Origin of the sequence: Streptomyces sp. NBC_00572, from assembly GCF_026341815.1 — a bacterium.
Taxonomy (GTDB): Bacteria; Actinomycetota; Actinomycetes; order Streptomycetales; family Streptomycetaceae; genus Streptomyces.
In genome coordinates, this window is sequence record NZ_JAPENX010000002.1 from 860,606 (window position 1) to 918,276 (window position 57,671).

The window sequence follows — 57,671 nt, forward strand, 5'->3', positions numbered from 1 at the left end:
TCGAGTTCCGCGGGCGCAATCTGTTCTTCGTCCTGCTGCTCAGCACCCTGGTCATCCCCGACGCGGTGATGCTGATCCCGATCTTCCAGATGATGATGGACCTGGGTCTTATCGACTCGTACGAGTCCGTCGTCCTGCCCGGCCTGGTGACCCCGTTCGGCATCTTCCTGATGCGGCAGGCACTGCGCTCGATGCCCGACGAACTCCTGGACGCGGCCCGCGTCGACGGCGCGGGCGAACTGCGCGTGCTGTGGCGGATCGTCATCCCGGTCAACCGGCCGATCATCGCGGCGCTCGCGCTGTTCGTCTTCCTCGGCGGCTGGAACCAGTTCGTCTGGCCGCTGATCGCGCTGCGCAGCCCCGAGATGTACACGCTGCCCGTGGCCACCGCCACCCTCCAGGGGCTGTCGACCACCAATTACGCGCAGGTCCTGCTCGCCGGCGCCATCGCCGCCATCCCCGTGATGGCCCTCTTCCTCGTCCTGCAACGCCAGTTCATCTCCGGCCTCCTCGCCGGGGCCACCAAGGAGTGACCACCGTGACCACCGCACCACAGAACACCCCTCCTCAGAGCACCGCTTCTCAGCACGTTCCTCATCAGGACGCTTCTCATCAGGACGCCGACGACCAGCAGCCCGTCCCGGCCTGGCGGCCGGGCGCGCCCTCCGGGGACAGTCCCGGCACGGTCGTCCACCGCCGGCTCGCCACGGGCCTGTTCCACTCCACCGGAGACCCACTCGCCCTCCACCTCACCGGGCTCGGCGGCGACCGGTGGGAGGCCACCGTCACCCCGGTCGAGGACGGCGTGGCCCTGATCGAGGTCTCGGCGGCGGCGGCCGTCACCCTCCGCGCCGAATGGCGCGTCCCCTGCGTCGGGGCCACCGCCTACTGGACCCCGAACACCGACGCCTCCCGCTGGCTGCCGCCGTCCTGGATCACCCCCCGGACGGTCTCACTCTCCCTCGGCGCCCCCGTCGCCAGCCTGGTCGGCGCCCACGACCGCGCCCTGTGCACGGCCGCCGCCGGAGAGACCGCCGCGCCCGTACGCGTCGGCGCCGGTGTCGTGGAGGAGAGCGGGGAGTTCGCCTTCACCGTCGAGCAGGACCTCACCCCGGACGGGCCGCCGATGCGGCTCCGGATCGACCTCAGCGGCCGCCACTTCGCCAGCACCCTGCGGGCCGTCACCGCCTGGTGGGCCGAGGGCGTGGACCACCCCGGCGTCGCCCCCGCCGCCCGGATGCCCGCCTACTCCACCTGGTACAGCCTCCACCAGAACGTCGACACCGCCGCCGTCGAACAGCAGGCCGCCCTCGCAGCCGAGCTCGGCTGCGAGAGCATCATCGTCGACGACGGCTGGCAGACCGCCGACCGCACCCGCGGCTACGGCCACTGCGGCGACTGGGATCCCAACCCGACGGCCTTCCCCGACCTCAAGGCCCACGTCACCGAGGTCCATCGGCTCGGCCTCGCCTACCTCCTCTGGTACGCCCTGCCGTTCATCGGCCGGCACAACGACGCCTGGGACCGCTTCAAGGACAAGATCCTGCGCGAGGAGCCCCATCTGGAGGCGGCCGTCCTCGACCCCCGCCACCCCGAGGTCCGCGGCTATCTGATCGACAAGGTCTCCCGCGCCGTCGAGGAGTGGGACATGGACGGGGTGAAGCTCGACTTCATCGACCGGTTCGCCGTCGCCGACCCCCCGCCCGCGCCCGCCGGAGCCGACCGCTCCACCGTCCACGAAGGCCTGCTCCAGCTCCTCGCCGAGCTCGACGCCCGCCTGCGCCGCACCCGGCCGGACGTGATCGTCGAACACCGCCAGCCGTACGTGAGCCCTGGCCTCTGGCCGTACGCCACCATGGTCCGCGCCACCGACTGCCCGCTCAGCCCCGCCGAGAACCGCCAGCGCATCGTCGACTGCCGGCTCACCGCGGGACCCCTCGCCGTCCACGCCGACATGATCATGTGGAACTCGGCCGAGACGCCCGAGTCCGTGGCCGTCCACCTGATCAACGCGCTGTTCTCGGTGCCGCAGATCTCCGTCGGCCTCGGCACGCAGACCCCCGGACAGCTCGCCGCCCTGCGCTTCTGGCTCGGGGTCTTCCGCCGCCACGCCGACGTCCTCCAGCTCGGCGACCTGGAACCGGCCCGTCCGGACCTCGGCTACCCCCTGGTCGGCGCCCACGATCGCGGCACCACGGTGGTCGCCCGCTACGCGCCGCTGCCCGTCGCCCTCCCGGACAGGGACGGCACGGACGGCCCGCGGACCCTGCTCGTCGCCAACGCCGACCGCGACCCCGAGGTGCTCCTGGTGGCCACCCGGCAGGAACGGGCCCTCGTCCTCGTCCAGGACTGCCGCGGTGAGATCCTGTCCGAGTCCGTACTCGACCTCGTCCCCGGAGTGAACCCGGTGACCGTGCCGACCGGCGGCCTGCTCACCCTGACCCGAGAGCACTGAACGACGAAGGGGCCGGGGACGGCCGTCCGCCGTCCCCAGCCCCTCCGACCACCGCCCCCAGAGGAACGATGACCGCTCGACAGGTGACCATCGAGGACGTCGCACGCGTGGCGGGAGTCTCCCGCCAGACCGTCTCGAACGCTCTCAACGCCCCCCACCGGCTGCGCGCCACCACCCTCGCCCGGGTCACCGCCGCCATCGACGAACTCGGCTACCAACCCGATCAGTCCGCCCGCAGCCTGCGCAGCGGCACCCGCAAGGTCATCGGCTATCCCGCCCCCGTCGACAACCCCGCCGACCCCAACCCCCTGATGGGCGGCTTCCTCCAGGCGCTGGTGAGCGCCGCCGACGCCGTCGGCCACCGCATCCTGCTGTTCCGCTGCGACCCCCAGCAGGGGGCCACGGCGGTCGCCAAGTCCTTCAACGGGCTGATCGCGGCCCGCCAGGTCGACGGATTCGTCCTCTCCGACGTGGTGCACGACGACCCCCGCGTCGACGTGCTCGCCGAGGCCGGTTTCCCGTTCGCCGCCTTCGGCCGCACGGCCCCCGGCCGCCCGCAGAACTGGGTGGACATCGACTCGGCCGCAGCCACCGCCTCCTTGGTGGGCCTGCTCCTCGAACAGGGTCACCGCAGGATCTGTTACGTGAATTCCGCGGCCTCGCTGCCCTGGCTCGCCGACCGGCGGGCCGGCCTCCAGCAGGCCGCGGCCGCGGTACCCGACGGTGCCTTCGAGGTCGGCGTCCCCGACGACGACCCGGCCGCGCTCTCCCAGGCCCTGCAGCGCTTCCTCGTCGGCCCGGACCGGCCGACCGCCCTGGTGTGCGCGAACGACTGGCTCGCGCTCGCCGCCTACCACGCCGTCCGCGCGGCCGGCCTCACCGTCGGTGCCGACGTCGCCGTCGCCGGCTTCAACGACATGCCGCACTGCACCCTGATCCAGCCCGCCCTGACCAGCGTGCGCCTGCCCCTGTCGAGCATCGCCCACACCCTCGTCACCCGGCTGATCACCGCCGTCGAGGACCCCGCCGCCGCTCCCACCAGCGGGCTGCTGCTCCCGGCGGAGCCGGTCGTACGGGGCAGCACACCGGTGCGGTAGCGGCGCCCCGACGGGAATGGTCAGGCAGGCCCTAGCCTTCGGCCGGTCCCTCACTCTTGGCCCAGAGGGAGCGGACGTGGCCCAGGTGTCGGGTCATGCACGCCTCCGCGCCCTCGGCGTCCCCGGCGAGCATCAGGTCGAGGAGTTCCAGATGCTCCTCGGCCGACGGGATGAGGTCGCCGCTCTCGTCCAGGGCGGTGAGCCCGTACAGGCGCGACCGCTTGCGCAGATCGCCGACGGTCTCGACGAGGCGTTCGTTGCCCGCGAGGCCGAGCAGGGTGAGGTGGAAGAGCCGGTCGGCCTCCAGGTAGCCGATGAGGTCGTGCTCGCGGGCGGCGCGCACGATCTCCACGGCCACCGGCCGCAGCGCCTCCAAGTCCTCGCGAGTGGCGGCCCGGGTGACGCGGCCGACCGTCGGGATCTCGATGAGCGCGCGGATCTCGGTGTACTGGTCGAGGTCGCGTTCGTCGACCTCGGTGACCCGGAACCCCTTGTTGCGGACGGGCTCGACCAGCCCTTCACGAGCCAGGTCGAGCATCGCCTCGCGTACGGGGGTGGCGGAGATCCCGAAGTCCTCGGCCAGAGTGGGGGCCGAGTACACCACGCCGGGCCGCAGCTCGCCGGAGATCAGGGCGGCGCGCAGGGCATGGGCGACCTGGTCGCGCAGCCGCTCGCGGGAAGCGTTCAGGTCGCGGTGGGTCAGGTGCCCCATGGCGGTGGTGATCCCTTCGGTTCGTTCTCGGTCACCACCGTACGATGTCATGTCGCCGCGCCCGCGGGTGCCAGGGTGTACGTCCGGGAGGACGTGTAGAACTCCAGGGCCGCCCTGCCCTGCTCGCGCGGGCCGTGACCGGACTGCTTGGCCCCGCCGAACGGCAGGTGGAAGTCGACGCCGGTGGACGGGGCGTTGATCCGGATCATGCCGGTGTCGACGAGGTCGAGGCCGTACAGGGCGGCGTCGAGGTCGGCCGTGTGGACCGAGGTGACGAGGCCGTACGGCACGGAGTTGGTGATCCGTACCGCGTGGGCGAGGTCGTCGGCGGGGAGCAGGGCGGCGATGGGTCCGAAGACCTCCTCGTTGAGCAGTCGGTGCCCTGGCGGGACCTTCTCGACCAGGGTCGGGGCCGCGTACCAGCCGGGTGTCGCCGGTACGGTGGCGCCGGCGAGGGCGGGGAGCCCCTGCCAGGCCTCGACCACCCGCTCGCGCGCGCTCTCGTGGACGAGCGGTCCGCACACCGTCTCGGGATCGGCGGGGTCGCCGACCCGGACGGCCCGGAAGGCCTCGGAGAGGGCCTCGCGCAGCGGGTCGAGTGCGGCGCCGACGGCGATGATCCGGCTGGTGGCGGTGCACTTCTGGCCCGCGAACCCGGCGACGGCGGCGGCGATGTGGGCCGCTGCCCGCCCGATGTCCGCGTCGGGCAGGACGATCGCCGCGTTCAGGCCGCCCATCTCGGCCTGCGCGGGGATGCCCCGCGCCGTCGCCGCGCGGACGACGGCCCGGCCCACCGGGGTGGAGCCGGTGAAGGAGACGACGTCGGCGGCCGAGACGAGGGCGTTGCCCTCGGTGGGGCCGCCCGGCAGGACGGCGAACACCTGGTCCGGCAGGGCCTGTCGGACGATCTCGGCGAGCCGCTGGGCGCACGCGGTGGCTTCGGGGGCCGGTTTGAGGACCACCGTGTTGCCGACCGCGAGTGCCGGGGCGGCCTTCCAGCTGGGGATGGCGAAGGGGAAGTTCCAGGGGGTGACGAGCCCGGCCACGCCGTGGGGGCGGCGCCGGTTGAGGAGCAGCCCCGGTCCTGCCGCGGTCTCGTGGACGGTGCCGGTGGGCTCGAAGGGCGCCTGGGCGTAGTAGCGCCAGATCGCGACGGTGCGCGCGATCTCGGCCCTGGCCTCGGTGAGGGGCTTGCCGACCTCGCGTACGGCGAGGGCGGCGAGTTCGTCGGCCGCGGCCTCCAGGCCGGCGGCGACGACGCCGAGCGCGGCCGAGCGGGCGGCCGCCCCGGCGCGCAGCCAGCCGGGCTGGGCGGCGCGGGCCCGCTCGACGGCGTCGGCGGCGGCGAAGGCGCCGGGGGCCGGGAGGCTCACGAGCACGTCGGCCGGGTCGGCCGGGTTGCGGGAGACGAGGGTGGACAGGTCGGTGATCACAGGAGGAAGCCTCCGGGGAAGGGGTCGTCCGGGTCGAGGAAGTACTGGGCGGTGCCGGTGATCCAGGCGCGGCCGGTGACGGTGGGGATGACGGCGGGCAGGCCGCCGACCTCCGCCCCGGCGGTGAGCCGGCCGGTGAACCGGGTGCCGATGAAGGACTCGTTGACGAAGTCGCGGTCGAGGGGGAGTTCGCCCCGTGCGTGGAGTTGGGCCATGCGGGCGCTGGTCCCGGTGCCGCACGGGGAGCGGTCGAACCAGCCGGGGTGGATGGCCATCGCGTGCCGCGAGTGCGCGGCGTCGGAGCCGGGCGCCGTGAGGTAGACGTGCTTGAGTCCGGCGATCTCGGGCTGGCTGGGGTGCACGGGGCGGTCCGGGGAGGCGTTGATCGCGTCCATGATCGCGAGTCCGGCGGCGAGAAGGTCGTCCTTGCGGTCGCGGTCGAACGGCAGCCCGAGGTCGTCGAGGGAGACGAAGGCGTAGAAGTTGCCGCCGAAGGCGAGGTCGTAGGTGACCTTGCCGAAGCCGGGGACGTCCACCGCGCGGTCCAGGCCCACGCAGAAGGCGGGCACGTTGGTGAAGGTGGCGGACTTCGCCGCGCCGTCCTCCACCTGTACGTCGACGGAGACAAGGCCCGCCGGGGTGTCCAGGCGGACGGTGGTGACCGGTTCGACGACGGGCACCATGCCGGTCTCGACGAGGACGGTGGCGACGCCGATGGTGCCGTGGCCGCACATGGGCAGGAGGCCGGACACCTCGATGTAGAGGACTCCGTAGTCGGCGTCGGGGCGGGTGGGCGGCTGGAGGATGGCGCCGCTCATCGCCGCGTGCCCGCGCGGCTCGAACATGAGGAGCGTCCTGAGGTGGTCGAGGTGCTCGATGAAGTGGAGCCTGCGCTCGGCCATGGTGGCCCCGGGGATCACGCCCACACCTCCGGTGATGACCCGGGTGGGCATCCCCTCGGTGTGGGAGTCGACTGCGTGGAAGACATGACGCGTACGCACGGAGTTCCTTTCGGTCCGGTCGGTGGGTCCGGTCAGCGGTGGCCGTCGGCGACGGCCTTCTCGGTGGCGGTACGCACGGCGGTCTCGGTCGCACCGGTGAGGGGGAGGCGCGGGGGGCGGGTGGGGCCGCCGCGGCGGCCGGCGATGTCCATGGAGAGCTTGATGCACTGGACGAACTCGACCTTGGAGTCCCAGCGCAGCAGGGAGTGCAGGGAGGAGTAGAGCGGCCGGGCGGTGGCCAGGTCGCCCGCCACGGCGGCGCGGTACAGCTCGGCGCAGCTCGCGGGGAGGGCGTTGGGGTAGCCGGCGATCCAGCCGACCGCACCGGCCAGGGCCAGCTCCAGGAGGACGTCGTCGGCACCGATGAGCAGGTCGAGTTCCGGAGCGAGTTCGGCGATCTCATAGGCCCTGCGGACGTCGCCGCTGAACTCCTTGACGGCGACGATGCTGCCGTCGGCGTGCAGCTTCGCCAGCAGGCTCGGGACGAGGTCGACCTTGGTGTCGATGGGGTTGTTGTACGCGACGACCGGGATGCCGACCCCGGCCACCTCCGCGTAGTGGGCGATCACGGAACGCTCGTCGGCGCGGTACGCGTTGGGCGGCAGGAGCAGGACGGAGCCGCAGCCGGCCTCGGCGGCCTGCTCGGCCCAGCGGCGGGACTCGGCGCTGCCGTAGGCGGCGACGCCCGGCATGACCCGCGCGCCGTCGCCCGCGGCCTCGACGGCGGTACGGACGACCCGGGCGCGCTCGTCGGCGGTGAGGGTCTGGTACTCGCCGAGGGAGCCGTTCGGGACGACGCCGTCGCAGCCGTTGGCGATCAGCCAGGCCACGTGCTCGGCGTAGGCGTCGTAGTCGACGGAGAGGTCTTCCTTGAACGGCAGGGTGGTGGCGACCATGATGCCGCGCCAGGGGCGGTCGGTGGTCCAGGTGGAGGTGTTCATCTCGACGACCTTTCGGTGGTGTGTGACGTCTTAGGAGGGGACTGGGTCTGTCGGACCGTCGGACGCGGGGGCCGGGTCCGGTGGTCCGTCGAGCGCGGCCAGCGCCGACAGCGGGACGGGAACGGCGAACGGGCGGCGCTCGGACGGTGGTTCAGGGGTGGCTCCGTCGGCGGCGAGGCACGACACGGCGGTGCCGCACATCCGGCCCTGGCACCACCCCATGCCGGCCCGGGTGAGGAGTTTGACGGTCCGGGAGTCTCGCGCGCCGCACTCGGCGACCGCCTCGCGGACCCGGCCCGCCGGGACCTCCTCGCAGCGGCACACGTCCGTGTCGTCGGTCAGCCACCCGGTCCAGCCTGGGCCGGGGGCGTGCGCGGCGGACATGACGTCGGCGAAGGCGCGCATGCGGTCCCGGCGCCGCCGGAGTCCGGCGGTCGCGCCGGCTCCGGTACGGCCGCCGAGGAGCCGCGCGGAGATCGCCCGGCCCGCCAACTCCCCTTCGGTGCGGGCGAGTTCGGCACCGCCGACGCCCCCGGTTTCGCCCGCGGCCCACAGGCCGGGGACCGAGCTCTCCTGGAGTGCGTCCAGGGCGAGGCCCAGGGTGCCGTCGGGCAGCGCGCGGGTGGTGCAGCCGACCGCCACGGCCAGCTCGATCTGGGGCACGAGGCCGTGTCCGACCGCGAGGGCGTCGCAGGCGATCCGGCGGCCCGTCCCCCGTACGGGCCGCCAGTCGCGGTCCAGGCGGCTCACCGTGACGGCCACCACCCGGTCGGTGCCGTGCACCTCGGTCACCGCGCTGCGGAGTCGTACGGGCACCCGGTGACGGGCCAGCGCGGCTGCGTGGACGAGGGCCTCGACCGCTTTGCGCGGGTTGGTGACGAGCGCGCGGGGAGTGCGCCCGTACCGCAGGTATCCCGCCGCCTCGACCACCGCCGGCACCCGCGCGCCGGCCGAGGCGAGCGACGAGGCGACGGCGAGCAGCAGCGGGCCGCTGCCGGCCACGACGATGCGCCGGCCGGGAAGTACGAGCCCGGACTTGAGCATGGCCTGTGCTCCCCCGGCGCCCACGACGCCGGGCAGGGTCCAGCCGGGAAAGGGCAGTTGGCGCTCATAGGCGCCGGTGGCGAGCAGCAGGGCGCGCGCCCGGATCCGGACGGGCGCGTCCGCGCTTCCGTCCGCGCCGGTGAGCGCGTGCGCCGTCCATGTCCCGTCGGTCTCCTTCGCGACGGACCACACGTGATGTCCGGTCAGATGGTCGACGCCGCTCGCGTCCAGGCGTCGGCGCAGGTCGGCGAAGGCCGACCAGTCGTGGTGGAGGGCCTCGGGCCGTACCGCGCCCAGGGTGGGCGCCGGGTGCCGGTAGAACTGCCCGCCGGGCTGGGTCGAGGAGTCCAACAGGGCGACGGAGAGGCCGAATTCGGAGGCGGTGACGGCTCCGGCGAGCCCGGCGGAGCCCGCGCCGACAACCACGAGGTCGTACGACACGTCCGAGCGTCGGGCCGCATCGGGCACGGATTCGGCGACGGTCCCGGCCGAGTCCTTCGGTTCGGACACCGAAGGAGGCCCGGCCACGTCGTCGGGTCCGGATGCCGAGGGAAGCCCGGCCACGTCGTCGGGTTCAGACGCCGAGGCGGTCATGGCCGTGCCCTTCCTGGGTGGTGATCGCGTCGCCGGGGCGGGCCGGGACCAGACAGGCGCGGCGGTTGGGCTCTCCGTTGACGGTGGCGAGGCAGTCGTAGCACTGGCCGATGCCGCAGAACGCGCCGCGTGGGCGGCGGCCGTCCCGAGTGGTGCGCCAGGCCAGGATGCCCGCGCCCCACAGGGCGGCGGCGAGGGTCTGGCCGGGCAGGGCGGGGACGGGCCGGCCGTCGAAGGTGATCTCGAACGGCGGGTCGGGCTGTGCCCCGACGAGGCCGATGGGGGTGCGGGCCACGGGCCCTCCTCTCGTGACGGTGGGTGCGCGCCTCAGGATGCGGTGGCGTCGAAGCGCTCGGGGCGGAACGGGTGGAGGTCGAGGGGAGGTTCGACGCCGGTGATGCACGCCGCGACGATCTGTCCCGTCACCGGTGCGAGCCCGATTCCGGCGCCTTCGTGTCCGCAGGCGTGCAGCAGTCCGGGGACCCGCGGGTCGGGCCCGATGGCGGGCAGATGGTCGGGCAGGTAGGGGCGGAAGCCGGGGTAGGTCCGGATCGCCCGTACGGTGCCGAGGACGGGGAACAGTGCGGTGGCCCCGGCGGCGAGGCGGCGCAGGACCTCGGTGGAGAGCGTCCGGTCGAAGCCGACGCGCTCGCGGCTGGCGCCGATGAGGACGGGTCCGGCAGGGGTGCCCTCGACGACGGCGGAGGTCTGGAGCGCGGCGGAGCCGCTGGCCACGTCGGCCACGTAGTCGGCGGCGTACACCTTGTGGCGGACGACGCGCGGCAGGGGTTCGGTGACGAGGACGAAGCCTCGGCGGGGCAGGACGGGCAGGTGGACCCCGGCGAGGTCGGCGAGGGCGCCGCCCCAAGTGCCCGCGGCGTTCACGACGTACGGGGCGTGGAGTTCGCGGGTGGCGGTCCGCACTCCGCGGACCGCTCCGCCCGCGCCGGTGAGGAGGCCGGTGACCTCCTCACCCAGCGCGAGGCGGACCCGGTCGCCGACGGCTCGGAGGAGCTGCGCGGCGGCATGGGCGGGCATCACCTGGGCGTCCTGGGGGTAGTGGACGCCGCCGGTGAGGCCCGGTGCGAGGTGGGGCTCCAGGTCGTGGAGCCGGTCACCGGGCACCTCGTCCGCGACGACACCCGCTTTCTCCTGGCGGGCCGCGAACTCCCGCAGGGCGCGCAGTCCCGTCTCGCCGGAGGCGACGACCAGGCCGCCCTTGGCCTCGTACTCGACGGCAGGCGGGAGCCTGTCGGCGAGTTCGGTCCACAGCGCGGTGGAGAGGAGGGCGAGTTCGAGTTCGGGGCCGGGCTCCTTGTCGGAGACCAGGAGGTTGCCCTCACCCGCTCCGGTCGTGCCGCCCCCGACGTAACCTCGGTCGACGACGGTGACGGAGAGGCCGGCGAGGGCCGCGTAGTGGGCGCAGGCGGCACCGACGACGCCGGCGCCGATGACGATGACGTCCGAGGTTTCTCTCGTGGGCACGGCAGTAATATTTCACATTGCACTCGCTCTGCCAAGGCCCCCCGCCGCACACCCTGTCACCCCCAACCGCCCTCCGGACACGGATGGGTAACGGCTCACCCGACACCTTGTCAGTACAATTTCACATTACTATGTTACCGGTCACATTCCAGCTGCCTCAGGCGCTGTCCGACTGCTCCCCGGAGTGACCCCGCATGAACAAGCGCACGCGCACCCTGGCCACGGCCCTGGTGACGACCCTGACCCTCGCCGTGACCGGCTGCTCCGGCGGAGGCACGTCCGGGGGCGCCCGGAACGGCAAGAACCCCGCGGCCGCCAACGCCGGGGCGGTCCTCGGCGGCACCCCGCAGAAGGGCGGCACCCTCACCGTCCTGTCCAACCAGGACTTCACCCATCTCGACCCGGCCCGCAACTGGGTGATGGGCGACATGGACTTCGGCACCCGCCTGCTCTACCGCACCCTCGTCACGTACAAGGCGGAATCCGGCGCCAAGGGCGGCGAACTGGTCCCCGACCTCGCGGAGAGCCTCGGCGTGTCCTCCAACGGCGCCCGAACCTGGACCTTCAAGCTCAAGCCGGGACTGAAGTACGAGGACGGCACGCCGATCACCTCCCAGGACATCAAGCACAACGTCGAACGGTCCTTCTCCCCCGACCTGCCCGGCGGCCCCGACTACGCGGCCCGCTACCTCGCCGGCGCCGAGGGCTACCAGGGCCCGGCGGGCGGCAAGCACCTCGCCTCCGTGAAGACCCCCGACGACCGCACGATCGTCTTCGAACTCCGCACGCCCTTCGCCGAGTTCCCCTTCGCGGCCACGCTGCCCACCTTCGCGCCCGTGCCCCCGGTCCAGGACAAGGGCCCGCGGTACGACAACCGGCCCTTCTCCTCGGGCCCGTACAAGATCGACTCCTACGCCCGCGACAAGCAGCTGGTCCTCGTCCGCAACACCCACTGGGACCCGAAGAGCGACCAGGTGCGCAAGGCGTACCCGGACAAGATCGTCGTCACCATGGGCCTCAAGGCCAACCAGATCGACGACCGGCTCATCGCCGCCACCGGCCCCGACGCCTCCGCCGTCCCCTGGGACAAGCTCCGTCCGGAGTCCACCCCCAAGGTGCTCACCAAGCCGGACATCAAGGCCCGCCTCCTCGCCGAGTCGACCAGCTGTACCGAGATGGTGCAGATGCACACCGGGCGCGCGCCCTTCGACGACGTCAAGGTCCGCCGGGCCGTGCAGTACGCCCTGGACCGCGAGGCCGTCCTCACCGCCTCCGGCGGACCCGCCCTCAACGACCCGGCCACCGCGCTCATGCCCGGCCTCCTCTTCGGCGGCAAGCAGCCCGACACCCTCGGCATCCCGCTCACCGGCGACGTGCCCAAGGCGAAGGAGCTGCTCAAGGAGGCGGGCAAGGCGGACGGCTTCACCACCCGCATCACCGTCTCCAACGGCGACAAGGCCGTCGGCGAGGCGATCCAGCAGTCCCTCGGCCGGGCCGGGATCACGGTCACCATCGAGACCGTCGACCCCTCCGCCTTCTACGACACGATCGGCGACACCAAGGACCGCACCGACCTCGTCTACACCGGCTGGTGTCCCGACTTCCCCTCCGGCTCGACGTTCCTGCCGTTCGTCTTCGACGGCCGCTTCATCAAGGAGAAGGGCAACTCCGGCAACCACTCGCTCTTCCGTGACGACGCCACGATGAAGCGCATGGACGAGATCGCGGCGATGGCCGACGCCACCCAGGCCGCCAAGGCCTGGCGGGAACTCGACGGAAAGATCCTCGCCAAGGCACCGACAGCGCCCGTCGTCGTCGAGCGCAAGCCCCTCCTCATCGGCACCAACATCGCCGGCGCCTTCGGTCACACCTCCTTCGGCGGCCAGCTCGACTACGCCACGGTCGGTCTCAAGGACCCCTCGAAGAGCGCGAACTGAGGCGACCGTGACCACCACTCCACCGTCCCCCGTGACGACCACCCGGCCATCCCCCGTGTCCTCGGCCCCACCGCCCCCCGCCCGCACGCCCCACGGCCCCTGGCAGCTGGTCCGTGCCGAACTGCGCCGCCGCCCCGCCGCCCGTCTCTCCCTCGGCGTGGTCGCCTTCTTCGCACTCCTCGCCGCGGCCGCCCCGCTGATCGGCGCGCTCGGCGGGTGGGGCCCTGACGAGTTCGACAAGAGCGCCGTCGACCCGTATCTGGGCGGACTGCCCATCGGGCCGCTCGGCGGCGTCTCGGCGGAGCACTGGCTCGGCGTCGAACCCATAACGGGCCGCGACCTGTTCGCCCGGGTCGTGCACGGCGCCCAGGTCTCGCTGCTCATCGCCTTCTCCGCGACGGCGATCGTCGTCGTCGCGGGGACGGCGGCCGGCATCGCCGCCGGCTACTTCGGCGGCCGCACCGACACCGCGCTCTCCCGGCTGATGGACCTCACGATGTCCTTCCCCTCCCTCATCTTCATGATCGCGATGATGTCGGTGGCCAGAGACGTCAACCGGATCGTCCTCATGACCGCGGTCATCGGCCTCTTCGGCTGGCCCGGCATCGCCCGGATCGTCCGCGGCCAGACCCTCTCGCTCAAGCACCGCGAGTACGTCGACGCCGCCCGCGTCGGCGGCTCCGGCCCCTTGCGCATCCTCGTCCGCGACATCCTCCCGGGGGTCGCCGGGCCCGTCATCGCGTACACGACGCTGATCGTCCCCGGCATGATCGCCACCGAGGCCGCCCTCAGCTACCTCGGCGTCGGAGTCCGCCCGCCCACGCCCTCCTGGGGGCAGATGATCGCCGAGAGCGTCGCCTACTACGAGACGGACCCCATGTACTTCGCCGTCCCGAGCCTCTGTCTCTTCCTCACCGTGCTCGCCTTCACCCTGCTCGGCGACGCACTGCGCGACGTCCTCGACCCGCGAGGAGGCGGCGCGTGATCCTCTACCTCGGCCGGCGTCTCCTCGGCGTGCTCGGCGTGCTGATCGCCATCGCCGCCGTCACCTTCGCCGTCTTCTACGTCCTGCCCTCCGACCCCGCCGCCGCGGCCTGCGGCAAGTCGTGCAGCACCGAACGCCTGGAGGCCATCCGCGCCAACATGGGCCTGGACGCCCCGCTGTGGCGGCAGTTCGCCGACTTCGTCACCGGCATCTTCACCGGCCGCACCCTGGGCACCGGCCAGTACGCGCTGCACTGCGACTTCCCGTGCCTCGGCTACTCCTACGAGAACAGCCAGGGCGTGTGGGACCTCCTCGTCGACCGGCTGCCGGTCTCCGCCTCCCTGGCCGTCGGCGCCGCCGCGATCTGGCTGCTCCTCGGCCTCTCCGCGGGCGTCACCGCCGCACTCCGCAAGGACACGCTCACCGACCGCGTCCTGATGGTCGGCGCGGTCGCCGCCGCCTCGCTCCCCGTCTACTTCACCTCGGTGATGCTGATCTACGGGCTGATCCGGGTCACGGGCCTGCTCCCCTACCCGCAGTACGTGCCCTTCGCCGACGACCCCCTCTCCTGGGCCTCCAACCTGCTGCTCCCCTGGCTGGCGCTCGCCCTGCTCTACGCCGCCATGTACGCGCGGCAGAGCCGGAACTCGATGATCGAGTCCATGGCGGAGCCGTACATCCGCACCGCCCGCGCCAAGGGGCTGCCGCGCCGCACCGTGGTCGTCAAGCACGGTCTGCGCGCCGGGATGACACCGATCCTGACGATCTTCGGGATGGACCTCGGCGGGCTGCTCGCCGGCGCCGTCATCACCGAGTCCATCTTCGGACTGCCCGGCATAGGACGGCTCTTCTACGGCGCCCTGTCGACCGGGGACCAGCCGGTCATCCTCGGGGTGACGCTGCTCGCCGCCACCTTCATCGTCGTCGCCAACCTGGCCGTCGACCTGTTGTACGCCGTCGTCGACCCGCGAGTGAGGTACTGATGGGCGACTCCGCCCCCCTCCTGTCGGTACGGGATCTCACGGTCACCTTCCCGACGAAGCGCGGCCCCGTCCGGGCCGTCGACTCCCTCGCCTTCGACGTGCTGCCCGGCCGGACCCTCGGCATCGTGGGTGAGTCCGGCTCCGGCAAGTCGGTCACCTCCCTCGCCGTCATGGGCCTGCACACGGGCGCCGAGGTCACCGGCTCCGTCACCCTGGACGGGCAGGAGCTGATCGGTCTGTCCGACCGCGAGCTGAACGGGCTCCGCGGGCGGCGGATGGCGATGATCTTCCAGGACCCGCTGTCCAGCCTCCACCCGTACTACACCGTGGGCGAGCAGGTCGCCGAGCACCACCGGGTCCACTTCGGTTCGCGCCGGGCCACCGCCCGTGAGCGGGCCGTCGAGGCACTCGCCGAGGTCGGCATCCCCGAACCGCGGCGCCGGGCCGGCGAGTACCCCCACCAGTTCTCCGGCGGCATGCGCCAGCGGGTGATGATCGCGATGGCCCTCGTCTGCGAACCCGACCTCCTCATCGCCGACGAGCCCACCACCGCGCTCGACGTCACCGTCCAGGCCCAGATCCTGGAGCTGATCGCCCGCCTCCAGCAGGAGCGGGGCCTCTCCGTCGTCATGATCACGCACGACCTCGGGGTGGTCGCCCGGGTCGCCCACGACGTGCTCGTCATGTACGGCGGCCGGGCCGCCGAACACGCGCCCGTGGACGCCCTGTTCGCCTCCCCCACCCATCCGTACACCCGTGGCCTGCTCGACTCGCTGCCCCGCCTCGACGACCCCGACGACGCCCCGCTGCGGGCCATCCCGGGCAGCCCGCCGTCGCTGCTCGAACCCGCGCCGGGCTGCGCGTTCGCACCCCGATGCCCCCGCGCCGCCGTCGGCTCCGAGGAGGAGCGGGCCCGCTGCGCGACCGAACGCCCCTCCCTCGGCGGCCCGGACGGACACCCGGCCGCCTGCCACTTCCCCGCGTACGAAGGCGTCGCCCCATGACCACGACCCCCTCACCACCCCTCCTCCGCGTCCGGGACCTCACGATCACGTTCCCCGGCCGCCGCAGGGGCTCGGCCCCGATCCGGGCCGTCGACGGCATCGGCTTCGACGTGGCGGCGGGCGAGACCCTGGGCCTCGTCGGCGAGTCCGGCTGCGGCAAGTCGACCACGGGCCGCACGATCGTGCGGCTCCTGGAACCCACCGCCGGCTCCGTCTCGTACGAGGGAAGGGACATCAGCCATCTGTCACAGCGGGCGCTCAAGCCGCTGCGCCGCGACCTCCAGATGGTCTTCCAGGACCCCCACTCCTCCCTCAACCCCCGGCAGACCGTGGCCCGGATCATCGCCGACCCGCTCCTCGTGCAGGGCGGCACGGCGGCCGAAGCCCGCAAGCGGGCGGTGGAGCTGATGGAACTGGTCGGCCTCATCCCGGAGCACATCGACCGCTACCCCCACGAGTTCTCCGGCGGACAGGCACAGCGCATCGGCATCGCCCGCGCCCTGGCCACCGACCCCCGGCTCGTGGTGGCCGACGAACCGGTCTCCGCCCTCGACGTCTCCGTACAGGCGCAGATCGTCAATCTGATGGAACGGCTCCAGCGCGAACTCGGGCTCGCCTATCTCTTCATCGCCCACGACCTCTCCGTCGTGAAGCGGGTCTGCGACCGGGTGGCCGTGATGTACCTGGGCCGGATCGTGGAGATCGGCGCCAAGGAGCGGGTGTACGCCGCCCCGGCCCACCCCTATACAAGGGCGCTGCTGTCCGCCGTGCCCCTGCCGGACCCGGCCGCCGAGCGGAGCCGGGAGCGGATCACCCTGCTCGGCGACCCTCCGAGTCCCGCCGCTCCCCCGCCGGGCTGCACCTTCCACCCGCGCTGCCCGAAGGCGCGGGAGATCTGCCGGACCGAGGCACCGCCGCTGCGGACCCTCGTGCCGGGCGAGGCGCGTGAGGTCGCCTGCCACTTCCCCGAGGGCGTCTGAGCACGCGAACGCCCCGGTCCCGCGTACGCGCGGGACCGGGGCACCGGTGTCTTCAAGCCGAACGGGCGGCCCGGTACAGGGCGGTGGCGACGGCGAGGTCCTCCCAGGCCATTCCCACGCTCTTGAAGAAGCGCGGACGTCCGGCCGACGGTTGCCGGCGACCGGTCACCAGGTCGGCCAGGTCGCCCGCGATGTGGTCGGCCCCGATCGCCCCCTCGGACAGCGGGACGAGGAGGTCACCCGCCTCCCGCAGCGCGGCGGTCCGCGCCTCGACGTAGACCTCGGACCGGACCACGAGCGCGGTGTCGGTCTCGCGGACGGTCGGCTCGTGCGAGCCCACGGCGACGACGGTGGCGCCGGGCGCCACCAGGGTTCCGTCGAAGAGCGGTTCCCGGGCCGTGGTGCAGCAGACGACGAGATCGGCCTTGGCCACCTCGTCGGGCGTGCCGGTACGGGCGAGGACGCCGAGGGTGCGCGCGTACCCGGCGAGGGCGCGTCCGCCGACCGGCTCGCGTGCGACCACGACGGCCTCGGCGACCTCGCGGACGGCGAGGACGGCCTCCAGATGACCGTACGCCTGGGGGCCCGCCCCGAAGAGGACGAGGCGCAGGGGCCGGTCGGCCGGTGTCAGCGCGCGGACGGCGAGGGCGGAGACGGCCGGCGTACGCAGTTCGGTGAGCGCGGCCCCGTCGAGGAGGGCGAGCGGCCGGAGGTCGGCGCCGTCGAGCAGGAGGTAGGAGCCGGTGATGCGGGGCAGACCGCGCGCCGGGTTGCCGGGGGCGACTCCGGCGACCTTGACGCCCGCGAAGGAGCCGAAGGCCGCGGGCATCAGGAGGAGTTCACCGGCGGCGACCGGAACGGCCGAGCGGGGCGGTCCGGCGTCGGGGTCGAGTCCGGACCGCAGGACGTCGGCGAGGACGTCGGTCACCGTCGCGGGCCCCATGAGGCGGGCCATGGTCGCGGCGTCGAGGACGAGGGGCGGGCTCACAGGAGGAACCCCGCTCCCAGCGCGTCGTCCGGGTCGAGGACGAAGGTGTGGGTGCCGGTGCGGTGGGTGGTTCCGCTGACCTCGGTGATGCCCGCCGCGAGGAGGCGGCCGGTGAAGAGGGTGCCGACGACGGACTCGTGCCGCAGGGTGTCCCCGACGGCGAGGCGTCCGTCGTCGCCGAGCAGGGCGAGGCGGGCGGAGGTGCCCGAGCCGCAGGGTGAGCGGTCGATCTGCCCGTCGGCGAAGACGGTGACGTTGCGCTGGTGGAGCCCTTCGGGGGTGTCGGGGAGCTCCTCGTACAGGATGACGCCGTACACGTCGTGCGCGGGGAGCGCGGCACGGATCTCCCGTCCGGCGCGGACGAGTTCGGGCAGGGCGGGCACGGAGACGTCGAGGCCGAGGTCGCGGGCGGCGACGGAGACGTAGAGGGCGCCGGAGTGGGCGAGGTCGGCGTCGACGGTGCCGAGCGTGGTGGTCACCTTGACGTCTCGGGCGACGATGCGGGTCGGGACGTTGCGGAAGGTGACGCCGGTGGTGCGGCCGTCCGCGCGGTGCACGGCGGCGGTGACGCGTCCGGAGGGCACGTCGATCCGTACGGAGACGTCGCCGTCGGCGGGAGCCGGGACGCGCCCCGTGTCGACGGCCCAGGCGCCGAGGGCCATCGTGCCGTGGCCGCAGGCGGTGGAGTAGCCGTCCTTGTGCCAGAACAGCACGCCGAAGTGGGCGCCGTCGTCGTCGGGGGGCACGATGAAGCCGCCGTACATGCCCGCGTGCCCGCGCGGCTCCCGGGACAGGAGGCGCCGCACGTCGTCGAGGGGGCCGGGTCGCGGATCCGTGCCCGATCCGCCGGTCGTGAGGGCGGTGGCGCGGCGCTCGGCGACGGTGTCGCCCGGGATCGGGGGCAGGTCCTCGTCGACGATCCGGAAGGGCTCGCCTGCGGTGTGGTAGTCGGTGGTGCGAACCGTGTGCGGGGTGGTGCTCACGAAGTACGGCCTCCGGGAAGGTGGTTCGGGGTGTACGCCGGGCCGGCCCCTCCCCGTGGAGGGACCGGCCCGGACGGGGTGGGTCAGCTGCGGAGGGGACCCTCACAGCTGAAGCTCGACGTGCCGGCGACCCTGGTGGACCAGATGTCGATCGGTCCGAAGGAGCAGTTCATGTCGGCCAGGTTGTTCGAGGCTGCGCCCGCGCGGTCGAGGATGAAGTAGTCGACCGTCTCGGACATGTCCTTGAAGTTCTGGTCCGGGCTGCCCCAATTGGACAGGTTGGCGGTGATCCGGCCGGTGCAGACGAACCGGCGCTTGCCCGGCTCGCCCTTCTCGACGCAGTCGGGGGTGTTGGAGGTGGCGGTGGCGAAGGTGGACTTCACCGTGTCCAGGGCCGCGTCGCGCAGCTGGGCGTTGGGCGTGAACACGGTGTTGGGGACGTAGAGAGTGTCGACCTTGGCGATCTGGGTGTCGAGGAAGCGGTTGTAGTCGCTCTGCAGGCCCGCGTCGTTGCCGAGGCGGACGCGCCAGGCGTCGTACGCGGCCACGTCGTTGTTCCGCAGGTGGGTGTACATCTCGCGGATCAGCGAGGGCTTCTCGTTCCAGAGGAACTCGAAGAACGTTCCGGCGTAGTTGTAGAAGCGGAAGCCGTCGCCGTCGTAGGTGGCGTTGAGGATCTGCCGGAGGTTCATCCGGGGGCCGCCGCCGGCCGTGTCGTTGATGACGCCGCGGACCAGGGACTTGCGGACCTTGATGCCGTCGTCGCGGGTGGCGCCGTCGAAGAACTCGGCGGTGCCCTCGTCCATGAAGGTGGTGCGGTCGCCCTGGTACCAGGGGCCCTCGCCGAAGAAGCCGGGGACGGCGTAGCGGCCGTTGAGGTAGTGGGTGTACTCGTGACGGAAGAGCTCTTCGAGCGTCAGGGACGAGTCCTGCGGGACCCGGCGCTGGTAGGTGTAGAAGGTGGCGCCGCGCTCGATGTAGATGCCGCCGTTGTTGGTGTCCATCCCGGTCAGGATGGGGTGGTAGTTCTCGTAGTCGGCGCGGGAGCCGTACAGGACGATGGTGAGGGTGGTGTTGGGGTCGCCGGCGAGCGGCTGGTCGCTGCCGAGGACGCGGTGGAACTGCGCCTTGACCTGCTTGCTCGCGTAGTAGAGCTGGTCGACGGTGGCCCGGTCGAGCCCCGTGCGGACCTTGATGGCGCCGTTGTCGTAGGTGTACGTGTACGGGAAGATCTGCGCTTCGATGTCCGCCTTGCAGACGCCGTACGGCTTGCACGCGTCGAAGTAGTTGAGCCAGGAGACGATCTTGGCCCACTGCTGGCTGCCACGGCCGAAGGTGGTCACGGCCTGGCCGAGCAGGCCGCCGAGTTCGGCGGTGATCTCCGTCCGCAGGCTGGGGATCTCACCGAAGCGGCCGTACTCGCCGAGGGCGTCGCGGGCGACCCAGTCGTTGGCGGTGCCCTTCAGGTGGCTGTAGCCGCCGAAGGCCTTGAAGACGGCGCGGTACGCCGGGTCGGCGGCGGCCGCGGCCTGGAAGGCGGCGTCCTGGTTGCCGGGGTAGACGCCCAGGTAGTTGACGGAGAGCGCGGCGAGCGCGGCCCCTGCCCAGGACGGGTCGAGGTGGGTGGCGGTGTGCGAGGGGTCCATCGTGGCGAGGACCCGCTTGATCAGGCCGAGTTGGTGCTGCCGCAGCCCGGGGGCGCTGGCCGCGTAGAGGGCCTCGCGCAGGGTGACGGCGTTGCTCTTCGTGACGTCGAAGGTGCGGGCCGCGTTGCCGAAGTCGGCGACCGCCTGGCGGACGGCGTTCACGGTGGGTGCGTCGGTGGTGTCGATCTCGTCGCGGGAGTAGTCGTGGTACGCGACGGCGTGCAGGTAGGTGAACATCTCCTCCAGGTGCGAGGAGTTACGGCCGTCGTGGGAGGCGGCCAGGCTTGATATTCGGCGGGCGACGGCCTGGACGTGGGCGTCGGACATGACGGGCGTGAGCCGGGCGTCCCAGGTCCAGATGAGACCGCGCAGACAGTCGTCGGCGAGGACGGCGGGGTCGGCGAGGAAGTCGGCGAACCGCTCGGGGCCGAGCCCGGTGATCCCGTCGAGGGTGCAGGGCACGCCGGCGGCGGTCGTCGTGGTGCCGGCCGAGAAGGTCCGCGCGGCGGTGGCCTTGGCCGGGGCCCGGCCGGGGACGCGGCCGGTGACGAGGTTCCCGGGGGCGGGCGCGGGGCCGAAGGTCTTGCGGGGAGCGGTGGCGAGGCGCTCCACCTCGTCGAACGGGTTGGTTCCGTGCTCGGCCCGGGGGGCGGCCGGAGCGCCGGTCGCCGCGGCGGGGACAGCGGTGGCGCGGGCGTCCGTGTCGGTCGCGGAGGCCCCGGTCTGACCCGAGGAGGCCAGGAGGGTCACCGCGATGGCGGAGGTGAGCAGGGACGAACGCACACGTCTGTGGATGGACAACAGAACTCCATGAGTGGTGGGGGAACGTCAATGGGTGTGACGAGAACTGTTGTGGTGCGCACGGTGTTTGACGAAGGCTCATCGAACCGTGTGCCGTGTAACATAGTAATGTGAAATTGCACTGACAACCCCTGTGCGGCCACCAGTTACCCGAGGTTCATCCAGAGCCGCTCGTCGGCGAACGACCCTTCCCCCTTGCGCGGTGGTCGTGTGACGAGAACACGAACACCTCGATAGGCGGCTTCTCCACCTGTTGTCCCCACGCGTCACCGCCGATTTCAATCGACTCGCGCACGTGAGCACGCACACCAGAGGCGAGGGACATGCGGCCGGAAGGGCAGTTCCGGCGCTCGCGCATCCGTCACGGCCAGATGCCGACCGAGTCCGACTCCGACCAGGGAGCACGCCCATGCCCGCAGCTCACACCCCTGGCAGCTCGCCGCTCTCCCGGCGAGCGTTCGCCGCGCTCGCCGGCGCGACCGCCACCGCGCTGACCGCGCCGGCCGCCACCGCGGCCCAGGCGGCGACACCCCGTCCCGACTCCGCTTCCGGACCCGGCCCCGGTCCCGGTCCCGGCGACCGCCCCAACATCCTCTGGCTGGTGGCCGAGGACCACTACCCGTTCATCGGCGCGTACGGAGACGAGGTCGCCCGGACCCCGACGCTGGACCGGCTCGCCCGCGAGGGCATCCGGTACGAGCACTCGTACTCCGCCGCCCCCGTCTGCGCCCCGTCCCGGTTCGCGCTGCTCACCGGCGTCAGCCCCCGGAGCGCAGGCCCCGCAGAGCACATGCGCGCCATCGGCCGCACACCCGACTTCCTGCGCGGCTTCCCCGAGTACCTGCGCCAGGCCGGGTACTACACCACCAACAACTCCAAGACCGACTACAACGCGGTCGTGGACATGGCGGCCACCTGGGACGAGTCCAGCGCCACCGCCCACTACCGCGACCGCCCCGCGGGCGCCCCGTTCTTCGCGGCCTTCAACGACATGACGACCCACGAGTCCAGTCTCTTCCTCGCCGGGGACGGCCGGACCGACCCGGCGGACGTGCGGGTGCCCGCATACCTCCCCGACGCCCCCGAGATCCGCCGGGAGTTCGCGCACCACTACGACGCGATGGAGGCCATGGACGGCCATGTCGCCGACCGTCTCGCGGAGTTGGAGGCCGCAGGCCTCGCCGACGACACCATCGTCTTCTTCTGCTCCGACAACGGCGGCGTCCTGCCGCGCAGCAAGCGGTACTGCTACGACGAGGGAATGCGCACCGCCCTCATCGTGCGCGTACCGCCCAAATGGGCCCACCTCGCGCCGCGACCCGCCGGGTTCGTGGAGGAGAGCGCCGTGACCTCCGTCGACTACGGGCCGACGGTCCTCGCCCTGGCCGGCGTCGACGTCCCCGACCATGTCCAGGGCCGGCCCTTCCTCGGCGTACGCCGACCAAAGGAGGCGCCGTACGCCTTCGGGGGCCGGGACCGCATGGACTCGCGCTACGACATGGTGCGCACCGTCCGCGACCGCCGGTACGCCACACCCGCCGCCGCCCGGCTCGCCCGCGCCCCCACCTTCATCGAGCCCGACCTCGCCCGGCGGGCGCGCCCCGCAGTCGACGCCGCCGCGGCCTCCGGGGAGGAGAACCTGGGCAACGCAGGCCGCTACCTGAAGCACGTCCTCGACGGCACGTACACACCGTCCACGCCGATCTTCCAATGGGCGACCCAGAAGCCGGCCCGGTAGTCAGCCCGGTAGTCGCCCCGGCAGCAGTCGGCTCCGTCCGGCTCAGGAACCGTTCCCCCGTATCCTGCGTGACCACTTGATGTGTTGTCGGCTGGTGGTGAGGGGACCGGAGGAAACCGGATGAGAGCGCGCACGATGGTGAACGTGGCGGTATCGGCCTGCGTGGCGCTGGTGGCGTGCGCGTGCGGTCCGACGGATTCGAAGGAGGACGCGGGCGCGAAGCCTTCACAGCCGTCCGCCTCCACGTCCGCGTCCGCGCAGGCCGAAGAGCCGCCGGCCGCGCCGATCACGCCGTCCGCATCCGCTCGGACGGAGAAGCCGTCGGCCACCTCGACCGGCGAGCAGCCCTCGCCGAAGACCAAGGAGGGCGCGATCCGGCGGTACGAGCAGTACCTCCACGCCCTGGGCCATGAGGACATCGACACGGTCTGCGAAGTGGCCGGGCCCGCCGCGAAGCAGGCGGAGGACCAGGGACTCGGCCCGTGCACGTCGACGTACGTCGCCGTCTTCCAGATGATCTCGCCCGCGCAGAAGAAGGCCCTGCAGACCGCGACCGTCGACCCTCAGCGCGTCGTCGTACTCGGGCCCGGCAAGATCGAGATGCCGGCCGCAGCGGTCAGGTCCGCCGCCACCTTCTCCGACAGCGACCTCGGCAGCTGCACCCTGGAGTACCTCAGGAGCGACTGGTACATCACCGACTGACACCCGGCGCGCCCGCACGCGGAGCCGCCCCCCCCGGGGGGGGCGTCAGGAGATGCGCGGTCTCGGCGCCCAGGCGGTGCAGCCATCGCCACCGGGCGTGGCGACCACGTGGAGGTGCTGGGGTCCTGACGGGGTCGGCCGGGCACCCGTACGTGGTCGCACGGATGCCCGGCCGACGGTGCTCGCGGGGGGGGCGTGGGGGGCCGTTGGTCGTGGGGCGGGTCAGGACACGCGGTCGGCGGCGAGCTGGGCGGCCAGGGCCGGAATGCCGAGGGCCTGCTCCTCGGCGGGGGTGGCCTGGTGGAGCTTGTTGGTCAGCTGATGCGAGTCGCTCGACAGGTCGTAGTACTCGCGGAACGTCACCTGGCCGGTGCCGGACACCGTCCCGTTCCCGTCGGTCGTCAGGTCGTAGTACTCCGTGTACTGCTTGTCCTCGGCCACGTACGAGGACCAGGTCGGCGCCCCGCCGGCGCCGGTGCCCTGCTTCCACCACTCCACCAGCAGGTGGTCGCGGCTGTAGGAGGAGAGCAGGGACCGGCCGTCCTGGGGTGCGGCCGGGGTGATGCCGGCCGCGTCGAGGATGGTCGGCGCGATGTCGATGTTCGCGACGACGCGGTGGTCCACGGTCCCCGCGCCTCGTCCGCCGGCCGGCCAGGAGAGGTAGAACGGCACCTCGTGCGCCGGGCGGTAGGGCACCGACTTGGCGGTCCAGCCGTGGTCGCCCCAGCTGAAGCCGTTGTCGCCGATGTAGATGACGAGGGTGTTGTCCAGCTGACCCAGGTCCTGGAGCTTGTCCTTGAACGCCTGCACGGCGTCGTCGACGGAGAGCAGTGTGCGCAGCTGCTCGGCACGGATGGCCTTGCCGTCGGCGAGGGTTCCGGTGGCGTTCCGGATGTAGGCCGGCTTGTCACTGCGGTCGCCCTCGGGGACCGAGGGCCTGCCGTTCCAGTCCGGTACGGCGGTGCCCGCGTACTTCGCCTCGGGGGTGCGCGGACCGTGGGAGGCGTACGGGGTGACGTACGCGAACCAGGGCCTGGTGTCGGTGGCGGCCTTGTCGAGGAAGTTCAGCGTGCGGTTCTTGATGATGGTGGTGGTGTAGCCGTTGATCGCCTGGACGGTGCCGTCGACGTTCCACTGGGCGTTCACGTATCCGGGCTGGAGGAGGGCGAACTCCTCGAAGTGCGGCGGATTGTCGGCCAGGGTCCAGGAGTTGAGGTACTTGCCGAACAGGCCGGTGCGGTAGCCCGCCTGCTTGAGGTACCTCTGGACGGTGGTGCTCTGGTCGAGCTGGTGCGAGGCCTTGTTGTTGCGCACGCCGTGGTTGTGGGCGTGTCGTCCCGAGAAGACGCTGGAGCGCGAGGGGGAGCACAGCGGCGTGGTGACATGGCCGTTGGAGAAGCGCACGCCCTGGTCGGCGAGCCAGGCGACGGTCTTGGGCAGGGCCCACTCGGTCTGCTTGGGCTGGTCGTCGGTGACGATGAGCAGGATGTTCGGGCGGACCGCGGCGGCGGCGGGGGCGGCTCCGGCGATCTGTGCGAGGCCGGGAAGCGCGGTGGCGGCGGCGACGGCGGCTCCGCCGAGGAAGCCGCGGCGGCTCACCGGTGGACGTCGGTTCTCACTCATGGTGTCCGTTCCTCCTGGGTACGTCGGCGCACGGGGGCGCGACGGGCGGGCGGCTACGAGCCGCCGGCCGGGATGCGGGGAAGAGGGCGTGCGGCAGGATCCGGGCGAGGGCGCCGGTGGGAGTCCCGCGGGGAAGGAGGCGTTCAGCGCGCCTGGGCGACCGTACAGAGGGCGCTCGCCGCGCGCCCCTGGTCGACGTGACGGCGCACAGTGAGGATTCCTGTTGCCATGCGCACGACACTAGGCATGCCCCAACTCCGTTTCCATATACGGAAGATGAAATGACGGACGCAGTGCCGAAACACCCCCTAGGGGGTGAGCCAGCCGCGCAGGAGTCGACTCACCGCGGGCATCGCCACGTAGGCCATCAGTACGTTGAAGACGCCGGCCACGACCGCACTGCTGAGCAGGACCGGGAGCATGGTCAGGCGTGGTACGAGGAAGAGGCTGCCGAGCACGGAGATCGGATAGATCGCCAGGGTCGCGCTGATCGCCATCTTCCACCGGGGCGGAGCAGGCCGTGTCGAGCCCGGCTTGGCGAACCAGGTCTCCATGCCGGTCAGTTGGCGCCGGGCGACCTCCGTGTGGTGGTGCCCCCGGCAGTCGGCGAACCAGGCCGCCCGCTCGGGCGAATCCTGCCAGGTCCGGCATGCTTCCGCGTCCCGGAACCGGTGGACGAGAAACCACGGGGCGTCACCGCCGGAGGAGCGGAAGAGCCCGTATCCCAGGTGCCCGGGGAAGGCGGCCGCACTGTCGAGGATGCCCCTCGCCCACAGCTCGAACGCGGCCTCGTGACCGGGCTCCACCCGGCGGGCTATCAGGAGGGTCACCTCGCCTGTGTCGGCGGGGACGGTGGCTTGCTCAAGGCTGACGGCGGTCACCCATACTCCTCATGATCACACCGCGCCCGCCCCTACTCTACGCGCCGATCGGGGCGGAACGGCGTCCCGCCCCGTGGCGCTCGGAACCCTCGCTCCGCGGCCCTACCCCGCGCCGGGGTAGCCGAAGAGCGGGAGGTCGGTGGTGAGGGCGTCGGCGAGGATGGTCGTGCCGAGTTCGTTGGGGTGGAAGGACTGCTGGCTCATCGGGGGGTTGAGGCCGGGGAATCCGCCCTCTTCCCCCTCACCGCGGGTGGGCTTGGGAATGCCGGCGTTGACCGCCTCGGGGTTCCCGCACACGCCTCGTGCTCCGAACCGGTCGATCGGATCGGTGAAGTGGACGTCCAGCCGGTCGGGCCACTCGCGGAGGTTCTTGACCACGGCGGCGAGCTCGTCGCGCAGGTGGAGCGTGATCTCGCCCATCCACTTGACCTCTCCGGCCTCCGGGTTGAGGGCGGCGGTCTGGCCGGGCTGGGACGTCGCATCGCAGGAGGCGGTGAACAGCTTCACGTAGCCCATGACGACGATCTTGGCGTTGGGTGCGGCCTTGGCGATCTCCTGCAGGGCCGTCTTCACCGAGGGTGCCACCTTCTCCGTGATCCGCCTTCTCGTCGTGCCGTCCAGGTTCAGGACGAGGTTCTCGTGGCAGGCCACAGTGACGTAGCAGGTGGTGAAGATGTCCGTGAACCCGGCGTCGTTACCGCCGATGGACAGCAGGACCAGCGTGGTGTTCGCGTCGAGGAACCCCTTGTCGAGCTGCGGGGGCTCGCGGTGCTGGCCCTCGGCGGACAGCCCGAAGGCATTGCGTACGGGTTCCTGACCAGGGGCGGCCGTCGGCAGGAGCATCTGCGTGAGGGCCCCGCTGCACGCGAGGAGGTGCGCGTCGACGTCCGGGTCCCAGACGTCCGTCCGGTATCCGAGCGTATGACGACTGTCCGGCAGACGCGCCTTGCGGGACCACGCCGCGTACGAGCGGTGGCAGGCGTTGCGGTAGACCGTCAGGCCCATGCGATCGGACTCGGGGTAGTACTTGGACCCCGTGATGGGCGAGGCGCCTTCGCCGGCCGCGAAGGAGTCGCCGAGGGTGACGACCTGATGCCGCGGCTTGCCCGGCAGGGGCTGGAACGCGATCGCGTCGAAGGCGATGTCCTCCTTCCCGTCGGGCGCACCGCCGGTGACAGAGGTCAGCTCGACGCGCGGTCGCCCCGTGAACCGGAAGGCGCCGAGGGGCACCCAACGGTTCTCCTCCGTGCGCTGGAGCAAGGTCCGGCGCTTCGGACCGTCCGCGGTGTGGACGGTGTACGCGGCCTGTTGGGTGTGGGCGCCGTGATCCGGCATGTGCACCATGACGCGGGCCCAGCCGTCCAGCTCTCGTCCGAGCTCCCAGCGTCCGGTCACCTTCAGGCGGTCGCCGAGGGCTCCGGCCCGGCTGTGGGTGAACCAGAAGTGGCCGCCGAATCCTCCGCCGATCTGGTGGAGGTCGACCTTGGAGAGGAAGTCCCCGGTCTGGCCGTCCTTGGCGAAGTCGAAGGTGAACGTGCCGTCGCTGCGGCGCGGACACGCGGCAGGGGTGACGGCGGGCACGTCCGCGGGGACGTCGTCCACGACCAGGACTCCCTGGGGAAGGTCCTCGGCTTGACAGTTCGGCTGATGGACCGCCACGTCGGGCGGAATGGAGTGCTGTCCCGCGTCGAACCGGATCTTCTCGTGGCCGCACTCCGTGGCGCAGTCCTTCTTCCATGTCACCGACTCGTGCCACCAGCACTTCAGGTCGTACTTTCCGGTGGCCGGGTTGATGTGCCCGCAGTGGCTGGGCGGCTCGGGCTTCTCCCCGGCCTTCGTGGGCATGACCGACGGGTCGTCGGGGACGAACATGAGGTGGGAGTTGCAGTCGTTGGCCTTCACCTGGCAGAACAGCAGCCGCGGCGGCTTGACCTGGGAGCGCTGGTCGTTCGTGTTCCACCAGGCGGGCTGGAACCCGGCTCCGTTGTTGCCGGTGGTCTTGCCGATGGAGTGCGCGGCCCAGCCCATGACCTTCTCCGGGTAGGGCCATTCCTGGGGGCGCGAGGCGTCGCCCGGCCGGCCGTCGAGGAACGGCAGCCGGTTCTCGCGGTAGTGAGCGTTGGCCGGGTTGTTCAGCCAGCCGAGCCCCCACGGCTCGCCCGCTCCGTGCTTGGGGTAGAAGCCACTGTTGTACGCCCAGATCGCCATGAACCAGTTCTCCAGGCGGGAGGGGTCCCCGTCGTGGACCCTCATGCCGACCGCGGCCTGCTCGTTCCATTTCTCGGCCAGGATGCGGGCGGCCGCCGCGAGGTTCGCGACGTAGTCCACGGCGACGGCCCGCTGCTGGTCGGCCGGCAGGGCGACCTCACCGGGCTTCGTCCGGCCGGCCATCCGCATGCCGTCGGTGACCTGAGTGACGCCGTAGCCGCAGTCGGCGTGCTTCCAGTCCACGTCCCACTGGTTCTCGTCGGCGGCGACCTTGAACGGGATGCCGTAGTAGTTCCCGATGAGCGGGTTGCCGGTCAGCCCCTCCACCGTGTGGCGGGACGCCTGCCACATGTTGGACTCCTGGGCCGTGATGCCGAGCAGGATCTGCGCCGGGATCCGTCCTCCGCCCGCGAGGGGAACCGGCGGGAACATGCGGTGCGGCGCGTACGCGGGCAGGCCCGAGCCCTTCCAGTCGGCCGGCCGCTCCAGGTCGAGACGCCCCTGGGCGAGCATGTCGGCGGCCCACTCCACCTGGTGAGGGGTCGGTTGGTAGACCTGCGTACGGACGTCGCCCCGGGCGATGGAGCAGGTGCGGTCGACGTCGACGGGGTCGTGGGGGTCCTCGACGGCGCGCGGCCCGGCGTGCGTGCGCGCCCTGGTGCTGGGCGACGGGGCATGACCCTGCTCCGGGAGGGCCGGCACGCGTCGTTCGTCGGCGACCCCCTCCACGCTCCGTCGCCCGGTGCGCGCGGTCACGGTCGTGATGCGCGGCCCGGCGGCGGCCCGGCGCCCTTCGCCGTACTCGGTGTCGGCGACCGCGAGCGCGCCGGTCGAGGAGGCGACCGCCGTGGCCGGCACGGCGAGCCAGGACGCGGTCGCCGGCAGCGTGCCCTCCGTCTCCCCCGGGCGGAGGGTGCTTTTCGGGAGGCGCCTCTCGCCCGGAAGGCCCGTCAGGAACACCCGGCCGCCCGCTCCCGGGGACAGGCCCACGTGGCCGGTCGCGCCGAGGGCGTAGGAGCGGGTGCCGTCGGTGTGGTGGCGTCGGACGCGCACCTGGTCGTGCGTGCGGTCCATGAACCACACCCCGCCCTCGTCGTCGGGGTGGAGCTCGAAGGGGGTGCCTGTCGAGCGGGCCAGGGTGTGCAGTGATCCGTCCGGGTCCACGCGTACCAGTCGGGGGCCGCCGGCCGCGACGAGCCCCTGTGGGGTCGGGACGGCGGACGTGATCTGACCGGCCGCCGTGACCGGAGCCTCCAGGGTGCCCGAGGCCGCGTCCAGCCTCATCAGGCGGGTCTTCCCTAGGTCGCTGTCGCCCGCCTGTGTGAGCACGGCCTCTTCACCGGCCCCGCACCCGGGGTTGTAGTACGCGAGCGTCGTCCGCACCGGAAGCTTGCGCACGGCTCCGGTGTCCAGGTCCACGACCGCCGTGAACCCGCCGCGCAGGAAGAGTTCCGGCCGGTTCGTGAAGGACCGCGGGGCGTACACGACCACGAGCCTGCGGCCGGAGGCCGTCAGGCAGGCGTTGCCGATCCAACGGTCGGTCTCGATGCCGGGTTCGGACAGTGAGGTGACGGTGCGCCAGTCGTGCCCTTCCGACTCCCGGGCGCCGAAGACATGGAAGCCGTCCGCATCACCGGCGGTGGTCCATGCGAGGTCCCCACCGGTCTCCGCTCGCTCCGCGGAGACCGGCCGCGGACTGCTCTGTGGCGCGGGCTCGGGGGTCGTGGCCGCGACGAGCCCGAGCGCGGCCGCGCATGCCAGGGCAGCGGCGAGCAGGCGCATGGGGACCTCCTGGGACGGACGACGTGAACACCCCGAACGTTACGGAGCGTAATCACGGCTGGCCATCCCCCGCATGGGTGGCCACGTGGCGAGTCCTCGCCATACCCGTTGCTTCAGAAATCCCATTGCATGTGGTTGGGGACGACGTAGGGAACCTGCCACTGCTGCGCGCGGGCCCCGTTGGCCCGCGAGCCGTCGGCGATCTCCAGGGCCTTGCCGCTGTGGAAGTTGTAGATCATGGTCCGCCGGTAGCTGGCGTACGGGAAGTCCCAGATCTGGGAGCCGACGTTGGCGCACGTCCACTGCTGGGCACGAGCGCCGTCGGCGCGCGAGAAGTCCGCGATCTCCAGGCACTTGCCGCTCTCCACGTTGATCAGACGGTAGTTGTGGCGCTCCTGCTGCCACTCGTCGTACCAGACGCCCCTGAGCTCCCATCGCCAGGACTGCTGCCGCACCCCCACGCAGTCCCACTGCTGTGCTCGGGCACCGTCCGCGTGCGAACCGTCGGCGATCTCCAGGCACTTGCCCGTACCCACGTTCACCAGCCGCCCGACGTGTCCGTCGGGCGGGAAGATCGACGGCCGTAGCTCGACGCCGCCACCCGCCGAGGCGGGTGCGGCGGTGACGACGGCGAGCAGGGCGGCGCCGGTGAGCGCGCGGAGGAAGCGGGGCAGCCGGACACGGTGCGACACGGTGACTCCTCGGTGGGGGTGCACAAGATCGGCACGGTGAACGTACTGGTGGAACGCGGCATGGGGCATCGGCCATCCGTGTGAGCCGAACTCCCGACCCGTAACCCCGCCATCACACGTACGGCGTCAGGACCCCCATGAGTCCGGTGGTGACGGCAGCCGCCAGGCTCACCTGCGTCAGTGAGATGCCGCGGCCCGTCGGCGCGACGGGCAGGTCGGGAGCCGTCCGGGGGCTCTCGGCCGGCGGGGTCTCGTGATGCAGGGGAATCCCCCGGTGCCAGAACAGGCAGATCCGCTTCCAGCGTTCCCGCTCCGTTTCCGGATCGGAGCGCCGCTCCTCGCCGAGCGCCTCCAGGAGATCCAGGCGGTGCAGATCGAAGGCGACCCGAACGTGCTGCCCGTACACCACCGCGGCGCTCAGGGCGCCCCGGTAGGACGCCCAGGCCAGCAGGACACCACCCCAGAGGCAGCCCAGCAGCAGGGCGGGCGGGCCGCTCCGGATCGCCACCCAGGCGCCGCCGAGTACGGCGAAGGCGCAGGCGAGAACGGCACGGGTCAGGAGCGCGGACAGCTCCGCCCGCGCCGTCGCCAGCGCTCCGGCCAACCCTTCCGGAAGCAGGGGGAACAGACGGGGCCAGACGAGTACGGCATCGATTCCGTAGCGCAGCTGTGGGTACAGCTCCGCGGCCTTGAGGACGTTCCCCAGGCGGGTCGGCCTCACCTCGTGCAGTCGTGACCTCGGTGGGTAGAGGTGCTGCGGCGATCCGTCGGCGGACCTCAGCAACCGCAGCCGGTGACAGCGGCGTCCGAACCGGCCGAACGACCGGTCCGCGAGGTATCCCCAGTACCCTTCCGCGTACCTCAGTACGGCGGACTGGGCCGAGTCCAGGAACGCGGAGACGAGCAGCACCGCGGTCAGGAACCCTCCCACCAGCAGTGCCTTGAACTCGACGGGTTGGGCCCTCCAGGTACGCAGAAGGGCGCTGGGGGGCTGCTCTCCGCCGACCAGCGCGACGACGACCAGCAAGGAGCAGAAGACGAGGCTGGGCAGCAGCGCGACCCGGACGAACCGACGGCCCGCGAACTGGGCCGCCTCGCCCAACGTCGTGGTGAACACCGGTCACTCCGCCCTGATGGCCAGAGGATGTGGCGCGGCCTCCGCTCCGCCTCCGGGACAGGCCGGTGGGAAGTCGGGGTCGTACTCGGCCAGGGTGGTGAGCAGGCCGCAGCGGCAGACGACACGCGCGACGGGAGTGGCGTAGGCACCCGCAAGGACGGCGTCAAGGGGCGACGGAACGTCGCTGCGCAGCGTGCCACGGGCGGACAGGGTGACCAAATAGGCGGAGACGGTGTGCTGTTCCAGTACGCCCAGGGTGCGACCGCCGTCATGGACCAGCGCACCGTACGGGTTGAGGGCCAGCAGATCGAGTGCTCCGCCGGTGCACAACGCCACCATGGTCATCGGTGCGGGCAGCAGCACGGCCGGAGGAAGCCCTGCGTCCCCGTCGTCGAGCCTGCCGAGTGCGGTGGGCCAGCCCTCCGCGTCCATCGTCATGACGTAGCCGCTGTCCGCCGCGGCTTCGGACAACGGGGTGACGGGAGCCAGGGGCAGTTCGCCGAGTGTCATCGCCAGTCTCCTACCAGGGTGAAGGGGGCCCAGAAGAACGGGGCGGCGAAGGCGGGCAGCGAGTAGTCGGCGCGCAGCCGGCCGTGCTGGAACCGGGCCTGTCGCCTCAAGTTGGTCAGGGCCTGGTGTTCGTCGGTGCCGTGGCCGGTGTCCGCCAGCAGTCTCTCGATCTCCGCCAGGGCCCCTGCCGCGTCACCGGCCCGCAGTCGAAGTTGGGCGAGGTCATGCCCCAGCCGCACGTCGATCGGCCGGTTGGCCGACAGCTTCCGGAGCCGCTCGCACTGCGCCACCGCGTCGCGGAAGGTCATCGTCCGGACCTCACGGCGCGCCGCGGACAGAGCCGCCGCGACGGGCCGCCCACTCCCGAGCTGCCGGTAGAGGCCGGCCATCAGCAAAGCGGTGGAGACGTCGTTGACCGCCCACTGGCTGACGACCACGGCTCTGGCCCCGGCATGCAGCAGGGCCCTGGTGAGGCCGATCAGTTCGTTGCCCTTCCGGTTCTGCTGAGCCCCGGTCTCGCATCCGCTCACGACGACCAGGGAGGCGTCGAGCCGCACGGAGAGGAAGTCCTCGACGGTCAGTCGCGCATCGGCAAGACGGACCGCCGACCCGGAGGGCCGTGCCCGGTCGACCCCGTAGTGGCAGGCGAGGTGGAGCACGTCGTACGGCTCCGAACCCAGCCGTTCGAGAAGGAGGCGGCGGGTCGCGGACCCGCCGGTGTGCACCTCGGCGTGCGGCAGGAGGGAGCCGATGAGATGGGCCTCGGCCCGGGCGTGCGGCAGGTCTCCGTCCGGGTCGGCCATGACCAGCGCCCGTCGGACGCCCGAGGTCGCGTCCCGGCCGAGCCGGTGCCGCAGGAGCGAGGCGCTGGGCGTGACGCAGAGCGGATTGCGCTCGCCGAGCGGGACCCCGTCCACCTCCACCGCGTGCAGGGGCAGGTCGTGCAGGGATCCGTCGGGCACCAGCCACACGGTCTCCCCCGGTGCGGAGTGCTGCGCCACCGCCCGGGCGAGGAGCCACAGAGGTTTCCCCCAACGAGCCGGACCGGCCGGTGTGGGCAGCTGCAGCTGGTCGGGGTCCTCGTCCAGCGGGACCGCGAAAGCGGCGGGCGTCGGCCGGTCGGCGCGCACCACGAGCACCAGCATCCGCGAGCCGCGGCCGACGAGTTCGCAGAGCACCACGCCCGGCGGGAGAACAGCGCGCAGTTCCTCGAACGTGGCGGGTGCTCCCCGCCGGTGTCTGACGTAGGCCGCACCGAGCGGCCCGGACGCCTCCAGCTCCGCCCAGACCGCTTCGCGCGCTGCTCGGTACCGACGCTGATGGGCGGGGTAGATGTCCCGGTGTACGAAGTCGGCGCCTCCCGGCCGCGGGAGAACGCCCTCCCGTACGCGCCCTTGCTCCATCCCCCGTTCCCGGTCACGCAGATTCGCCAGCCGCACCGGAAGTTCAGGATCGACGGAGGAGCCGAACACCTCAAGGAGCAGACGGGACCGGCTGCGTTCGGCCAGCTCGACTGCCTGGGCCGGGCCGAGGTGGGAGGCCCGCCCGTCGACGACGAGTTCGATCAGCTGCGCGCAGGAGGGTGTGAGGTCCAGGTCGATCCGGGTGTCGCCGTCGCTGACGCGTTCCCGCATCCGCTCGACGAGATCCACGACGGCCAGAAGTTCGGTGGCGAGATCCGCCCACCGGTGCTCCGCCTCGGCGATTCGAGCCAGCAGGCGACGGGCCTCCGCCTCGTGCGGCAGGTCGCCGACGGAACGGGCGGCGGCGACCACCTCTTCGGCGATGCCGCGCGCGGCGAGGTCTGAGGCGGCGGTGACGGGCGCGGAGGTTTCTGGCGCTTGGGTTCCCGGCGCGTCGATGCCAGGCGCGGCGACGTCTGGCGCGGCGACGTCTGGCGCGGCGATATCTCGCGGGCCGGTTGCTGCCACGCCCGTGCCTGCCACGCCGGTGGATCCACTCTCCAAGGACTCACGCGCGCGTTGCAGGGCCTGACGCAGGTCATGGGCGGCGGACATCTCGTAGAGGTCCAGGAACGAGGTGTACATGCTGCGCGCCCGGGTCTGGGCGGGAAGTCCGGGGCCGAGGGTCTTGGCCAGGGAGGCGAAGCGCTGCTCGACCAGCCGTACGAATGCGATCTCCTGGTGATGGTGGCTACCGAAGGGCAGCCAGGTCGGCAGTTCGTCGAACAGTCCCTTGGCGGACCGGAGGTCGAGCGGCATCATGCGGGCGGCCGACAGGCCGGCCGCCCTGTCGCCTGCCACCGCCTTCAGCACCAGGGCGAGACAGGCCACCGCCCTGGGCAGACCGGGCCGGTCGGCGACCTGTTCCACCTCTTCTCTGGCTTCCTCCGGTCGCTGCAGATCGAAGAACAGCACATCTGCGGCGAGGCAACGAGCAGCTGCCGCGTTGCCGTCGAGGCCGGCGGCGGCGTACAGCTCGGCGGCGTAACGGCGGTTGCGGAGCGCGTAGTCGAACTCACCCGAGGAGCAGCTCACCTCTGCTCGTACCATCGCGGTCATCGCAGTGACGATCCGCGCCGTGGTCGACAGTTCACGGCGCTGGGCCGAGTCCAGTCCGACGTGCTGGTGGCACAGCCAGCGCAGCGACTCCGCGGATGCCTCGGCGGCGCTGATCCACGGCTCCCCCTCCGAGGCGGGAACGGCGCTCAAGGGCCGCCAGACCATCGGCACCAGGTCGTATCCCTTGCGGGAGGAGAGCAGTTCACGATGGCGCAGCCACAGTTCCCACAGTGCCAGGTCGGGCCGGTGCGGTGGACGTGTTGCCGTGTCCCACCATCGCTCACGGGCGATGGCGTGGAGACCCAGGGGGAAACGGTCACGGGCGATCCGCGTCGTCAGGAGTTCGACCGCGGCATCCGCGCGCAAGGCCCAGTCGCCGGCCCGCCATGCGGCGAGGGCGAAGCCGATCTCCAGGACGGTCATGGCCGTCGCCGCGGGCAGGAGGACGACCGCGTCCGGCTGGACCACGGCGGCCAACGCCGGAATCCAGCCGTAGCAGAACCAGGTCCGGAGACGGCCGAAGCCCCGTACCCAGAACGACGACACTCCCCTCACCTGCGGCCACGTCCGGAACTCGTACAGGCAGCCGAAGAGCGTGACCGCGGAGGCCACCACCGCGCACAGAACCACCTCCCGCAGGTCAGGTGTGGCTCTGCCCGACGGCAGCAGCGCCGCAAGGCCGGTCCCCGTCCACAGGAGCGCGGCCTCGCTGCGGCACCGCCCACGCCTCGCCGCCCGGCTGATCGCACGCATGCGCCGTTCGCCGATTCCCGCCCGCACCACGATGAGCCCGGCGAGCTGCAACCGCAGTACGTCGGAGACCGACCCCAGGTCCGGCTGCCCCGACCGGACCACGATCAACAGCGGTACGGCGGCCCCGGCCAGCCGGACCGCGCGCCACCAACGATCGTGCAGGCCGGTGGGTTGGGCCTGGATGTCCTCGTAGCGCCGGAGCCGCTCTCGGCTGGGCAGCCGCATCGCACACATCCCCCGCGTGGAAGTAGATCGACAACTAGGCTAGGGGCCCACCGCCGCGAGAATCGGCCCCACGAACCCTGTCACCCGATCGTGGCAACCGCAGGTCTCCGGACCACGGTGCACTCCTACGCCGGCGAGGGCAGCACCCCGCCGGCACCCGCGTGCATCGAGGGGACGGGACGGGCAGGGGTCAGTCCCACTGCTGGTCGGCGAGGGAGTCGACGGGCTGGGGCTTGCCGATGACGGCCAGGGCGATGAAGAAGTTGATCTGGCCGATCGCGATGGTGAGGGTGGCCAGGGCCTTCTCGTCGTAGTGCCTGGCCACCTCGGCGTACAGGTCGTCGGAGACGCGCTCCCTGCCGTGCGGGGCGGGCTGGAGGGTGGCCTCCACGAGAGCGAGGGCGGCGCGCTCGGCGTCGGTGAAGTACGGGGCGTCCTGCCAGGAGGAGACGGCCGTGATGCGCGCCTCGGACTCCCCGGCCTTGCGCAGGAAACCGGTGTTCAGGATCGTCAGGTAGGTGTTGCCGACGATCTGCCCGGCGCGCAGGTGGACCAGACTCATCGTGGTGCGCGGCACCGAGCGGTTGCCCGTCGCCCGGAACAGGGCGGCACTGACGTCCTTCAGCTCAGGCACGAACTCGGAGGGGTCGGGCATCCGGGAGATAGAGGTGTTCGTCATGGCTGCTCTCCTTGTATCGCGACGTGCATTCGGCTTGTGTTTCGGCCGGGTTGGCCTCTTCACAGCACTGACGGAACGGCACACGAAGATGTGACCGGAGCCGAGAAAATTCTTTGGAACGCGCGGCCGACGCGGACGGGGGGAGACCGCAAGGCGGGCACCTCGCCGTAGACCGCCACCACAGGTCGCCTCCCGTACGCATCAGCGGGCCAACAGGACCACCGACTGGTACAGCCCGCCCAACGCCGGCCGTCCGCCCGTCCGTCAGGCCTCGCGACCTCGCGGCCTCGCCGAGCGGCTCCGCACACCGCCTGCACAGCAAGCCCGTTGCCCGCCGCAGAACCCCGTGAGATCATCGAGATTCAATGGTCCGTCTCCTTTCGTTCGCGCCTCGCAAGGCGAATGAAAGAGTGCGGGCCGTTGCCATGTCCACGACTCCGCGGGTCGTGTATCAGAGTGCGAAGGGCAGGTACGGCTTGATGGACACAACAGAGCTGGCAGAAGCCTGCATCGAGGATACGAGCAACACCTTGGTGGCGCCTTCGACGTTGCAAGACAACGACGTGATCAGGAACTTGATCAGGGACTTCTTCGGGTCCACAATCACGCTGGAGGACCTTACTTCCGGTTCGGCCGACCTCGCACAGAAATCTGTCTACCTCTGCGGCGACGTATCGGCGATCAGCGACCACCAACTGCATGCGGCAGCCCGGGTATTCGTCATCCGGGAACTGTCACACGGTTACCACGAGGACGTCGACAGGCCCTGGACCCTCGTCGACCTCGGCCGAGTTCCCCTCCGCGTACACGGCGCCGGCGTGTACTACCGCCGCTTTTTCGACCTCGGCGCCGATCACTTCGGACGGATCCGCACGGAGCACGCGTTCCAGTCCCTGACGGAGTCCACCAAGCCTGGAACGGCCCATCGCAGCGGGATCTATCTGACGCCCGTCACACAAGACGGTGACGAACTACATTTCCGTCTGCTCCGGTGCTCCACGAATCTCTCGGGGCCGACCGAGAGCTTTCGCCCCACCGACACGCACATCGTCGAGGCTCTGAACCGCGAGGCCGCCACTGTCTTCCGGAACCAGGCTCCGCTCAATCACGTGCTCGCCCAGACGTATCACAACACCCTTGCGACGACCGAGCGCAAGCAGTCAAAGGCCAAGATCTCGGCCCATGCCGACAAGACCAAGGACATGCCCGTCAATGGGATCATGGCCTTCTGCACCTTCTATGACGGGCTCGGCAACTTGCAGCCCCTGGCCGAAGACACCTTCGACTACGGCATGAAGGGTGCCAGCGGGCTGACCAGACTTCACTTCCGCCTCAAGGAGCCGGCCGCGGAACGCGATGGGGTCGCGCTCCCCGCGCAGTTCACCCTGACGCTCTACCCCGGCTCCGTCTTCTTCATGCCGCTGTCCACCAACCGCCTGTACACACACGAAATCCGGCCCTCGACCTTGGACGCCGAGTTGCTCCCGACCCGGCTGGGATACGTGGTGCGCTGTTCGAGCGCCGAAGCCGTTCACAAGAGCGACCACACGTTCCTCAAAATGGCTGGAGAACTCGTGAAGTTGGGGCCACCCACACCGGACGGCATGAACGAGCTGCGCAGGCTGTACGCCGAGGAGAACAGGACCTCGTCCTTCATCGACTACGGCGACAAATTTCTCTTCAGCATGAACACGGGAGACTACATTGCCCCCCGAATCTAGGATTTCGGACGAGATCCTCTCGTACACCTTGCCGAGCCAGGAGAATCTCTTTGCGGAGCTGTCCGCGTCGGCTCGCCTGGAAGACGTAGGGAAGGGCCGACGAGGCGCCACCCTCACCAAGATCGACGAGGCAGCCGACGTGCCTCTCGTACGTACGACCACTCGATACAGCATCCCGACGCAGCGTTTCCAGGCGGTGCACGAACGGCTGGCGCAGCAGATTCAAGAACGCGCCGGGGTTCCGATCGGCTTCAACAACGCCCTCATCGAGAACTACACGAACGCTTACCGAACCATGGGCAGCCATTCCGACCAAGCCCTCGATCTGGTCGACGAGTCGTTCATCGCCGTCTTCTCCTGCTACCAGTACCCCGAAGCGAGCCCGCCGCGGAAGCTGATCTTCGAGTCGAAGGCGTCCGGTGGCGAGAAGTTCGAGATCCCCCTCGCCCACGACGGTGTCGTCGTGTTCTCCGTCGACTCGAATCGGCGACTCAGGCACAAGATCGTACTCGACACGCCCGTCCCAACGGCGGACAACCAATGGCTGGGCGTGACGTTTCGAACGTCGAGGACCTTCGTTCGGTTTCGCGACGGACATGCATACCTCCCGCAGGGTACGCGCCTCATCTCGGCCAACGACGAGCAGCGGCGCGAGTTCTACCAACTAAGGCGCCGCGAGAACACTGAAACGGACTTCACCTACCCCCTGCTGACGTACACCGTCAGCGAGAGCGATCTGATGCCGCCCGTCTGACCTTGAGAGAGGCCTCAGTTCCCTTGGAGGCTGGGCAGTTCGTGAGTCGGCGCACCACCTGGCGCTCGGGCTCCAGAGCCTGGATGCCGGCCGAGAGGACTTCGGCCTCGAGGGTCGCCGCACCTCAGGGCACGACAGCCCTTCGAACTCATCACGGTCTGGCTCGTCCCCCGGGCGAGCGGATGATCGTGCCATCCTCATCCGACAGCGCACACGAGGTTGACCACCGACCGCGGGCGCGTTCACCCGCAGCCCGGCGACCTGCCCGGCCTGCGCATCATCCGGCTCGGGTGCTGGGGCGCTGAGGCGCTTGGGTGGGACGGCGCCGTGTGGCGATCTTCGTGTGGAGACTCCTGATGCTTCGTTCCGTCGCCGTCACCCGACGGTTGGCCCGCCGGGTTCTCGTCGCAGAACTGGGTGAAGGGAAGCGGCCGCTTCCGGAGATCATTGTTCTCCGGTGAAGGGCATCGCTGCTGTTCGCACTGATCAGGCACCCGGCCGTCCCGCTCCGAGGCTGCGCGCCCGATTCCCGACCAGTAGCCGGGCTGGGATTACGCCTGTCGTGTGGACGTCGTGCGTGGCGGGGGAGCGATACGAACGGGGGCGCTGGTGGGGAACGTAGTCTCGGGCCGCCCTTACGGCGTACACCCGGCGCCCGCGCATGCCCGCCACGGGCTACGCCTGCCCGGGAGTGGACCGCCCCGCCCGCACACATGAGGACCCGTCATGACCGCACAGGACACCGCCCCGCCCCTGCTCACGCCCGACCGGCTCGACGAGGTCGAGGGATGGTTCTTCGACGCCGACCGGTTCCTCTTCGACTGGCTCCTGACCCATCAGCGCGACCACGGCATCCGCGGTGACCTGCTGGAACTCGGCGTCTACAAGGGCAAGAGCGCCATCCTCATCGGCTACCACGCCTCCGAAGGCGAGCGGTTCACCGTCTGTGACCTGTTCGACGCGGGCGAGGCCCCCGACGACTCCACGGCCACCGAGATGCGGGTGTACTACCCGACCCTGACCCGCCAGGTGTTCGAGGCCAACTACCTGCGCTTCCACCGTCGGCTGCCCACCGTGATCCAGGGGTCCTCCTCCGAGATCACCGGCCATGTGCCCGCCCACAGCTGCCGCTTCGTGCACATCGACGCCTCACACCTGTACCACCACGTCCGCGCCGACATCGCCTCTGCCCGCGAGCTGCTGACCGAGGACGGGGTGGTCTCCCTCGACGACTTCCGCAGCCCCCACACCCCGGGCGTCGCGGCGGCCACCTGGGAGGCGGTCCTCAACACCGGCCTCAAGCCGGTCGTACTCACCGAGAGCAAACTGTACGGAACCTGGGGCTCCGCCGATGTCCTGCGCGACACCCTCGCCGACCGCCTGACCACCCACCCCACCCTCTGGGGCGTGACAGAGGACGTGGCCGGACACACCTTGCTGCGGATTCACTCCCGTTGAGCCCTGCGGCGGCGGCCAACGGGCGAAAAGTGTCGACCCTGTTCCCGAGGAGGACCTCTGATGCGCAGCGTGACCTACTCGATGAGCACCTCACTTGACGGCTACATCGTCGGGCCGGACGGCGGCTTCGACTGGACGGCGCCCGACGACGGGGTCTTTCGCTTCTGGATCGACGAGATCCGGGGAGTCGGCGTCCATCTGTTGGGACGCCGACTGTACGAGACGATGCTGTACTGGGAGACCGCCGACCAGGATTCCTCACTCGACGACGCGGAGCGCGAGTGGGCCGCGCTCTGGAACCCGCTCCCCAAGGTGGTGTTCTCCACCACGCTGTCGACGGTGCAGGGCCATGCCCGTCTGGCCTCCGGCGGCCTGGCGGAGGAGATCGAGCGGTTGCGAGCCGAGCCGGGAGAGGGCGACATCGCGATCGGCGGCGCGGCTCTCGCCGCCGAGGCGGCCGCGTTGGGTCTGATCGACGAGTACCAGATCATGGTCTACCCGGTCCTGGTCGGCGGTGGCACTCCGTTCTTCCCCCGCCACGAGCGCCAGGTGGATCTCGAACTCGTCGAGACCCGCACCTTCAACTCACGAGTCGTCTACCTCCGCTACCGCGTGGCGCGCCCAGCTGTGCCCTGACCTTCAGGGGGCTGCGGGCGAGTCGTGGCTCAGCCCGCGACGGGGGCTGTGGGCCGCGCCTGCCCATGGGGTGCGTGACGCGTGTACGCGCGGTCGGGTGACGCCCGTACCGGTGAGGCACGTCCGCCGACCGGCCCTGGCCGGGGCGTGCCGCGAAGTCGTACGGCTCCCGGCCTGCTAGGCAGGCAGATGCCCCGATCGGGTCTCGCGGCCCGGCTCAGGGCCGGGGCGCAGGCCCGCCGCCCACCGCACCCAGGGAGATCCGCACGTGCCCACCCGCACCCGCGGCCGCCGCCTGCGCACCGCACTGTCCGCCACCGCACTCACCGCCGCCGCACTCAGCGCGACGCTGCTCCAGCCCGCGCAGGCTACCGACGGCGGCCCGCCGCGGCACGACCAGCGCCTGCAGCGGCAGCTGGACGGGCTCGTGGCCCAGGACGACGGGCCGCCCGGGGTGATCGCCCTGCTCACCAAGGGCGACCGTACGCAGGTGTACACCGCCGGCGTCGGCGACATCGCCACCGGCCGCCCGCCGCGCCCCGACGACCACATGCGGATCGCCAGCGCCGCCAAGGCGTTCAGTGGCGCCGTCGCCCTCCGGCTCGTCGATCAGGGCCGACTCTCCCTCGACGACACCATCGCCGACCGGCTACCGGGACAGCCCGCGGCCTGGGGTGCGGTGACGCTGCGCCAGCTCCTGGCGCACACCAGCGGCCTGCCCGACTACTCCTCCGACCCTGAATTCAGGGCCATCCTGATCGCCGACCCCCGCCACGTCTTCGACCCGCGCCGGCTCCTGGACTTCGTCGCCGACAAACCGCTGCTCTTCAGCCCCGGCTCCCTGTACGAGTACTCCAACTCCGACAACATCGCGGTCGCGCTCATGGCGGAGGCCGCGACCGGCCGCCCGTACGAGAAGCTCCTCGACGAGCTCGTGAACCGGCCCCTGGGCCTGCGCCGCACCAGCCTCCCGCTGGGCTACCGGCTCCCGCGGCCCTTCCTGCACGGCTACGCGGTCGCCCCGCCGGCCGCACCCGAGGACGTGAGCGAGACCTTCGGCGCGTCCGGAGCCTGGGCCTCGGGCGGCATCGTCTCCACCCCCAGAGACCTCGGCGCCTTCATTCGCGCGTACGGCGGCCCCGCGCTGCTCTCGGACCGGACCCGCGAGGCGCAACTCGCCTTCCGCCCCGGCGACTCCTCCGAGCCGCCGGGACCCGGCACGAACGCCGCCGGGCTGGCGATCTTCCAGTACACCACCCGCTGCGGCGTGCTCTACGGCCACACCGGGAACACCGCCGGCTACACCCAACTCGCCGCCACCACCCCCGACGGCACCCGCTCCCTGACCTTCTCCATCAACACCCAGACCAGCCCCAGCAACAAGCCCGCCCTGCTCGCCCGGCTGCGCACCGTCCAGGAGGACTTCGCCTGCGCCCTCCTCAAGGACGGGTGACGTGCACGGCGGGACCGCGCGCCGCTGCCGGACAGCCGGGCCGACGTCGTTGATCACGGCCAATAGACTTTCCGTACCGCAACCAGCGCGCGACGAGTCGGCCGCCCCTGTCCGCTCGCCTTACAGGAGGATTCCCGTGTTCAAGGTCAACGAATACTTCGATGGCACGGTCAAGTCGATCGCCTTCACCCAGGAGCAAGGCCCGGCGACCATCGGTGTCATGGCTCCCGGCGAGTACGAGTTCGGTACCGCCGCCCCGGAAATCATGCACGTGGTCAGTGGCGCCCTGACCGTCAAGCTGCCTGACGCCGCGGATTGGGAGACCTTCGCCGCCGGTAGCGAGTTCAAGGTCCCGGGCAACAGCAAGTTCCAGCTCAAGGTCGCGGTCGAGACCGCCTACCTCTGCGAATACCGCTGAGCCACTTTGCTGCGTGGCCGGGCAGCCGGCCGACGGCCTGGACCTGGTCGCCTGTGAGGCCGACCGCGACGCGGGTCGTCGCGGCGGCCCGCAGGCCTTGAAGCTGTCCGGGCCCGGGGGCGCCCTCTGCCCGGTAACTCCCGGGAAGGACGTCGGGCAGCTGAAGGTGGAGGCCAGCCGACATGTGAGGCGGGCCATCGGCGGTGCGGCAAGGGGGCGCTTACGCGGTGGGCGGACAGCCCTTTCCCCCTGCCGGCGTTCGTCGAGGTCCACGATCCTCGGTGTGCACCGCGACCGGTAAGGGGAGTGAGGGATTCCCCTGACTGGCCCAGACGGGTGGTGTGACGATACGCCCATGGATGTCGAGTCGCTCTACCTTGACCTGTACGACTCCGTGGCAGACCGCGCCGACTACGCCCAGTCCGATTCGCCGGCGCGCAACTTCCTGTCCGAGACCGTCATCGCCGCCCTGACCGCGGCCACTCTCGGAGCTTTCGTCACCGGCTTCGCCCAGGCCTTCGGCGAGCGGATCACGCAGGGCACCGTCGACCGGGTACGGGCCTTGCTGGGGCGCTCCGCCGAAGGGCTGGGCGAAGCCGGCGGCCGGCCGGAAGCATCGGCGGACGATTCGACGGAGCCGGCGCTGGAGGCTCTGCGGTTGTTGGAACGCTATCTCCCCCTGCTCCGGGAGTCCACGAGCGAGCAGCGGGCGGAGGAGGAGCGCTGGGTGGCCCGGGAGCTGGAGGAGCGGGGCTTCCCGCCACACGTGGCTGCCGCCGTCTCGGCGGACATGGTGGCCCGGCTGCGAGCGGCGGGCGGCACGGTTGCCGAGGAGGGCGGCAGCCGATGACCAGCGTGATGTGGTTCATCGACCACTTCAACGATCGGATATTGGGCGAGTGGTGGACCCGGCGCTGGGTGTGGGAGCTTGCCCGCCGCCTCAAGACTGACGACGACCCGGCGCACTGGACGGAATCCGTCACCGAACTCCGGGCAGAACTGAACGAGGTGACTCTCAGGCATGCCGCCACCCCCTTCACCGCAGCGCACCTGCACTTCGCCCTTGACCTGGTTGACACGATCAACCCTGTGCAGGAGCACAGACATATGGCTCCGGGCTACCTGCTCCTGGTAGCCCTCACCGATGAGGAACACGCAAACGTTTCCGGCGTCTTCCCCGAAGCGCCCGTCTGCAACCCGCCGCAGGGGATCAGTCTGCCTCCCGAAGTACGGCGCCCCCGCCGCGATCTTCTCGGCCGATACCCGGAGGTCCCGCTGGATGGACGCTTGCCCTTGGCCAGCCTGCCGGGTGAGTGGCTCTCGATGCTGTTGCGCCGCGATCAGATCGGAGTCCTGAGGTCTCTCTACCAGCTCACCCACGAGCGGGCATCGGCTTCCGTCCTGACCTGCGTCCGGGACAGTCGTCACCTCACCCAGTGGCACGAGGGCATGGCCCTGCAGATCGTCGCATTTGCCGGACAAATGATCACTCGGGTAACCCCCGACGGAACGACCCGGACTCATGGAGAGGGGGCTGATGACCCTGGCCTCGACGCGCTGTACGAACCGCTCCCAAGGTTGCTCTTCTCTCCGGAGGAGCTGACCTCGCTCAGGCAACAAGAGGCCTACATGCACGAACAGTTCGCGCACCTCTTCGCTGCCGTGGTCTCCGGACGGCATCTCCAGGAGAGCGTCGATTCCCTCGCCTCGTGGGTTGGCGAGGCCCGCAGTCACTTTCTGGAGATACGCAAGGAACTGCGCGCGATGCGGGGTCGATACCTGGTTCCTCCCTACCTCGTTCCTGAACTCGACGCCTTACTCAAAGCGGCTGCGGCCCGGGCTTCGGCAGCCGCTGCGGGCACGATCGGCGAGGATGCCGGACCCCTCGCATGACCGACCACGAGAGGGGCTTGCGGACATGCCCCTCTCGGAAGAACGGCCCCGCCGGTTGAGGCTCAGCAGTCGACGGTGCCCCTGCGCAGCGCGTGGCCGCTGGTGTTGCTGTCGTCCGCCCAGTACACGGGCTTGGTGCCGCCGACGCACTCGTCGGCGCCGGATACGGCGAAGCCCTCGTTGTTGAGGTCGGGCATGCCGCTCGGGCGCTGGTAGGTGGCGGCCAGGGCGAACGTGCCCGAGCTGCCGATCTTCATCGTCCTGTGCCGGCCGCCGCAGGTGTCGTCACAGACCGTCCACAGGCGGGCGGCCTGCGGCTCCCACTGGAGCTCCATCACGCCGGCCATGCCGCTGGCGATCGTGGCGACGCGGGTGGCGGTGCCGCTGTCCTGGAGGACGTACGCGTGGACCGCGCCGGTGCCCTCCACGCCGAGCAGGAACACGCCGCCGGTGTGCGCGCCGTACCGGTTCGGGTCGTAGGCCTCGCCGGTCGACTCGTCCTTGAAGCCGGCCTCGACGAGGGTGGTGTCGGGGATCCAGGTGATCGCCTCGAAGCCGAGGTTGGAGCCCACGGCCGGCAGACCGGCGGTCAGGTTCCACTCCTTCGTGGCGGTCAGTGCGCTGCCGGTGCCGGTGGCGACCTCGTAGCGGAGGACGGACAGGCGGCTGGTGCCGGAGGCGTCGCCGTTGCGCTCCGTCGCGACGTATGCGCCGCCCGCGGCGCCGGCGGCGGTCAGGGTGACGGCCTCGCTGTCGGGGCTGCCGCTCCCGCCGGGGTAGCGCAGCGTCTTGCCGGAGGTCCAGCCGTTGGCGGTGTCCGGACGCCAGCCGCCGGAGCCGTCGCGGACCAGGCGCCACAGCTTGCCGGAGTTCTGGGCGGCCCAGAGGACGGAGCCCTCCTGGTACAGGCCGCTGAGGTCCTCGCCGAAGACGTCGGACCCGTCGGCCGTCGTCACCGAGCTGCCGCCGGGCCAGGACGCCGGGTTCGTACCGCCCCCGGAACCGCAGTCGTTCGGCGCGCCCAGCGTCAGGGCCGCCTTCTTGAAGGCGCCCGTGCCGTCGGGGCAGCGCGACCAGGACGGAGCGGAGTGGGCGCTCCAGCTGTAGCTGTCGACGAGGGTGCTGCCGCCCGGCAGGTAGAGGCGGGCCTTGTCACTGGAACCGAGACCGAACGCCGCGGCCACGGCGAACGCGCGCGCCGTCCCCGGCGCGAGCGTCGTCCCGGACGGAACCGTGAACGTGTGGCTCGCGTCGTCGTCCTTGAGGATCCAGCCGGAGATGTCGGCCGCGGCCGTGCCCTTGTTGAACAGCTCGATCGAGTCGTCGACGCTGCCGGTGGTCACCACCTCGTTGATGCGGATGTCGTCCGCCGGAGCGGCGTGCGCGGCCGGGGCGGCCAGCGTCGCGGCGGCGAGCAGCGAGGCGGCGGCAACGGCGAGGCGGATCGGGGCGAGGCGGCGGCGCCCCCGGGGAGCGCGTACTACGAGCACGGCGTGTCCGTCCTGAGAGAGTGGCGAAGGGGCGTCACGAGACTCACGCCCACCGCCGAACGCCGGTCGGCGTCCGACCTGTTGTCATGTGAACGCCCGTCGAACGACCGTCGATCGATCGACCCTCGATCGGCCGTCGATCGCCAGGCCGCACGCGGCAGCCCGCCCCGACATCGGGCCGCACCGGGTCCGTACCGGATCCACGTCTGCCCGCATGAGCCGCGGGGCAGCCGTATGCCGTCCGGCTCCGCCTCCTGACGGAGGGCCGGACGGCACGGCGCTCGTCGGCTACGCCGGGTCGATGCGGGCGATGTCGCCGCCCAGCGCGAGGACGTACAGCTCGCCCGCACGGCCCTCCACGAACGAGATGACCTCGCCACCGTTGACGACGAGGTCGTTCGCCCCGGTCACCTTGCCGTTCTTCAGGGCGAGGGAACGGATGGTGCCGTCGCAGTAGTCGCTGAACACGTACTGCCCCTTGAGAGCCGGGATCGCGCTCCCCCGGTAGACGAACCCGCCGGTCACCGCGCAGCCGAGGCCGGTGCGGGCGTACTCGTGGATCGGGCGCACATGGTTCGCCGGCTCGGTGCCGCCCCGGAAGGGGTGGTTGCCCTCCATCTGGGACCAGCCGTAGTTCTCGCCGCCCTTGCTCCTCGCGGGCGCCCAGTCGATCTCCTCCCAGTCGTTCTGGCCGACGTCGCCGATGAGCAGGTCACCCGTGCGCGAGTCGAAGGAGAACCGCCACGGGTTGCGCAGCCCGTACGCCCAGATCTCGTCCCTCGCGTCCGGGTCGTCGACGAAGGGGTTGTCCGAGGGGATCGCGTACGGCTTGCCTCCGCGCGGGTCGATGCGCAGCAGCTTGCCCAGCAGTGTGTCGAGGTTCTGGCCGTTGCCGTGCGGGTCGCCGCCCGCACCTCCGTCCCCGAGCGCGATGTAGAGGTATCCGTCGGGCCCGAACTTGATGTCGCCGCCGTTGTGGTTCGCGTACGGCTGCGTCTGGGTGAGGACGGTGCGCCGGGTCTCCGGCCGGAGCTTGCCCTTCCGTACGGCGAACTCGTCGATGGTGCTGGTGCCTTCGAGATTCGTGAACGAGATGTAGAGGTGCTCGCGTGCGTTGTCGAACGCGATGCCGAGGAGGCCGCGTTCACCGTCGGTGGTGGTCTCGGCGGAGATGTCGAGCACCGGCTCACCGAGCCCATGAGCGCCCAACACCCTTACGGTGCCGGCCCGTTCCGCGATCCAGATCGTGCCACCGGGACCGGCGGCACCGGCGATCGGACTGCGCGCCGTGGCGACGGGGGTGAGCGTGATCTTCGCGACCTTCGCGGGCTGAGCGACCTGAGCGGCCTTCGCGACCGGCTGTCGGGCGCCACCGTCCTCCGCGAAGGCCGTGGTGAGGGCGAGGGAGGTGACGAGACCGAGGGTGCAGATGATCGCCGAGCTTCTCGTGCGAACGTTCACCGTGATCCTCCTGGAGGCGGCGAATGGGGGGAACCCGGCTGCTCGGGGCAGTGTGTGGGGTCGGCGTCGCCCGCGCCAGCACGCAACCGGGGTGGGGGAAGGGGGCATACCGCTGGCCACGGAGGAGACTACTGGGAGTCGAGCAATTGGTATAGGCCAAGCGCGCCCCTCGCTTGGGCGGTGGGGGGCGCGCGACGGGCGGATCCGGGTTCCGGGATCAGGTCTGCGTCCGGGACCCGGGATCAGGTCTGCGCCCGGCTCCCGGAATCAGGCCTGCGGGCAGTCCCGGAATCAGGCCTGCGGGCCGTCCCGGGATCAGGCCTGCGGGCGGGTGGCCGTGACGACGTAGTAGTCGAGGTTCCCCTGTTCGTAGGCCTTCAGGAAGTTACGCGGCCACGTGCCCGGTTTCCACTGGTCGGACAGCCAGCGGTCCCAGCCCTGCCACACGTCCGGCCCGATGGACACGGCCTCCGCGTCCGTCAGGCCCGCCCGGGTGAACGCGTCGGTCACGAGCGTGACGGGACGCGCGATGTCCAGCCCGTCGGCGAACGTCTCCAGGTACGACGCGAGCCGGGCTCCGTGGTCCGGGTCGCCGTCCGGGGTGAAGAAGCTCGCGACGACCACCCGCCCGCCGGGCCGCAGCACGCGGGCCGCCTCCTGGGTGAAGGCGATCATGTCGTCGAAGTGCTGGGCGGCCTCGACGCTGTAGACACAGTCGAACTCGCCGTCACCGAACGGCATCCCCTCCGCCGCGCCACGGACGAAGCGGAGCCCCGACGGCGAGGCTTCCAACAGGTCCGCGTTGGTCTGGCGGGCGCGGTCCAGCTGTTGCGGATGGATGTCCATACCGGTCACCTGCTCCGGTCGGTACTCGCGCAGGGCGAGCGCGCAGCCGACACCGAGCCCACAGCCGACCTCGACGATCCGTCGGCCGGCGAGGGGACCGGCGGCGTCGAGCACCTGCCGGTACATGTCCTCCTGGCTGCGGACCCGGTCGTCGACGGTGAGCGGCCCGGCGAGGTCGATCGAGCGCCAGTACCCGAAGTTGATGAACCCTCCGGCGAACACCGGGACCGAACTGAGGTCGGCCGGACCGTACGTCTCCCGAACAGCGGCCCGCATTTCCACCGGTTCCACCACTCGCGTCACCTCCGCGAACAGTCTGACGCCCCGAGCCACCCCTGTCGACGGCGCCCCACCCCACCCGACCCGAAAGGACGCACGCGTCGGCGTACGCCGAGGCCGGGGTGCGGACGGCGGTATCGGGCAGCGCGGTCCCAGCGCCCAACCGGAAGGAAGGAGTCGGATCGGCCTGGTCCAGGCCCTCGTGGATCGATGCGGTGCCGAGGGCGCGCAGCCCGCCTCCCCGGCGTCAACGACCAGGGTGATCGCCTTCCCCGCTCCCGGGACCCGCGCCGAGGTACGCCTCCCGCACCGCCGGGTCTGCGTGGACCGTGGCCGGCGTTCCTTCGGCGAGGACCCGGCCGAGGTCGAGCACCACCACACGTGAACACAGCTCCATCACGAAGGCGACGTTGTGCTCGACGAGCAGCACCGCGCAATTCTCCTCGTCGGCCATGTGCCGTATGACGGCCGCGAGTTTGCGGCGCTCCTCGGCGGTCGTGCCGGACGCGGGCTCGTCCAGGAGCAGGACCCGGGGCGGATCGGCGAGCGCGCGGGCCAGCTCGACCATGCGGGCCTGTCCGACGGGCAGGCCACCCGCGTACGAGTCGGCGAGTGTGTCGAGCCCGCACTCGTGGAGCACGGCAGCGGCCCGCTCCCGATGGCGGCGCGCGGCGGGCCGTACTCCGCCCCGCCAATCCTGTGCCACCACAAGATTGTCCGCGACGGTCAACTGACCGAAGAGCTGCTGGCGTTGGAAGGTGCGGCGGATGCCGTGCCGGGCTCGCCAGACGGGAGATCGGCGGGTGATGTCCGTGCCGTCGTATGCGACCGTCCCCGCATCCGGGCTCCGTATCCCCGACACCACGTCGAAGAGCGTCGTCTTTCCGGCGCCGTTCGGGCCGATGAGACCGCAGATCTCACCGGGGCCGACCGAGACGGTCACGTCGCGCAGTGCGTGGACGCCGCCGAAGCGCACGTCGATCCCGCTCGCGCGGAGCAGAGGGTGGCTCATCGGCGGACTCCCGTCCCCAGGTAGGCCTCGGCGAGCCGGTCCCGGTCCACCTCGGACCGCGGCCCGGACCAGGCGATCTCGCCCTGTGCGAGGTACGCGACGGTGTCGGCGATGCCGAGCACCTCGGCCGCCTTCTCCTCGACGAGGACCAACGCGGTGCCGTGGTCGCGGAGTTCGGTCAGGAGACGGAAGACCTCGTCCACGACGAGCGGCGCGAGGCCGAGGGACGGTTCGTCGGTGACGAGGACCGCCGGCGGCCGCTGGAGGAGCGGGGCGAGGGCGAGGAGCTGCTGTTCGCCGCCCGACAGGGATCCGGCGGCGACGGAGCGGCGGGCGGCGAGCGCGGGGAACCGCGCGTACACGGCGTCCCGGTCCTCCGTCCCCGGCAGCTGCAGGGTCAGGTTCTCCTCGATCGACAGCCCGGCGAAGATCCCCCGTCCCTCCGGAGCCAGCCGCACCCCCCGACGGGCCCGGGTGACCGCCACGTCGCGGGTGGCGTCCTCACCGCCCACCCGCACGAGCCCACCGGCCGGCCGCAGCAGTCCCGCCGCGACCCGGCAGAGGGTGGATTTCCCGGCCCCGTTGGGCCCGAGCAGCACCAGCACCTCACCGCCGCGCACCACGAGATCCACACCGTGCAGCACCGGCGCGCCACCATACCCGGCGTGGACGCCGCTCAGTTCGAGCGCGTTCGGCGCCTCGCCGGGTCCGCCGCCCGACGCGGGGGCGACAACCCCGGCGCCGCCCGCGTGCGGCTCGGACGTCCGCACGAGGTGCGGCTCGGAGGGGCCGTCGCCCGCCCGAGCGCGGCCACCGGCGATGCGCTGCGGCGTGCGGCTGCCGCCCTCCGGGGGCCGGGGGCCTGCCGCCTGTTCCGGGACGTGGAGGTCCCCCCGCTCCTTGAGGGGCGAGGTCCCCGGCGCGCCCGGTCGCGCCGCCGCCCCCCACGCCACCGCCCCCCGTTTCGCGTCGCGCCGGGCCGCTCGCCTCGACGGCAGTGCTGCGCAGTAGCCGTCCGGGTCGTTGGCCAGCGCGAGCCCCGCCAGGCCGAAGAGGATCACCGGCAGATGCGCGGACTCCGTCACGTACGTCGCCATCAGATGCGGGACCACCGCGAAGACCAGCCCTGCAACCACCGCGAACTGTGGCCTGCGCACTCCGGCCGCGACGACGACCGCCAGCCACACCAGGCCCGTCATCGCCGTGAAGTCCGTGGCCGTGATCCTGGTGTTGTACGAGGCGTAGAGCACCCCTCCGAAGCCCGCGAGGCCCGCCGACACCGTGAACAGCAGGAGCTTCGTCCGTACCACCGACACCCCCGAGGCCGCGGCGGCCTCCGGGGCCGAGCGGACCGCCAGCATGGCCCGGCCCCAGCGGGAGCCGCGCAGCCAGGTCAGCAGTGCGACGAGCACCCCGCTGAGCAGCACGAGCGCCAGCCCCATGGCCCGGTCGTCGCCCAGGTCCAGGGGTCCGGCCACCGGACGCGGGATCTCCCACCCGGTGTCGCCGTTGCGCAGCCACCCGAGCTGGAAGAGCACCTGGTCCGCCAGGAACGCGAGCGCCAGGGTCGCCAGGGCCAGTGATCTGCCCCCGAGTCGCAGTGCGGGCAGCGCGACGACCGCGCCGAGCAGGGCCGCCGCCGCCGTGCCGACCGCCGCGGCGGCCACGAAGGGCCAGCCGTGGCTCATCAGCAGCCCCGCGACCAGGGCGGCGCCGGTCACGAACGTCGCCTGGGCGAGGGACACCATCGCACCGAGGCCGGTGACCACCGTGAACGACATGAACACGAGCCCGATCGCGAGCCCTTGGGTCAGGATCCCGCTCCAGAAGGGGGTGGTGACGGTGTAGAACGCCGCGCCGAGGAGCGCGCCGGCGACCACCCACGCGCCCCAGCGGCGGCCCCACCCCTTCCCGGCGAGATAGTCCACCGGCGGTGGGTCCGCGGCCGCCGTGCCCGCCGCGCGCCGGCGCTGGGCGAGGACGACGAGGCCGGCGAAGAGGATGAGGAACGGTACGGCGGTACGGAAGCCGGTGATGCCGTCGGCGAACGACGCGTACCCCGCCACCAGGTTCTGCAGCACCCCGAGCCCGAGGCCGCCCGCGAAGGCCAGCGGCACCGACGCGAAGCGTCCGAGGACCGCCGCGGTGGCCGAGACGAACAGGAACAGCGTGTAGTCGTGCGCGGAGAGCCCGAGCAGCGGGGTCGCGAGGACACCCGCGAGGCCGGCGAGACCGGACGACAGCATCCACGCGAGGGAGGACAGCCGGTCCGCGCTGATGCCGCGCAGCTCGGTCAGCCCGCGGTTGTCGACCGCCGCCCGCAGTCGCAGGCCGAGCCGTGTGTGCCGCATCAGGACCCACAGGCCGGCCGCCGCGAGGGCGGTGGCGATCCAGGTGATCAGTTGGTCGGAGTCGATGCCGACACCGTCGAGTGGCTGCCAGGACACCGCCGGGCTCGGCCCGACACCCGGCAGCCCGAACTGGTTCTCGGCGGGCAGGACCGGGGCGCCCGCCCGCTCCAGGAGTTCGACCGCCCACAGTCCGGCCGCGGGCAGCGCGACCAGCAGACCGATGGTGGCCACGATCTGCGCGGTCTCGCCGACCTTGGCCAGTTTTCTGAACATCAGCCGGTCCAGGCCCCAGCCGAGGCCGGGCGCCACCACGAACACCAGGAGCAGAGCGGTGGGGACGGTCGGCCAGCCGAAGCCGGAGTGGAGCTCGTAGAACGCCAGCGCGCACAGATAGGCGGTGGCGCCGTGTGCGAAATTGAAGAGCCCGGAGGCGGAATAGGACAGCACGAGGCCGGTCGCGAGCAGCGCGTACAGCGCGCCCGAGACCAGCCCGCTCAGGACGAAGCCCAGCAGGTCACCCACGTGGCGCGCCCCTCAGCCGAAGGGGATCGGCGGATAGCACTTGAACGGCACCGCCACCTCGTACCGCCCGTTCCTCAGCTGGACGAGCGCCCCGCAGCCGAAGCTTTCCTCCTGCCCCTTGGGCTCTGCGCGGTCGCCCACGAGGGTCCCGGTGTCGGAGAAGCCGTCGGCGGCCTTCTGGAAGGACTCGACGGTGAGGTCCTTGCCGGCCTTCCCGGCGATCGCGAGGAAGAGGTCGGCGCTCATGTACCCCGTCATCATGTGCATGTTGAGGGGTGTTTCCTTGCCCCCTGCAGCCTTCTTGATGTCGGCCTTGAACTGCCGCATCGCGGGGGTGTCCGCCTCGAAGGGCTGGAACTGCAGCAGCACGTGCACCCCGTCGAGGGCCTGCTTCGTCGCGTCCTTGGCGAGCAGCCCGGGGTCGTAGTCCGTCGGGTCGGAGATGACCCCCTTGTAGCCGGATCGCTTGAGCGCGGTGAACAGACCGATGTTGTACGGCGTCTGCATCACGGAGATCACGGCGTCGGGTGCGGCGCCGCCGGGGCCCGAGCGGAGGATCTCCTTGGTGTACGCCGACCAGTCGCTGGGCATCGAGGTCGCGGGCACCACGGCCTTGGCGTACGCGACCTGGAAGCCGGCCGCCTTGAAGCCCTGGGTGAAGGTGCGGATGCCGAACTTGCCGGCGTCGTTGTCGCCGGCGATCAGCGCGACCGACTTGCCGCGCGCGCCGCCGAGGACGGCCGCTAGGCCCTCGGGCCAGGTCTGGTTGAGCGTGCCGCCCGGCGTCGGGACGAGGCAGCCGTTGAAGCCGTAGAGGTGCGCCGGCCCGCAGAACGACGGGAGCGTGCCCCAGCCCACCGTCGGGACCTTCTGGGCGTCGAGGAAGTCGGCCCCGGCGAAGGTCACCGAGCTCATGGGGGAAACGGCGAAGACCTTGTCCTGCTGGACGAGTTTGCGGGCCGCGGCCAGGTTCCTGCCGGGGTCCTGGCCGTCGTCCTCGGCCCCCAGGTACTCGATCTTCCGCCCGTTGATCCCACCCTCGGTGTTGGCCCGGTCGTAGCGGGCCCGGGCGCCGAGGTCGGTGTCCTTCTTGGAATAGCCGCTGGCGGTCGTCATGGAGACGATGCCGCCGACCTTGATCGTGTCGACGGTTACTCCGCGTACGGAGGAGGAGCTACTTCCGCCGCTGGAGGCGGAGTTGCAGGCAGTGACGAGGAGCAGCGCGAAGGTGGCGGTGATGACGCGCAACGGTCGAGGCACAAGCGATCCCTCCGTCGGGTGACCGCATTCTGTGACCGAACCGACGAACCGTCAATAACTGATGCAACGTCACTTGACGATGCATCAGAATCTTTCTGGACCTTCACCCTTGGCCCGATCGGGCCCATCGGTGAGGGCAGCGTCTCGTGATCGGAAGGGTGACGCTCGGCCCCGTCTGGAGTGGACGGACCACCAGAGCTTCATCGACCGCACGGCCCAGGCCTTCGGCCTCGCCAAGGAGGACCGCCGCCACCGGGCCCTGACCGCGTACTACCAGACGACCTGGGCCGAACTACTCCGTCACGCCGGCGAGGACAGCATGCGTCCGGACACGTCCGCCAACACCGAGAGCGTTCCCCCCGCCCTGACCGTCGCCGAGGGTACCTCTCCGGTCGGAGACTGCCGAGGGCACCTCTCCGGTCGGAGAACCGGCTCCCTTACGTCGCGTACTGGCGGCACTCGCCGGTGAAGACGGCGGCGAGTTCGGCGTCGAGCACGGGTCCCACCAACCGGGCCGCAGGCACTCCCGCGACGCCGTCGGGCTCGCGATAGACCTGGAGTGCGAGGCCTTCCATCACAGCCGCCAGACGCACGGCGGCCGGCACCGGATCCAGGCCCTCGTCGACCTCTCCGCACTCCTTGCCGTTGTGGACGGCCCGCTCGATGTCCTCGCGCAGCCTCCGGGCGGTCTCGGTATCCACCTCGGCGAGGGCGGGGGCATCGAGGGCACGGCCGGCGAACGCGCGGGCGACCCGGTACTCGGCACGGCGGGCCTCATCCAGGGGGATGTACTCGGTCATCACCTCGGCCATCACCCGGGCGATCGGCCGCCTGTGCTCGACCCCGTCCCTGATGCTCTCCTCGACGCGTGAGCGGATACGGGCCGAGACCTGCCGGAACGCGTGGAGGAGCATCTCGTCCTTGTTCCGGAAGTAGTGCTGGACGAGCCCGACGGACATGCCCGCGGCGGCGGCCGTGCGGGCGACCGTCACGGCGTCCAGCCCGTGCTCCGCGATCAACCGGCTTACGGCGTCGGCGATCTGGCGGTGGCGTTCCTCGTGATCAGCGGTTCTCGGCACTTGATAACCGTACCAGCGTACGGTTATAACCGTATCTCCATACGGTTATCTTTCCGTCCGATGAAAGGCCGAGTACCGCCATGCCCAGCTCGTTCCGACGCGTGGCCGCCGCCGCGCTCCTGCTCTGCCTCGTGACGTTAGGTCAGGCCCCGGCGGCGGCCGGTGCCGACGCCGCCCCGTCCGGCCGCTTCGCGACGATCGACGCCTACGTGCGCGAGCGGATGAAGGCCACCCGCACACCCGGACTCGCCTACGCCGTGGTCGGACCCGACGGGCCGGTCCACTCGCGCGCCTGGGGTACGGACGGACACGGCGAACGGGTCACGACCGCAACGCCGTTCCTGTGGGGCTCGGTCGCGAAGCCGATCGCCGCGAGCGCCGTGATGACGCTCGTCCAGGACGGCCGCGTCGGCCTCGACGACCGGGTTGTCGACCACCTTCCGGCCTTCCGCTTCGGCGGCACGGACCACGCCCCTCAGGTCACGGTCCGCCACCTGCTCACACAGACCGCGGGCCTCCCCGAGTCAGCCACCTTCGAGGTCGCCGACTGCGTCGACACCGACTGCCCGGGTGCGGCGGAGCGCATCGCCGCCCTCGACGACGTGACGCCCCTCGGCCGACCGGGCAGCACCTACGCCTACACCAGTGCCAACTACCTCGTGCTGGCCGCCGTGGTCGAGTCCGCGACGGGGCTCTCCTTCGCCGATCATCTCCAAGAGGCCGTCCTCGGACCGGCCGGCATGGACGGGGCGATCGCCGACCGGGCAGCCGCCCGCCGGCGCGACCTGCCGCCCGGACACCAACTCCTGTGGGGCGTACCGTCCGCCATCGTCGACGGTGTGGACGACGCGGGCGCCGCCTACGGGTACACCGGCGGGGACCTCGACGACCTCGCCGCCTTCGCCTCCCTCCAACTCCGATCGGGGAAGGCCGGCAACGGGGCGACGGTTCTCACTCCCGAGTCCGTCCGCCTCATGCGGGAACCGGGCCGTCTCCACCCGTCCGGCGCCGGCACCGGCTACGGACTCGGCTGGCGCGTCGGGGGCCTGAAGCCGCCGCTCGACACCGCGATCTGGCACACCGGCGCCACACCGGGCTACTCCGCCATGCTCTTCCTCCTGCCCGAGCAGAACATCGCCCTCGTCCTCCAGCAGAACCTCCACGGCCTCCTCCACGACGAGGCCGTCATGGAGGTCGGCTTCGGCGCCGCCCGCATCCTGGCCGGCAGCGACACCCCCACCGACGCGCCCTCCGCCGCGGCCTACTCCATCACCATCTGGGGCCTCACCGCCCTGACCCTCGGTCTCCTGCTGGAGACCTTCCATTCCATTCGACTCCTGCGCCGCCCCACAGCCTTCCGGATCCTCCCGACCGTCCTGTGGTGTCTGGCCGGCACCCTGCCCGCAATCGCGCTGACCACGGCTCTCACCCTCATCGGCCCCAGGGCCCTGTGGATCTGGACACCCGACGTGTTCGCCACACTCTGCGGGGCAACCGTCGCCGGCGTCTCCCTCACCGCACTGCGGCTCGCACGCCTCTACACCCGGAGGTGGAACGCCCCGGTCAGGCATGGCCGGGACGAGCCCCTACCGGTGGGCCGGTGAGGCACACTCCTCCGCGACCTCCTCGGTGCCAGGCGTGCGCCCCGGTGACGCGGCCCGGTGCCGGGGCTCACGGCCGGTCGTTCGCGGCGCCGGGGCTCTGTCTCGTCAGCCCGGCCCGGAGGTGTCCAAGGTGAGGATCAGGAGCGTGACGTCGTCCTGGATCTTGGGGGCGAAGCGGCTCAGGTCGGCCCAGATCTCGTCGGGCAGCTCGTCCAGGCCGACACCGGTCATAGCTGCCAGACGCTCGACGAAGGGGTAGAAGGCGCCGGAGGCGTCCCGTGCCTCCAGGACACCGTCCGACGCCAGGAGCAGCCGGTCCCCCGGCAGGAGCGTCGCCGTGGCGGCGGTTCCGGGCATGACGTCGGCGAGGCCCAGCCCCAGGGGCGGCCCGGGATCGAGTTCCAGGGTGCTCACGGCTCCGCCGCGCAGCAGGACCGGCGGAGGATGCCCGCAGGCCAGGACGCGGACCTGCCGCCCGCGCGGAGCGAAGTCCAGGAGGACGGCCGTGGCGAAGAGTTCCGCGTGCTCCTTCCGCGCCGAGTCGACCACGAGCCGGCGGTCCAGCCGCGCCGCGATCGACTCCGCGTCCGCATCGTCCAGCACGGCCTCGCGGAACGCACCCATGACGGAGGCGACCGTCGCGACGGCCGACAGACCGTGCCCCTGCACGTCGCCGAGGACCGCCCGCACCCCGTGGGGGCCGGGCCGGACGTCGAAGAAATCGCCTCCCACCAGCGTGCCGCGCTCGGCGGCGCGGTACAGGCTCGCGCAGCGCACGGGCCCGACCCGCCGCCGTACATCCGGAACGATGGCCCGCTGGGCCGTCTCGGCGACGGTACGTTCCAGGTCGAGCTGCTCGTCCCGGCGCCCCCGTACGAAGGAGACGAAGACGCTCAGGGTCGCCACGAAGCCGAGGGTGAAGAGGTCGGTGTT

General features: G+C 71.4%; 45 protein-coding genes (2 of these 45 running past the window's edge). 19 read left to right on the forward strand and 26 right to left on the reverse strand.

The window, feature by feature from the left end:
- The 3 genes from OG514_RS36045 to OG514_RS36055 all read left to right on the forward strand — a co-directional run.
- Positions 1–533, forward strand: the 3' portion of a protein-coding gene (locus tag OG514_RS36045; RefSeq protein ID WP_266902042.1) for a carbohydrate ABC transporter permease. 283 nt of this gene lie to the left of the window's left edge; 533 of the gene's 816 nt are visible here — the last part of the coding sequence; its start codon lies off the left edge, out of view; the stop codon is at positions 531–533.
- 5 nt (positions 534–538) lie between these two features.
- Positions 539–2,455, forward strand: coding sequence for a glycoside hydrolase family 36 protein (locus OG514_RS36050; protein ID WP_266902044.1), 1,917 nt, complete (start codon positions 539–541; stop codon positions 2,453–2,455).
- Between the two features lie 68 nt (positions 2,456–2,523).
- Entirely contained in the window at positions 2,524–3,552 is a 1,029-nt protein-coding gene (locus tag OG514_RS36055; RefSeq protein WP_266902046.1) for a LacI family DNA-binding transcriptional regulator, read from the forward strand.
- Positions 3,553–3,583: 31 nt separating this feature from the next.
- On the opposite strand, the gene OG514_RS36060 is transcribed toward OG514_RS36055, so the two are convergent.
- The 7 genes from OG514_RS36060 to OG514_RS36090 all read right to left on the reverse strand — a co-directional run bounded on the left by OG514_RS36060 (position 3,584) and on the right by OG514_RS36090 (position 10,762).
- Complete coding sequence (locus tag OG514_RS36060) at positions 3,584–4,264, reverse strand: GntR family transcriptional regulator (RefSeq protein WP_266902048.1); 681 nt, start codon at positions 4,262–4,264, stop codon at positions 3,584–3,586.
- A 47-nt stretch (positions 4,265–4,311) separates the two neighbouring features.
- On the reverse strand, positions 4,312–5,697 hold the full coding sequence (locus tag OG514_RS36065; protein WP_266902049.1) for an aldehyde dehydrogenase: 1,386 nt from the start codon (positions 5,695–5,697) through the stop codon (positions 4,312–4,314).
- Positions 5,694–6,698 (reverse strand): proline racemase family protein, encoded by a 1,005-nt coding sequence (locus tag OG514_RS36070; RefSeq protein WP_266902051.1) that lies wholly within the window; start codon positions 6,696–6,698, stop codon positions 5,694–5,696. Before OG514_RS36070 ends, OG514_RS36065 begins: the two co-directional genes overlap by 4 nt.
- Positions 6,699–6,730: 32 nt before the next feature.
- Positions 6,731–7,639: a dihydrodipicolinate synthase family protein gene (locus OG514_RS36075; protein ID WP_266902053.1), complete on the reverse strand. Its 909-nt coding sequence runs from the start codon at positions 7,637–7,639 to the stop codon at positions 6,731–6,733.
- Positions 7,640–7,669: 30 nt separating this feature from the next.
- A complete protein-coding gene (locus tag OG514_RS36080; protein ID WP_266902317.1) occupies positions 7,670–9,151 on the reverse strand; it encodes an NAD(P)/FAD-dependent oxidoreductase in 1,482 nt (493 codons plus the stop codon).
- A gap of 106 nt (positions 9,152–9,257) precedes the next feature.
- A complete protein-coding gene (locus OG514_RS36085) occupies positions 9,258–9,572 on the reverse strand; it encodes a (2Fe-2S)-binding protein (RefSeq protein ID WP_266902055.1) in 315 nt (104 codons plus the stop codon).
- A 32-nt stretch (positions 9,573–9,604) separates the two neighbouring features.
- On the reverse strand, positions 9,605–10,762 hold the full coding sequence (locus OG514_RS36090) for an FAD-binding oxidoreductase (RefSeq protein WP_266902057.1): 1,158 nt from the start codon (positions 10,760–10,762) through the stop codon (positions 9,605–9,607).
- A 194-nt stretch (positions 10,763–10,956) separates the two neighbouring features.
- Between OG514_RS36090 and OG514_RS36095 the strand changes: the two genes are divergently transcribed.
- Genes OG514_RS36095 through OG514_RS36115 form a run of 5 tightly spaced genes read left to right on the forward strand, consistent with a single transcriptional unit; the run spans position 10,957 to position 16,651 of the window.
- Positions 10,957–12,699 carry an ABC transporter substrate-binding protein gene (locus OG514_RS36095; RefSeq protein WP_266902059.1) on the forward strand — a complete coding sequence of 581 codons (1,743 nt, stop codon included), beginning with the start codon at positions 10,957–10,959 and terminating at the stop codon, positions 12,697–12,699.
- Between the two features lie 55 nt (positions 12,700–12,754).
- On the forward strand, positions 12,755–13,684 hold the full coding sequence (locus OG514_RS36100; RefSeq protein ID WP_266902319.1) for an ABC transporter permease: 930 nt from the start codon (positions 12,755–12,757) through the stop codon (positions 13,682–13,684).
- Positions 13,681–14,667 carry an ABC transporter permease gene (locus OG514_RS36105; RefSeq protein ID WP_266902061.1) on the forward strand — a complete coding sequence of 329 codons (987 nt, stop codon included), beginning with the start codon at positions 13,681–13,683 and terminating at the stop codon, positions 14,665–14,667. The genes OG514_RS36100 and OG514_RS36105 overlap by 4 nt, the downstream gene beginning before the upstream one ends.
- Entirely contained in the window at positions 14,667–15,671 is a 1,005-nt protein-coding gene (locus OG514_RS36110; protein WP_266902063.1) for an ABC transporter ATP-binding protein, read from the forward strand. Before OG514_RS36105 ends, OG514_RS36110 begins: the two co-directional genes overlap by 1 nt.
- Positions 15,668–16,651, forward strand: a complete 984-nt coding sequence (locus tag OG514_RS36115; RefSeq protein WP_266902065.1) for an ABC transporter ATP-binding protein — start codon at positions 15,668–15,670, stop codon at positions 16,649–16,651. The genes OG514_RS36110 and OG514_RS36115 overlap by 4 nt, the downstream gene beginning before the upstream one ends.
- 52 nt (positions 16,652–16,703) lie before the next feature.
- On the opposite strand, the gene OG514_RS36120 is transcribed toward OG514_RS36115, so the two are convergent.
- From OG514_RS36120 to OG514_RS36130, 3 genes are all read right to left on the reverse strand, one after another.
- Positions 16,704–17,639 carry an ornithine cyclodeaminase family protein gene (locus tag OG514_RS36120; RefSeq protein WP_266902066.1) on the reverse strand — a complete coding sequence of 312 codons (936 nt, stop codon included), beginning with the start codon at positions 17,637–17,639 and terminating at the stop codon, positions 16,704–16,706.
- The gene (locus OG514_RS36125) at positions 17,636–18,622 is read right to left on the reverse strand and encodes a proline racemase family protein (RefSeq protein WP_266902067.1); all 987 of its coding nucleotides are present in this window, start codon (positions 18,620–18,622) and stop codon (positions 17,636–17,638) included. Before OG514_RS36125 ends, OG514_RS36120 begins: the two co-directional genes overlap by 4 nt.
- A gap of 83 nt (positions 18,623–18,705) precedes the next feature.
- A complete protein-coding gene (locus OG514_RS36130; RefSeq protein WP_266902068.1) occupies positions 18,706–21,051 on the reverse strand; it encodes a collagenase in 2,346 nt (781 codons plus the stop codon).
- 427 nt (positions 21,052–21,478) lie between these two features.
- Between OG514_RS36130 and OG514_RS36135 the strand changes: the two genes are divergently transcribed.
- Entirely contained in the window at positions 21,479–22,807 is a 1,329-nt protein-coding gene (locus tag OG514_RS36135; RefSeq protein ID WP_266902069.1) for a sulfatase, read from the forward strand.
- Between the two features lie 120 nt (positions 22,808–22,927).
- A complete protein-coding gene (locus OG514_RS36140) occupies positions 22,928–23,509 on the forward strand; it encodes a hypothetical protein (RefSeq protein ID WP_266902071.1) in 582 nt (193 codons plus the stop codon).
- A 222-nt stretch (positions 23,510–23,731) separates the two neighbouring features.
- On the opposite strand, the gene OG514_RS36145 is transcribed toward OG514_RS36140, so the two are convergent.
- The 8 genes from OG514_RS36145 to OG514_RS36180 form a co-directional block, all read right to left on the reverse strand.
- Positions 23,732–25,132 (reverse strand): sulfatase, encoded by a 1,401-nt coding sequence (locus OG514_RS36145; RefSeq protein ID WP_266902073.1) that lies wholly within the window; start codon positions 25,130–25,132, stop codon positions 23,732–23,734.
- Positions 25,133–25,440: 308 nt separating this feature from the next.
- A complete protein-coding gene (locus OG514_RS36150; protein ID WP_266902075.1) occupies positions 25,441–26,013 on the reverse strand; it encodes an antibiotic biosynthesis monooxygenase in 573 nt (190 codons plus the stop codon).
- A 102-nt stretch (positions 26,014–26,115) separates the two neighbouring features.
- Entirely contained in the window at positions 26,116–30,003 is a 3,888-nt protein-coding gene (locus tag OG514_RS36155) for an SGNH/GDSL hydrolase family protein (protein WP_266902077.1), read from the reverse strand.
- 113 nt (positions 30,004–30,116) lie between these two features.
- Positions 30,117–30,695 (reverse strand): RICIN domain-containing protein, encoded by a 579-nt coding sequence (locus tag OG514_RS36160; RefSeq protein ID WP_266902079.1) that lies wholly within the window; start codon positions 30,693–30,695, stop codon positions 30,117–30,119.
- 112 nt (positions 30,696–30,807) lie between these two features.
- The gene (locus OG514_RS36165) at positions 30,808–31,812 is read right to left on the reverse strand and encodes a hypothetical protein (RefSeq protein ID WP_266902081.1); all 1,005 of its coding nucleotides are present in this window, start codon (positions 31,810–31,812) and stop codon (positions 30,808–30,810) included.
- A 3-nt stretch (positions 31,813–31,815) separates the two neighbouring features.
- On the reverse strand, positions 31,816–32,322 hold the full coding sequence (locus OG514_RS36170) for a hypothetical protein (RefSeq protein ID WP_266902083.1): 507 nt from the start codon (positions 32,320–32,322) through the stop codon (positions 31,816–31,818).
- Positions 32,319–35,822: a CHAT domain-containing protein gene (locus tag OG514_RS36175; RefSeq protein WP_266902085.1), complete on the reverse strand. Its 3,504-nt coding sequence runs from the start codon at positions 35,820–35,822 to the stop codon at positions 32,319–32,321. The genes OG514_RS36170 and OG514_RS36175 overlap by 4 nt, the downstream gene beginning before the upstream one ends.
- A 190-nt stretch (positions 35,823–36,012) precedes the next feature.
- Complete coding sequence (locus OG514_RS36180; protein ID WP_266901246.1) at positions 36,013–36,501, reverse strand: carboxymuconolactone decarboxylase family protein; 489 nt, start codon at positions 36,499–36,501, stop codon at positions 36,013–36,015.
- Positions 36,502–36,980: 479 nt separating this feature from the next.
- On the opposite strand from OG514_RS36180, the gene OG514_RS36185 reads away from it, so the two are divergent.
- The 8 genes from OG514_RS36185 to OG514_RS36220 all read left to right on the forward strand — a co-directional run bounded on the left by OG514_RS36185 (position 36,981) and on the right by OG514_RS36220 (position 44,834).
- Entirely contained in the window at positions 36,981–38,222 is a 1,242-nt protein-coding gene (locus tag OG514_RS36185) for a hypothetical protein (RefSeq protein WP_266902087.1), read from the forward strand.
- Positions 38,206–38,976 carry a hypothetical protein gene (locus tag OG514_RS36190; RefSeq protein WP_266902089.1) on the forward strand — a complete coding sequence of 257 codons (771 nt, stop codon included), beginning with the start codon at positions 38,206–38,208 and terminating at the stop codon, positions 38,974–38,976. The genes OG514_RS36185 and OG514_RS36190 overlap by 17 nt, the downstream gene beginning before the upstream one ends.
- A gap of 726 nt (positions 38,977–39,702) precedes the next feature.
- Positions 39,703–40,434 (forward strand): class I SAM-dependent methyltransferase, encoded by a 732-nt coding sequence (locus tag OG514_RS36195; protein WP_266902091.1) that lies wholly within the window; start codon positions 39,703–39,705, stop codon positions 40,432–40,434.
- Between the two features lie 60 nt (positions 40,435–40,494).
- Positions 40,495–41,070, forward strand: coding sequence for a dihydrofolate reductase family protein (locus tag OG514_RS36200; RefSeq protein WP_266902093.1), 576 nt, complete (start codon positions 40,495–40,497; stop codon positions 41,068–41,070).
- Between the two features lie 268 nt (positions 41,071–41,338).
- Entirely contained in the window at positions 41,339–42,523 is a 1,185-nt protein-coding gene (locus tag OG514_RS36205) for a serine hydrolase (RefSeq protein WP_266902095.1), read from the forward strand.
- A 136-nt stretch (positions 42,524–42,659) separates the two neighbouring features.
- The gene (locus OG514_RS36210; protein ID WP_266902097.1) at positions 42,660–42,941 is read left to right on the forward strand and encodes a pyrimidine/purine nucleoside phosphorylase; all 282 of its coding nucleotides are present in this window, start codon (positions 42,660–42,662) and stop codon (positions 42,939–42,941) included.
- A 355-nt stretch (positions 42,942–43,296) separates the two neighbouring features.
- Complete coding sequence (locus OG514_RS36215; protein ID WP_266902099.1) at positions 43,297–43,791, forward strand: hypothetical protein; 495 nt, start codon at positions 43,297–43,299, stop codon at positions 43,789–43,791.
- Positions 43,788–44,834 (forward strand): hypothetical protein, encoded by a 1,047-nt coding sequence (locus OG514_RS36220; protein WP_266902101.1) that lies wholly within the window; start codon positions 43,788–43,790, stop codon positions 44,832–44,834. The genes OG514_RS36215 and OG514_RS36220 overlap by 4 nt, the downstream gene beginning before the upstream one ends.
- Before the next feature lie 62 nt (positions 44,835–44,896).
- Here the strand turns inward: OG514_RS36220 and OG514_RS36225 are convergent, their stop codons facing one another.
- The 7 genes from OG514_RS36225 to OG514_RS36255 all read right to left on the reverse strand — a co-directional run bounded on the left by OG514_RS36225 (position 44,897) and on the right by OG514_RS36255 (position 55,134).
- A complete protein-coding gene (locus OG514_RS36225) occupies positions 44,897–46,279 on the reverse strand; it encodes a lamin tail domain-containing protein (RefSeq protein ID WP_266902321.1) in 1,383 nt (460 codons plus the stop codon).
- A gap of 333 nt (positions 46,280–46,612) precedes the next feature.
- On the reverse strand, positions 46,613–47,785 hold the full coding sequence (locus OG514_RS36230; protein ID WP_266902103.1) for a sorbosone dehydrogenase family protein: 1,173 nt from the start codon (positions 47,783–47,785) through the stop codon (positions 46,613–46,615).
- Between the two features lie 315 nt (positions 47,786–48,100).
- Positions 48,101–48,922, reverse strand: a complete 822-nt coding sequence (locus OG514_RS36235; protein ID WP_323181680.1) for a class I SAM-dependent methyltransferase — start codon at positions 48,920–48,922, stop codon at positions 48,101–48,103.
- A gap of 235 nt (positions 48,923–49,157) precedes the next feature.
- A complete protein-coding gene (locus OG514_RS36240; protein WP_266902105.1) occupies positions 49,158–49,922 on the reverse strand; it encodes an ABC transporter ATP-binding protein in 765 nt (254 codons plus the stop codon).
- Complete coding sequence (locus tag OG514_RS36245; RefSeq protein WP_266902107.1) at positions 49,919–52,795, reverse strand: ATP-binding cassette domain-containing protein; 2,877 nt, start codon at positions 52,793–52,795, stop codon at positions 49,919–49,921. The genes OG514_RS36240 and OG514_RS36245 overlap by 4 nt, the downstream gene beginning before the upstream one ends.
- A 12-nt stretch (positions 52,796–52,807) precedes the next feature.
- Positions 52,808–54,055, reverse strand: coding sequence for an ABC transporter substrate-binding protein (locus OG514_RS36250; RefSeq protein WP_266902109.1), 1,248 nt, complete (start codon positions 54,053–54,055; stop codon positions 52,808–52,810).
- Positions 54,056–54,492: 437 nt separating this feature from the next.
- Positions 54,493–55,134 (reverse strand): TetR/AcrR family transcriptional regulator, encoded by a 642-nt coding sequence (locus tag OG514_RS36255; protein WP_266902111.1) that lies wholly within the window; start codon positions 55,132–55,134, stop codon positions 54,493–54,495.
- An 80-nt stretch (positions 55,135–55,214) separates the two neighbouring features.
- Between OG514_RS36255 and OG514_RS36260 the strand changes: the two genes are divergently transcribed.
- On the forward strand, positions 55,215–56,738 hold the full coding sequence (locus OG514_RS36260) for a serine hydrolase (RefSeq protein WP_266902113.1): 1,524 nt from the start codon (positions 55,215–55,217) through the stop codon (positions 56,736–56,738).
- Between the two features lie 105 nt (positions 56,739–56,843).
- On the opposite strand, the gene OG514_RS36265 is transcribed toward OG514_RS36260, so the two are convergent.
- Positions 56,844–57,671, reverse strand: partial view of a PP2C family protein-serine/threonine phosphatase gene (locus OG514_RS36265; protein ID WP_266902115.1) — the 3' portion only. It continues 276 nt past the right edge of the window; the window shows 828 of its 1,104 coding nt (coding positions 277–1,104); its start codon lies beyond the right edge, outside the window — the gene reads right to left on this strand; the stop codon is at positions 56,844–56,846.

Excerpts from the sequence above, each read along its gene's own strand:
- OG514_RS36055 (WP_266902046.1), top strand. The coding sequence starts at position 2,524 with ATGACCGCTCGACAGGTGACCATCGAGGACGTCGCACGCGTGGCGGGA.
- OG514_RS36060 (WP_266902048.1), bottom strand. The coding sequence starts at position 4,264 with ATGGGGCACCTGACCCACCGCGACCTGAACGCTTCCCGCGAGCGGCTG.
- OG514_RS36075 (WP_266902053.1), bottom strand. The coding sequence starts at position 7,639 with ATGAACACCTCCACCTGGACCACCGACCGCCCCTGGCGCGGCATCATG.
- OG514_RS36095 (WP_266902059.1), top strand. The coding sequence starts at position 10,957 with ATGAACAAGCGCACGCGCACCCTGGCCACGGCCCTGGTGACGACCCTG.
- OG514_RS36110 (WP_266902063.1), top strand. The coding sequence starts at position 14,667 with ATGGGCGACTCCGCCCCCCTCCTGTCGGTACGGGATCTCACGGTCACC.
- OG514_RS36115 (WP_266902065.1), top strand. The coding sequence starts at position 15,668 with ATGACCACGACCCCCTCACCACCCCTCCTCCGCGTCCGGGACCTCACG.
- OG514_RS36135 (WP_266902069.1), top strand. The coding sequence starts at position 21,479 with ATGCCCGCAGCTCACACCCCTGGCAGCTCGCCGCTCTCCCGGCGAGCG.
- OG514_RS36140 (WP_266902071.1), top strand. The coding sequence starts at position 22,928 with ATGAGAGCGCGCACGATGGTGAACGTGGCGGTATCGGCCTGCGTGGCG.
- OG514_RS36145 (WP_266902073.1), bottom strand. The coding sequence starts at position 25,132 with ATGAGTGAGAACCGACGTCCACCGGTGAGCCGCCGCGGCTTCCTCGGC.
- OG514_RS36155 (WP_266902077.1), bottom strand. The coding sequence starts at position 30,003 with ATGCGCCTGCTCGCCGCTGCCCTGGCATGCGCGGCCGCGCTCGGGCTC.
- OG514_RS36170 (WP_266902083.1), bottom strand. The coding sequence starts at position 32,322 with ATGACACTCGGCGAACTGCCCCTGGCTCCCGTCACCCCGTTGTCCGAA.
- OG514_RS36175 (WP_266902085.1), bottom strand. The coding sequence starts at position 35,822 with ATGCGGCTGCCCAGCCGAGAGCGGCTCCGGCGCTACGAGGACATCCAG.
- OG514_RS36180 (WP_266901246.1), bottom strand. The coding sequence starts at position 36,501 with ATGACGAACACCTCTATCTCCCGGATGCCCGACCCCTCCGAGTTCGTG.
- OG514_RS36185 (WP_266902087.1), top strand. The coding sequence starts at position 36,981 with ATGGACACAACAGAGCTGGCAGAAGCCTGCATCGAGGATACGAGCAAC.
- OG514_RS36195 (WP_266902091.1), top strand. The coding sequence starts at position 39,703 with ATGACCGCACAGGACACCGCCCCGCCCCTGCTCACGCCCGACCGGCTC.
- OG514_RS36200 (WP_266902093.1), top strand. The coding sequence starts at position 40,495 with ATGCGCAGCGTGACCTACTCGATGAGCACCTCACTTGACGGCTACATC.
- OG514_RS36215 (WP_266902099.1), top strand. The coding sequence starts at position 43,297 with ATGGATGTCGAGTCGCTCTACCTTGACCTGTACGACTCCGTGGCAGAC.
- OG514_RS36220 (WP_266902101.1), top strand. The coding sequence starts at position 43,788 with ATGACCAGCGTGATGTGGTTCATCGACCACTTCAACGATCGGATATTG.
- OG514_RS36240 (WP_266902105.1), bottom strand. The coding sequence starts at position 49,922 with ATGAGCCACCCTCTGCTCCGCGCGAGCGGGATCGACGTGCGCTTCGGC.
- OG514_RS36260 (WP_266902113.1), top strand. The coding sequence starts at position 55,215 with ATGCCCAGCTCGTTCCGACGCGTGGCCGCCGCCGCGCTCCTGCTCTGC.